This is a genomic window from Bacillus sp. FSL R5-0593 (assembly GCF_038603755.1).
In the GTDB taxonomy this organism is placed as follows: Bacteria; Bacillota; Bacilli; order Bacillales; family Bacillaceae; genus Bacillus; species Bacillus velezensis.
Genome location: NZ_CP152011.1, coordinates 172,501 through 230,171, shown reverse-complemented (window position 1 = coordinate 230,171; position 57,671 = coordinate 172,501). Strand labels below are relative to the sequence as shown.

General features: G+C 43.6%; 43 protein-coding genes and 5 tRNA genes (2 of these 48 only partly in view). 17 read left to right on the top strand and 31 right to left on the bottom strand.

Annotation, left to right across the window (positions count from 1 at the left end; genetic code table 11):
* The 12 genes from NYE36_RS01240 to NYE36_RS01185 all read right to left on the bottom strand — a co-directional run.
* On the bottom strand, positions 1-4,750 hold the start of the coding sequence (locus NYE36_RS01240) for an amino acid adenylation domain-containing protein (protein WP_342496873.1). 6,008 nt of this gene lie to the left of the window's left edge; 4,750 of the gene's 10,758 nt are visible here — the first part of the coding sequence; its start codon is at positions 4,748-4,750; the stop codon falls past the left edge of the window.
* Complete coding sequence (locus NYE36_RS01235) at positions 4,710-12,332, bottom strand: amino acid adenylation domain-containing protein (RefSeq protein WP_342496872.1); 7,623 nt, start codon at positions 12,330-12,332, stop codon at positions 4,710-4,712. Before NYE36_RS01235 ends, NYE36_RS01240 begins: the two co-directional genes overlap by 41 nt.
* Positions 12,333-12,704: 372 nt before the next feature.
* Positions 12,705-13,400, bottom strand: coding sequence for a thioesterase domain-containing protein (locus NYE36_RS01230; RefSeq protein ID WP_094032877.1), 696 nt, complete (start codon positions 13,398-13,400; stop codon positions 12,705-12,707).
* A gap of 72 nt (positions 13,401-13,472) precedes the next feature.
* A complete protein-coding gene (locus NYE36_RS01225; protein WP_024084829.1) occupies positions 13,473-13,652 on the bottom strand; it encodes a hypothetical protein in 180 nt (59 codons plus the stop codon).
* A gap of 49 nt (positions 13,653-13,701) precedes the next feature.
* On the bottom strand, positions 13,702-14,868 hold the full coding sequence (locus NYE36_RS01220; RefSeq protein ID WP_094032876.1) for an ABC transporter permease: 1,167 nt from the start codon (positions 14,866-14,868) through the stop codon (positions 13,702-13,704).
* A gap of 2 nt (positions 14,869-14,870) precedes the next feature.
* Positions 14,871-16,079 carry an ABC transporter permease gene (locus tag NYE36_RS01215; RefSeq protein WP_053573793.1) on the bottom strand — a complete coding sequence of 403 codons (1,209 nt, stop codon included), beginning with the start codon at positions 16,077-16,079 and terminating at the stop codon, positions 14,871-14,873.
* 15 nt (positions 16,080-16,094) lie between these two features.
* A complete protein-coding gene (locus NYE36_RS01210; protein WP_024084826.1) occupies positions 16,095-17,027 on the bottom strand; it encodes an ABC transporter ATP-binding protein in 933 nt (310 codons plus the stop codon).
* A 215-nt stretch (positions 17,028-17,242) separates the two neighbouring features.
* On the bottom strand, positions 17,243-17,896 hold the full coding sequence (locus NYE36_RS01205) for a response regulator transcription factor (RefSeq protein ID WP_033575107.1): 654 nt from the start codon (positions 17,894-17,896) through the stop codon (positions 17,243-17,245).
* A gap of 23 nt (positions 17,897-17,919) precedes the next feature.
* Positions 17,920-19,077, bottom strand: a complete 1,158-nt coding sequence (locus tag NYE36_RS01200) for a sensor histidine kinase (protein ID WP_033575106.1) — start codon at positions 19,075-19,077, stop codon at positions 17,920-17,922.
* A gap of 55 nt (positions 19,078-19,132) precedes the next feature.
* Positions 19,133-19,837: a YjjG family noncanonical pyrimidine nucleotidase gene (locus NYE36_RS01195; RefSeq protein ID WP_094032875.1), complete on the bottom strand. Its 705-nt coding sequence runs from the start codon at positions 19,835-19,837 to the stop codon at positions 19,133-19,135.
* 93 nt (positions 19,838-19,930) lie between these two features.
* The gene (locus tag NYE36_RS01190) at positions 19,931-21,316 is read right to left on the bottom strand and encodes an amino acid permease (protein WP_003156747.1); all 1,386 of its coding nucleotides are present in this window, start codon (positions 21,314-21,316) and stop codon (positions 19,931-19,933) included.
* Positions 21,317-21,740: 424 nt separating this feature from the next.
* The gene (locus NYE36_RS01185; RefSeq protein WP_011996235.1) at positions 21,741-22,172 is read right to left on the bottom strand and encodes a MarR family transcriptional regulator; all 432 of its coding nucleotides are present in this window, start codon (positions 22,170-22,172) and stop codon (positions 21,741-21,743) included.
* 195 nt (positions 22,173-22,367) lie between these two features.
* Between NYE36_RS01185 and NYE36_RS01180 the strand changes: the two genes are divergently transcribed.
* The 3 genes from NYE36_RS01180 (at position 22,368) to NYE36_RS01170 (ending at position 24,390) form a co-directional block, all read left to right on the top strand.
* Positions 22,368-22,772, top strand: coding sequence for a CidA/LrgA family holin-like protein (locus NYE36_RS01180; RefSeq protein ID WP_003156751.1), 405 nt, complete (start codon positions 22,368-22,370; stop codon positions 22,770-22,772).
* Entirely contained in the window at positions 22,742-23,434 is a 693-nt protein-coding gene (locus tag NYE36_RS01175) for an LrgB family protein (RefSeq protein ID WP_007408978.1), read from the top strand. Before NYE36_RS01180 ends, NYE36_RS01175 begins: the two co-directional genes overlap by 31 nt.
* 110 nt (positions 23,435-23,544) lie before the next feature.
* On the top strand, positions 23,545-24,390 hold the full coding sequence (locus tag NYE36_RS01170) for an aldo/keto reductase (RefSeq protein WP_011996234.1): 846 nt from the start codon (positions 23,545-23,547) through the stop codon (positions 24,388-24,390).
* Between the two features lie 53 nt (positions 24,391-24,443).
* Here NYE36_RS01170 and NYE36_RS01165 read toward each other — a convergent pair whose 3' ends face one another.
* On the bottom strand, positions 24,444-25,610 hold the full coding sequence (locus NYE36_RS01165; RefSeq protein ID WP_015416701.1) for a DUF4885 family protein: 1,167 nt from the start codon (positions 25,608-25,610) through the stop codon (positions 24,444-24,446).
* 134 nt (positions 25,611-25,744) lie between these two features.
* Between NYE36_RS01165 and NYE36_RS01160 the strand changes: the two genes are divergently transcribed.
* Entirely contained in the window at positions 25,745-26,626 is an 882-nt protein-coding gene (locus NYE36_RS01160) for a hypothetical protein (protein ID WP_061047146.1), read from the top strand.
* 102 nt (positions 26,627-26,728) lie between these two features.
* Here the strand turns inward: NYE36_RS01160 and NYE36_RS01155 are convergent, their stop codons facing one another.
* From NYE36_RS01155 to NYE36_RS01095, 13 genes are all read right to left on the bottom strand, one after another.
* Positions 26,729-27,382 carry an ABC-2 transporter permease gene (locus tag NYE36_RS01155; RefSeq protein ID WP_047935140.1) on the bottom strand — a complete coding sequence of 218 codons (654 nt, stop codon included), beginning with the start codon at positions 27,380-27,382 and terminating at the stop codon, positions 26,729-26,731.
* On the bottom strand, positions 27,360-28,232 hold the full coding sequence (locus tag NYE36_RS01150; protein ID WP_094032873.1) for an ABC transporter ATP-binding protein: 873 nt from the start codon (positions 28,230-28,232) through the stop codon (positions 27,360-27,362). Before NYE36_RS01150 ends, NYE36_RS01155 begins: the two co-directional genes overlap by 23 nt.
* 417 nt (positions 28,233-28,649) lie before the next feature.
* Positions 28,650-30,452 (bottom strand): glutamine--fructose-6-phosphate transaminase (isomerizing), encoded by a 1,803-nt coding sequence (gene glmS, locus NYE36_RS01145; protein ID WP_039252922.1) that lies wholly within the window; start codon positions 30,450-30,452, stop codon positions 28,650-28,652.
* 431 nt (positions 30,453-30,883) lie between these two features.
* Positions 30,884-32,230, bottom strand: a complete 1,347-nt coding sequence (glmM, locus tag NYE36_RS01140; protein ID WP_342496871.1) for a phosphoglucosamine mutase — start codon at positions 32,228-32,230, stop codon at positions 30,884-30,886.
* Positions 32,231-32,247: 17 nt separating this feature from the next.
* A complete protein-coding gene (locus NYE36_RS01135; protein ID WP_094032872.1) occupies positions 32,248-33,687 on the bottom strand; it encodes a YbbR-like domain-containing protein in 1,440 nt (479 codons plus the stop codon).
* Positions 33,680-34,501, bottom strand: coding sequence for a diadenylate cyclase CdaA (gene cdaA / locus NYE36_RS01130; protein WP_003156763.1), 822 nt, complete (start codon positions 34,499-34,501; stop codon positions 33,680-33,682). The genes NYE36_RS01135 and cdaA overlap by 8 nt, the downstream gene beginning before the upstream one ends.
* Positions 34,502-34,666: 165 nt before the next feature.
* A complete protein-coding gene (gene rsiW, locus NYE36_RS01125; RefSeq protein WP_011996220.1) occupies positions 34,667-35,293 on the bottom strand; it encodes an anti-sigma-W factor RsiW in 627 nt (208 codons plus the stop codon).
* A gap of 13 nt (positions 35,294-35,306) precedes the next feature.
* Positions 35,307-35,870 (bottom strand): RNA polymerase sigma factor SigW, encoded by a 564-nt coding sequence (sigW, locus tag NYE36_RS01120; protein ID WP_003156766.1) that lies wholly within the window; start codon positions 35,868-35,870, stop codon positions 35,307-35,309.
* Between the two features lie 231 nt (positions 35,871-36,101).
* A tRNA-Gln gene (locus NYE36_RS01115) sits at positions 36,102-36,173 on the bottom strand.
* A 4-nt stretch (positions 36,174-36,177) separates the two neighbouring features.
* Positions 36,178-36,262 (bottom strand) — tRNA-Tyr (locus NYE36_RS01110).
* Between the two features lie 19 nt (positions 36,263-36,281).
* A tRNA-Thr gene (locus NYE36_RS01105) sits at positions 36,282-36,354 on the bottom strand.
* A 5-nt stretch (positions 36,355-36,359) separates the two neighbouring features.
* Positions 36,360-36,435, bottom strand: a tRNA-Val gene (locus NYE36_RS01100).
* A gap of 3 nt (positions 36,436-36,438) precedes the next feature.
* Positions 36,439-36,510: transfer RNA gene (locus NYE36_RS01095), tRNA-Glu, on the bottom strand.
* Positions 36,511-36,690: 180 nt separating this feature from the next.
* Between NYE36_RS01095 and NYE36_RS01090 the strand changes: the two genes are divergently transcribed.
* From NYE36_RS01090 to NYE36_RS01035, 12 genes are all read left to right on the top strand, one after another.
* On the top strand, positions 36,691-37,143 hold the full coding sequence (locus tag NYE36_RS01090; protein ID WP_007408014.1) for a DUF523 domain-containing protein: 453 nt from the start codon (positions 36,691-36,693) through the stop codon (positions 37,141-37,143).
* An 18-nt stretch (positions 37,144-37,161) separates the two neighbouring features.
* On the top strand, positions 37,162-37,638 hold the full coding sequence (locus tag NYE36_RS01085) for a GNAT family N-acetyltransferase (protein WP_094032871.1): 477 nt from the start codon (positions 37,162-37,164) through the stop codon (positions 37,636-37,638).
* 99 nt (positions 37,639-37,737) lie between these two features.
* A complete protein-coding gene (murQ, locus tag NYE36_RS01080; protein ID WP_094032870.1) occupies positions 37,738-38,667 on the top strand; it encodes an N-acetylmuramic acid 6-phosphate etherase in 930 nt (309 codons plus the stop codon).
* A gap of 128 nt (positions 38,668-38,795) precedes the next feature.
* Positions 38,796-40,163 (top strand): PTS transporter subunit EIIC, encoded by a 1,368-nt coding sequence (locus tag NYE36_RS01075; RefSeq protein ID WP_144665053.1) that lies wholly within the window; start codon positions 38,796-38,798, stop codon positions 40,161-40,163.
* 18 nt (positions 40,164-40,181) lie between these two features.
* Positions 40,182-41,465, top strand: a complete 1,284-nt coding sequence (gene pbp4b, locus NYE36_RS01070) for a penicillin binding protein PBP4B (protein ID WP_251257358.1) — start codon at positions 40,182-40,184, stop codon at positions 41,463-41,465.
* A 46-nt stretch (positions 41,466-41,511) separates the two neighbouring features.
* Entirely contained in the window at positions 41,512-43,425 is a 1,914-nt protein-coding gene (locus NYE36_RS01065; protein WP_265451350.1) for a glycoside hydrolase family 3 protein, read from the top strand.
* 15 nt (positions 43,426-43,440) lie between these two features.
* Entirely contained in the window at positions 43,441-44,685 is a 1,245-nt protein-coding gene (locus NYE36_RS01060; RefSeq protein WP_265451351.1) for a DUF1343 domain-containing protein, read from the top strand.
* 137 nt (positions 44,686-44,822) lie between these two features.
* Positions 44,823-46,418: a helix-turn-helix domain-containing protein gene (locus NYE36_RS01055; RefSeq protein WP_265451352.1), complete on the top strand. Its 1,596-nt coding sequence runs from the start codon at positions 44,823-44,825 to the stop codon at positions 46,416-46,418.
* Positions 46,419-46,505: 87 nt separating this feature from the next.
* Positions 46,506-47,462 carry an ABC transporter substrate-binding protein gene (locus NYE36_RS01050; protein WP_003156778.1) on the top strand — a complete coding sequence of 319 codons (957 nt, stop codon included), beginning with the start codon at positions 46,506-46,508 and terminating at the stop codon, positions 47,460-47,462.
* Positions 47,463-47,481: 19 nt separating this feature from the next.
* Positions 47,482-48,489, top strand: coding sequence for an iron ABC transporter permease (locus NYE36_RS01045; RefSeq protein ID WP_007408022.1), 1,008 nt, complete (start codon positions 47,482-47,484; stop codon positions 48,487-48,489).
* Position 48,490: 1 nt separating this feature from the next.
* A complete protein-coding gene (feuC, locus tag NYE36_RS01040) occupies positions 48,491-49,501 on the top strand; it encodes an iron ABC transporter permease FeuC (protein WP_251257368.1) in 1,011 nt (336 codons plus the stop codon).
* Positions 49,498-50,250, top strand: coding sequence for an alpha/beta hydrolase-fold protein (locus NYE36_RS01035; protein ID WP_144464800.1), 753 nt, complete (start codon positions 49,498-49,500; stop codon positions 50,248-50,250). The genes feuC and NYE36_RS01035 overlap by 4 nt, the downstream gene beginning before the upstream one ends.
* Here NYE36_RS01035 and NYE36_RS01030 read toward each other — a convergent pair.
* From NYE36_RS01030 to NYE36_RS01010, 5 genes are all read right to left on the bottom strand, one after another.
* Entirely contained in the window at positions 50,239-51,180 is a 942-nt protein-coding gene (locus NYE36_RS01030) for a bile acid:sodium symporter family protein (protein WP_114354912.1), read from the bottom strand. The genes NYE36_RS01035 and NYE36_RS01030 overlap by 12 nt on opposite strands.
* Positions 51,181-51,330: 150 nt before the next feature.
* Positions 51,331-52,764, bottom strand: coding sequence for a SulP family inorganic anion transporter (locus NYE36_RS01025; RefSeq protein WP_199022303.1), 1,434 nt, complete (start codon positions 52,762-52,764; stop codon positions 51,331-51,333).
* A 231-nt stretch (positions 52,765-52,995) separates the two neighbouring features.
* Entirely contained in the window at positions 52,996-54,042 is a 1,047-nt protein-coding gene (locus NYE36_RS01020) for an alcohol dehydrogenase catalytic domain-containing protein (protein WP_251257361.1), read from the bottom strand.
* Positions 54,017-54,967, bottom strand: a complete 951-nt coding sequence (locus NYE36_RS01015; protein WP_160222803.1) for an inositol monophosphatase family protein — start codon at positions 54,965-54,967, stop codon at positions 54,017-54,019. The genes NYE36_RS01020 and NYE36_RS01015 overlap by 26 nt, the downstream gene beginning before the upstream one ends.
* Positions 54,964-56,232 (bottom strand): aspartate aminotransferase family protein, encoded by a 1,269-nt coding sequence (locus tag NYE36_RS01010; RefSeq protein WP_007408029.1) that lies wholly within the window; start codon positions 56,230-56,232, stop codon positions 54,964-54,966. Before NYE36_RS01010 ends, NYE36_RS01015 begins: the two co-directional genes overlap by 4 nt.
* A gap of 228 nt (positions 56,233-56,460) precedes the next feature.
* Here NYE36_RS01010 and NYE36_RS01005 point away from each other — a divergent pair, with 228 nt between their 5' ends.
* Positions 56,461-57,671: the 5' portion of an MFS transporter gene (locus NYE36_RS01005; protein WP_176428400.1), read on the top strand. 1 nt of this gene lie beyond the right edge of the window; the window shows 1,211 of its 1,212 coding nt (coding positions 1-1,211); its start codon is at positions 56,461-56,463; its stop codon straddles the right edge of the window (only 2 of its three bases are visible, at positions 57,670-57,671).

The window sequence follows — 57,671 nt, the reverse complement described above, 5'->3', positions numbered from 1 at the left end:
CGTATTCATTGTAGATTCTGACATGACCGTTAAATGCACCGTGTATCTTTTTTGCAAGCCCGGTTTTCAGCTCTTCCCCGCCGACGATTATTTTTTTTATCTTTGACGTACTTAAATCTACATTCTCCAGCAATCTCAAATGCGTCGGCGTTAGCTTAATAATATCCGCTTTATTTTCTTCTATAATTCTTCTGATCAGAAGAGCCTTGTCCGGTCCCTCATAAATAATAATTTTATTTCCTGAAATAAGCGGTGTATAAATTGAAGTAACCGTTAAGTCAAAAGAAATAGAAGAATACAGAGGAAAATCAATATCTTCATCATTTACATATATCTTATTTGCCCAATGAATATAATTTACCACGCCTTTATGTTTTACCATGACGCCCTTCGGCAGCCCTGTAGTCCCTGAAGTATAAATCATGTAGGCAAGGTCTTCCGGGCAACTGACATTCGGCAGATTACTTCTGTTATGCATATATAGAGCAGGATCGCTTAATGATAAAATTTCTTTATTGAATGTAATACCACCTGACAATCCGTTTTGAATTAGGAGAATGTTTGCATCACTGTCTTTCAGCATGTAATTTACTCTTTCATCAGGATATTCAGGATCTATCGGCAAATACGCTCCCCCTGCTTTCAGCACCCCGATAATTCCGATGATCATCTCAAGAGATCTCTCTGTCATGATTCCGACAATGCTGTTTTCTCTAATTCCTTTTTGTCTCAAAAGATTAGCCAGGCTGTTTGATTTCTCGTTTAGTTCTTTATAGGTTAATAGCGTATCTTCTTGGACAGCCGCAATACGTTCAGGTGTTTTTTCTGCCTGCTCTTCAAATAATTGATGAATCGTTTTATTCCGCGGAAATTCAGCTGCCGTGTCATTGAATACATGGAGCAATGTGTGCTTCTCCTGTTCAGGAATCATATCCAGTTTCATTAAAGGTTGATCTAGGCCGGCAGCTGCACTTTGTAAAAGCTTCGTAAAATGGGCACCCATTCTCTCAGCTGTTTCTTTTACAAATAATTGACTGGAGTATTCCAAATGGAATTTGATTCCTTTATCAATTTCCGTCGCGGTTAGCGTTAAATCGAATTTTGAAATATTGATCTCGGTTTGAATATACTCTTCCGGATTTGGATCCAAGTGATTTTCAATACCGTAATCTGCATTTTCAAGTACAAACATGACATCAAACAGCGGGTTTCGGCTCGAATCTCTTTTTACCCCGAGTTTTTGAACAATATTTTCAAATTGGTAATCTGTATTCTCAAAATCTTTTAACGTATGATGTTTGACCTCTTCTAAAAACGCTCTGAATGTTTTATGTTCCTCAGGAAAATTTCTTATGGCGACGGTATTGACGAACATCCCCACCGTATTCTCCAGTTCGGTGTCTGACCTTCCGGACTCTGCTGTTCCGATGATCACATCCTGCTGACCGCTGTATTTTGAAAGCATGACATTATATACCGCCAGCAGCACCATGTACAAAGTTGTTCCTGTTTCTTTCGCCACCGACTTTAAGCTTGATGTTAACCTTTCATCGGCCGTAAAGCTGATTCGGCTTCCTTCAAAGCTTTTGACTCTCGGCCGCTCATAATCAGTCTGCAGATTGAGAATCGGCAGATCTCCGCTTAACCGCTTAAGCCAATACTCCTCTTGTTCCTTTAACGCCTCTTTTGTTCCTGAGCTTACTTGCCATTCTGAATAATCTTTATATTGCAGCGGCGGCTGTTTTAGTCTATGACCCGCATACAGCGCATTGAATTCTTTGCGGATTATTCCAACCGATACACCGTCCGCAGCGATATGATGAACATCCAGCAGCAGCAGATTCCGGTCTTCATACGTTATGAGTCCGCCTCTGATTAACGGTGCTTTGTCCAAATGAAAGGGTCTGATAAACTGATTCACATATGGTCGTATCCCATCAGACGGCAGCTTCTGATAATCAAATTCGAGCTCCCATGTATCGTGAATAATCTGAACCACATCGCCGTTTACAACATCGAAACTTGTCCGTAACGCTTCGTGTCTGCCAATAATCTCTTGTAAAACTGATTCGGCTTTTTTTACATCTAATTTTCCATTTAGTTCGATCATAATCGGCAAGTTATAAACGATACTGTCTTTATCCGTCTCCCAAAGGGCAAACATTCTTTTCTGAGCAGATGATGCTTGATAATAAGACTGCTTCCTCGCTTTACTGATGACCGGATAATTCTGTTTATCCCGCTTTTGAATAAGACGGCTCAGCTGTTTGATGGTAGGCTGCTCAAAAAGCTCCTTCACCTTTATATCCGTGCCGAAAGTTTTTCTGATGCGGGAAATAGTGAACGCAGCTGTTAAAGAATGTCCGCCCAGTTCGAAGAAATCTTCATTTATACTGATCCGTTTATGCCCAAGCATTTCTTTCCAAATTTCAGCTAGTTTTTCTTCCGTTTCATTTGCCGGAGCTTCGTATTGAGGTACTGACAACCGTTGCAAGTCAGGAAGAGGCAGCTCTTTTCGATTGATTTTTCCGTTAGCTGTAAGAGGCAGCTCTTTCAGTTGTATTATGAAACTCGGAATCATATACTTCGGAAGAGCCTGTGCCAATTTCTCCTGTACGAACGAGCCTTCTATCTCAATGTCCCCAGTAATATATGCAGAAAGATATTTCTCCTCTATATAAACAACCGCCGCTTCTTTTATACCTTCCAGCTGTAATAGTTGGTTTTCGATCTCTCCGATTTCAACTCTAAAACCCCTGATTTTGATCTGGTTGTCAATCCGGCCTAAAAATTCTATATTTCCATCCGGCATCCATCTGCCAAGGTCTCCTGTTTTGTACATTTTTGTTCCGCGATGAAAAGGATTATCAATAAATTTTTTATTCGTTAATTCTTCATTATTGACATATCCCGATGCTAAACCTACCCCGCTGATACAAATCTCACCGGGTGCTCCCACAGGGACCAGTTGATCTGAACGGTCCACAATATAGATATTAATGCCGTGAATTGGTCTTCCTATTTTATTGTATATTTCACAGTTTTGAATATGATCTGGATCAATGCTATGTGCAATACAGCCAACAGTGCTTTCGGTCGGCCCGTAGTGGTTAATAAACTTCATCCATCTGCATTTTTCAGCGAGCTTTTTGACGTTGCCGATGTTTATGCTTTCGCCGCCCAGTATGATAACTTTTAAATCAGGACAAGACGCCAGCATGTCAACATCCTCCATCAATGTTGAAAATAAAGTGGGTGTCATTTTAAGATATGTAATACTATTTTTATAAATATATTCTATTAATGATAGAGAGTGAAGATACACTTCTTTATCAACAAAGTGGACTTGTCCGCCACCGGATAAAACTGGAAAGATGCTGGTATAGCATAAGTCAAAACTATATTTTGACGTCACTAACGACCTGCTGTCAGAATTTATGTTTATTTGATCACATACCCATAATGAATAATTAACTAATGATTTATTTTTCACCTTCACCCCCTTCGGTTTTCCCGAAGTACCCGAGGTATATATAACATATACCTCGTCCTCGAGATCATACTGAACATCAGGGTTTGATGTATTTCGGCTGGTATAAATCGATTTATCCGTAATATCCAAACATTCCGCCGCAATGTTTTTATCAGTTAAAAACCACAAATCTGTAATGAGGATATCAGCTTTGCTATCTTTTAAAATATGATTTATCCGACTGACCGGTGATTCATCATCAATAGGCAGAAACGCACTTCCGGTTTTTAAAATTCCCAGCATTCCAATCATTGAATATTCTGAAGGACGGATCATCATAGCCGTAATGCTGTTTTTTCCTGCCCCTTTTTCCATTAATAATGTTGCGACTTGATTTGCCTTTTCGTTTAGCTCTTTATAAGTGATATGCTTTCCTGCATAGACAGCCGCTGTTTGGTCAGGTGTCTTTTCCGCTCGTTCTTCAAAAAGGTCTTGTATCGTTTTATTCACCGTATAATTAGAGGACTGCTTATTAAACTCCTGGAGCATTCCGCGCTCTTCTTCATTTACAGCGCTGATGTCTTTCAGGACACGCGTAGGATCAGTTGCCACTTGCTTTAATACATGACAGAAATTAACACCTATACGATTAATGATATCTTCACGATAAACATTATTGTTATACGTCATCTCTGCTTTGATTTGGCTGCCTGGAATAATAACCAGCCCAAAGTCATAGTTCGTCTGTTCAAACACTTCCATATCTGTAATCCTTAAAGCATCAGTTGTATCATCGACCGCCTTGCCATAGTCATCAACAGGGTAATTTTCATAAACCAACATATGGTTGATCAGTTTCTCTTTCATCTTTGTAAGAGCTTGTATATCCGCTAAAGAACTGTAACCGTATGATGTATTCGCTTTGATAAAGTCACTGTTGAGCTTTTGGGCTAATGCTATAAATACCGTATCACCATCGCCTTTTACTCTCAGAGGAACCGCATTGATAAATAACCCCACCATTTTTTCTATGCCTTGCACTCTGCATTGTCTTCCGGAAATAACCGCACCAAACACAACATCATTCACGTTGTTATACTTCTGCAAAAGAACTCCCCATGCAGTCTGAATCAATGCACTTAAAGTAATGTGATATTGATCAGCTGCAGCTTTCAACATCGAAGTACATGTTTCATCAATAATGAATGTTTTCTTCCTATTTTTGAAACCACCCTCATCAGCAGAACTTTGGAATACCGGCTTGCTGCTCATATTCATTTAGATAATCCCCCCAATATTCTAATGCGGCACTTTTGTCCTGATTATCCAGCCATTCTAAGTAGGTGCTGTAAGGCTCGGTATGCTGAAGCACTGTCTCTCTTCCTTCTTTTAATGACGTATAAATAGTTTTTATATCATTCATTATTAAACTCATACACCAGCCATCCATAATAATATGGTGAAAACTGAACAGCAGTTTATATTCTTTCTCATCAGTTTTTAATACGGTTACTCTTATTAAGCAATCATTCGTCAAATCGAATCTCGTTCCCCTGTCTTTAAACTGAACATCTTTAAGCCGTACTTTCTTTTGATATTCCGAGAAAGTGCTGATATCTTCAAATTCAATTTTAACTTTTCTCTCTCTTAGAACAGCCTGTTTAAACTTACTTAGTCCTTCATGAAAAAAGCATGTTCTTAAAATTTCATACTTCTCGATCAGCATATTAAAAGCTGTATTTAATCTGCCAATATCAAGCTGACCGGATAAAGAAAATGTAAGCTGCTCAAAATAGGCTTGTGAAAACGGATCAAGCAATGCATGATAAAGCATCCCGCTCTGCATAGGAGTCAGGGAGTGGATTTTCTCTATCTCTTTTCCGCTTGATAAAATCAGCTCCAAATCTCCGATGGATAAATCCAGATCTCCATAGTCAAAGGGTGTTTTTTCAGGAATTTTTTTCATTCCGCAATGCTGAATAATATCGATTAACCGGTTTATATAGGATTCGGTTAATGTTTTAATTGTTTCTTCTTTAAACTCTTTCGTACTATAGTTAAATTCCAACTGCAGTTGACCGTCCATAATAAAGCTGTTGATTTCGATGGCATTCAATTTTTTATTAGATAAAGAAACACTTGTACCAGATGATATATCTGCATGCTGAAAAACAGCCCGCTTTTTTTGAGAGATTTCTCCCAGATAGTTAAACCCGATCTCGGGCTTTATCGTAAAACTGATGTCTTTTTTATGTTCCGGTGCCGTCAAGTATTTAATAATTCCGTAACCAATACCTTTATGAGGTATTCTTCTTAAATACTCTTTCGTATTTTTTATGCAATAAGGCAGATCATCACTGTGCTCCATATCCAACACGATCGGAAATAGTGAGGTGAACCAGCCGATGGTTCTTTCTATTGAAATGTTTTCTAATATGTTCTCTCTTCCGTGGCCTTCCAGACCGATTAAAACCTTGTCAAGTCCCGCCCATTCTTTTACTGCCATTCCCAGTGAACAAAGCAAGATGTCATTAATCTGTGTGTTATAAGCTGCATTTGTATTCCTCTGGAGCTTATCAGTTAACTGCTTTGTAAGACTGACAGTAATGGTGCGGCTTTCCTTAAATACACTGTCAGCTTTATTGAAATCTCTCGGAATTTCTTTAATCTTCATTTTTTCGATATTCTCCCAATACCGAAGTTCCTTTCTTATCTCACTTCCGTTTGCATATTCCGCCAATTTACGTGTCCATTCTTGAAAGGATGCCGTTTTCGGCGGAAGAACGGCCGGCTCTCCTTTTTGCAGATTGTTGTAGACCTGCTCCATATCTTCAAGCAGAATTCTCCAAGAGACTCCGTCAATCACCATATGATGTATAGCAATAAGTAGATAATCGCCCCTCATTGTTCGAAATAAACCAAGTTTCATTAAAAGCCCTTTTTCAAGATCCATTCCGCTTTGTAACTGATCGGCAAGTTTTTCTATTGTATTTTTGTAATCCGTATCAGCAAGCAGATCATATATGTCCAGAGTAAAAGTATCCCGGGCGGCTTGGACATCTCTGACTTCTTGTTTTATTTCGTCATTTTCAGCTGTATATATCAACCTCAAAGCATCATGATGCTTTACTAATAATTCAAATGTCTTTGCCAGAGCGTGTTCATTAATTTTTTCTTTCATTTGAAACATGAATGCCTGATTAAAGTGGTGAATGTCCTCAAAGTCTTTCTCTATAAACCACTTTTGTATCGGTGCCAGTTCAGTTCTCCCGCTAACCGGGCTCTGATCTGTTTGAGCTTTATATAATTTCACGTGTTTACTGAGGTTTTTTATTTGCGGATACTGCAAAAGATCTTTTACCTCTAGACTGAGACTGTATTTTTGAAGCCTTGATACAATCAGTATAGATTTTATTGAGTCTCCGCCCAGCTCATAGTAATTATCATTAATACCAATATCATCAATTTTCAGAACTTCCGACCAAACATTTACCAGAATCTGTTCGACTTCGGAACGGGGTGCTTCAAGGTGCCCCTTTATATGTTTAGGCTCTTCTATTTCAGCAAGTGCTTTCCTGTCAATTTTCCCATTTGGTGTGAGAGGCAGCTGTTCAACCTGGATGATGACACCGGGAATCATATATTGTGGCAAAATGTCACCCAATTGCTCCCTCAAAGCTGCTCCGGACATTTTATATTCTGCGGTTACAAATGCAGAAAGGTATTTGTCACCTTGAAGGTCGCACTTATCTATAACAACTGCTTCTTTTATCCCGCTTATTTTCAGAAGCTGGCTTTCTATTTCATCAGTTTCAATCCGGAAGCCTCTGATTTTGACTTGATTATCAATTCTCCCCAAAAATTCTATGTTTCCGTCAGGAAGCCACCTTGCCAAGTCTCCTGTTCGGTACATTTTAGTTCCGGACTCAAATGGATGATCAATAAACTTCTCACGCGTCAATTTCTCTTTATTGAGATATCCTCTTGCTAAGCTGTCACCCGACACACACAATTCTCCCGCTAAACCAATAGGCACAAGATTGTTGTGGTGATCAATTATGAAGGCTTTCAGATTTCTGATCGGCTTACCGATAGGAATGGTCTTTGCCATCGCCCTCTCAGCTTCTGAGTATCTCCACATTGTAGAGCAGATTGTCGTTTCAGTTGGACCGTAGGCATTAATATAGTCTATTTTATTCACGATCCGGTTCAAGGATTTTGTAGATATCTGAGAACCAGCAGTAATTAAGAGCCTTAAAGCTGATAATCCGTTTATATTTATATGATTGATGTATACAGGCGGCAAAGTGGCTACAGTAATGTCATGCCGGTTAATATACTCTTCAAATAATGTATAATTATTGATGACTTGACTTGAAAGGATGTGTAGTTCCGCTCCGGTCAACAGTGCCATACTGATTTCCCACACTGATGCGTCAAATGAAAAACTTGCAAATTGAATAATTTTATCCCGGTAATTGATATTCATATCATGTTCAAAGACACTTTTGAGATTACTGATTCCGATATGCCGGATCGTTACACCCTTTGGTTTTCCAGTCGTTCCAGAAGTATAAATGACATAAGCAAGATGTTCTGCGGAACTCATCATTGGCAGGTTATGCCGATCTCCGGAGTAAAGAGAACTATCTGTTAAATCAATAACCTTCCCCTCAAACAGGATATTATCAGCCTGACTATTCTGCACTAATAAAATGTCAGAACCGCTGTCTTCAATCATGTATTTGATTCTCTCAGAAGGATATCCCGGATCAATTGGCAAAAATGCGCCTCCCGCCTTCAGCACACCCAATATGCCTAACACCATCTCTAATGATTTGTCAGCAACAATACCTACTATTGACTCTTTTTTCACCCCCATTTTCATTAGTGTTCTCGCCAGACTATTTGATCTTTCGTTAAGTTCTTTATAAGTTACTTTATTATTTTCATACACTGCCGCTATTCTTTCCGGTGTCTTTTCCGCTTGTTCTTCAAACAATTGATGGATTGTCTTATTATGCGGGAAGTCGGCTGCTGTATCATTGAATACATAAAGCAGTTTATGTTTCTCATCATCCGTTATCATATTCAGTCTGCAGATTGCCGTGTCCGGTTCTGATACAACCTGTTGTAAAAGCCGGGTATAATGAGCACCCATTCTTTCGACTGTGTCTTTCCTGAATAAATGATTGCAATATTCCAATTGGAAGTTAACGCCTTTATCGGTTTCCATTGCAGTTAACGTTAAATCAAATCTTGATATATTGACCTCAGATACTAGTAAATTTGATTCTGCTGTCTCTTCATTTCCTCCGAATCCGTAATCCTTACTCTCAAAAGTAAACATGACATCAAACAGCGGGTTCCGGCTCGAATCTCTTTTTACCCCGAGTTTTTGAACAATATTTTCAAATTGGTAATCTGTATTCTCAAAATCTTTTAACGTATGATGTTTGACCTCTTCTAAAAACGCTCTGAATGTTTTATGTTCCTCAGGAAAATTTCTTATGGCGACGGTATTGACGAACATCCCCACCGTATTCTCCAGTTCGGTGTCTGACCTTCCGGACTCTGCTGTTCCGATGATCACATCCTGCTGACCGCTGTATTTTGAAAGCATGACATTATATACCGCCAGCAGCACCATGTACAAAGTTGTTCCTGTTTCTTTCGCCACCGACTTTAAGCTTGATGTTAACCTTTCATCGGCCGTAAAGCTGATTCGGCTTCCTTCAAAGCTTTTGACTCTGGGCCGCTCATAATCAGTCTGCAGATTGAGAATCGGCAGATCTCCTCTTAACCGCTTAAGCCAATACTCCTCTTGTTCCTTTAACGCCTCTTTTGTTCCTGAGCTTACTTGCCATTCTGAATAATCTTTATATTGCAGCGGCGGCTGTTTTAGTTTATGACCCGCATACAGCGCATTGAATTCTTTGCGGATTATTCCAACCGATACACCGTCCGCAGCGATATGATGAACATCCAGCAGCAGCAGATTCCGGTCTTCATACGTTATGAGTCCGGCTCTGATTAACGGTGCTTTGTCCAAATGAAAGGGTCTGATAAACTGCTTCACATATGGTCGTATCCCATCAGACGGCAGCTTCTGATAATCAAATTCGAGCTCCCATCTATCGTGAATAATCTGAACCACATCGCCGTTTACAACATCGAAACTTGTCCGTAACGCTTCGTGTCTGCCAATAATATCTTGTAAAACTGACTCGGCTTTTTTTACATCTAATTTTCCATTTAGTTCGATCATAATCGGCAAGTTATAAACGATACTGTCTTTATCCGTCTCCCAAAGGGCAAACATTCTTTTCTGAGCAGATGATGCTTGATAATAAGACTGCTTCCTCGCTTTACTGATGACCGGATAATTCTGTTTATCCCGCTTTTGAATAAGACGGCTCAGCTGTTTGATGGTAGGCTGCTCAAAAAGCTCCTTCACCTTTATATCCGTACCGAAAGTTTTTCTGATGCGGGAAATTAACATAGAAGCCTTTAGTGAATGACCGCCGGTTTCAAAGAAATTTTCATCTATACCGACGCGTTCCCTGCCAAGTACAGCTTCCCAAATCTCCGAAAGTTTTTTCTCCGTTTCATTTGTCGGCGCTTCATATTTTGTTTCGGACATTTGAGATATATCAGGTCTAGGAAGTGCCCGTCTGTCAATTTTCCCATTTACCGTCAAAGGCATGTTATCCATTTGTTTAAAGTACGATGGAATCATATATTCCGGAAGAAAGTCTCTCAGAAAGTGCTGCAATTCAATCTTTGCGATTTTATGATTTGAAGTGTAATAAGCACAGATATATAAATCTTCATCACCATTATGATTTACTGTTACTGCCGCTTCTTTAATTTCTGTATGATTGATCAATCGGGCTTCTATCTCCCCAAGCTCGATTCTAAAACCGCGGATTTTGACTTGCTCGTCCCGCCGTCCAATAAACTCCACATCGCCATTTTCTAAATAACGCACTAAGTCTCCTGTTTTATAAAGACGTGCTGAAGGATCATTATTGAAAGGGTGTGATATAAACCGTTCCTTCGTTAAATCAGGCCGTCGCCAATACTCTCGCGCCAGCCCATCTCCGCCAATAAACAGCTCACCAGGAATTCCCGGCGCTACCGGTTTTAATTGCGAATCTAAAATGAATATTTCTGTACCAGAAATAGGCCTCCCTATAGGAAGCATACTGCCTTTCCAATCATGAGGGACCGGGAAACAACAGGTAAAGGTCGTTCCCTCTGTCGGCCCATATCCGTTAATTACTTGTACCTTTCCAAGCGCTAATACTTTTTGAACATGCGGAACGGAAACCACATCTCCGCCTACTAATAATTGCTGAAGTCCTTTTAATGATTCTAACTGCTGATCAACTACTAGAGAAAATAAACCGGCCGTCAGCCAAAGAGTCGTAATGTTATATTTTTTCACAGCTTCTGCAATATCATCAGCCGTCGGTATTCCCGGAGGCATTATAGCCAGACATCCCCCATTCAATAAACAGCCCCAGATCTCGAAGGTAGAAGCGTCAAAAGCAGCAGAAGCTAATTGCAGAAACGTTTGATTCTCATCAAATACCGCATAATCAGTCTCCTTCACCAGCCGAATCACACCGCGGTTAACAATACTTACTCCTTTAGGCAGTCCCGTTGAGCCTGACGTATACATGACATAAGCCAGGTCATCCAAGGAACCTTTTATGCCAATATTAGATCCATCCATCTTTTCAATTTCTTCTTTCATACCATCCAAACAGATTACGCCGTCCCCGTGAGGCGGGAGTTGTGACTGAATGCTTTCGTTTGTAATCAGCAACTCTACACCTGAATCTTCGATTAAGAATGATAGTCTTTGCTTCGGATATTGAGGGTCTAACGGCACATAAGCACCGCCTGACTTTAATATTGCCAGAATACTAATATACAAATCAAAAGAGCGTTCTAAAGCAATTCCGACAAGGTCTCCCCGTTTTACTCCGCACTCCTGAAGATACCGTGCCAGCTGGTTCGCACGGTGATTAAGTTCTGCGTAACACATTGAAGAGTTTTCTAGTACCAAAGCAGTCTTATCCGAATATTCATCAGCCTGCTGCTCAAACACCTCCGAAATTGTTCCAATTTTCGAATAATTGTCTTCCCAGCCAAAGATTTTCTTTTGCTTATTTTTTTCTTTCAGGAATCTCATATCTTTCACTCTGATATTTTCAGGAGTTATCATAGCTTCAAGAATCATCTGAAATCGCAGTGACAAATCTTTTATCATATTTTGAGAATAGAGGCATTCGTTATAGTGTATGACTGTCTCTATGTATTGTTTCTGGTTCATAAACGAAAATAGGATATGAATAGCGGGATTTTCTTGATTAAGTATGTATTCTTGAATATTTTCAAGGACTATCATGACATCAAAAGGAAGGCCAGTCATTTTATCACTTGTTCGAGAATTATTTTGGGGGCTTTCCAATGCCTGTTCTACGGTGAATTCGACTTTATGTATGATCTCTTTTAATAGGTCTTCACCATGAACAGCATTTTTAAGAGTCAAAATTTCTTGCTCACAATCAATCGTTCTGTTCTTTTTGAAAACAGGAGTTTTGATTACAATATTTTGTCTTTCTGTATATTGATTTATTAACAAAGTCAGTGCCGCTGTTAATACGATATGCAGACGTTCATCCGATCCATTGCAGTATACATTCAGCTTATCGCTTAATTGCTGTGACAATTTATATGTAAGATTTTTCATTCTTTTTTCTTTAGAAGGTTTACTTGCCACTAAAAAATGCTCTTCAGTTTTTAACTCACCAATACTGTCTTTATCTCCCTTTATACTTTTTGTCATAACAAAAACTCCTTCAATTGATATCAAAATTCAAATCATTCACTGAATTAAAACAGCAGAGGCTTTCGGTGGATTTTTATGTTAAACTGCATCACAGGCAATACCGCTCACCAATAATTGTTGTTGTAGTCTGACAGTTTATTTATCGGCAGCAAAAACCATTTTTTAATGATATAGACCCGTACAAACACTTTTTTTAAAAAAAGGATAATGAAGAAGAACTAGCCATCTTTAAGAAATATTATACAAATGTTTAAGAGTTGTCAATTAGGGGGGAAAAACACCTAAGCACATTAACCCAGTTTTTATTTTTCGTATTAACATAAAAAAAAACCGGGACAAAGTAACACTCCCGATTTTTTAATCAAAAATTCATCTCAAGGTTTTATTTATAATGTCAGTTATTTCATTCGAAAATTGATGAATAAAAAAATGATTTCCTTCAAACGTATAAAAATTGCATTTCCCTAAAGTATAATGTCCCCACTTACATATTAAATCTGAGCTTATCGTCTTGTCATTATTACCATGCAACACTGTTATATCACAGTCCATAACAGTCTTATTTTCAGAAATAACATCCTCTTCCAACATTTTGAAATCACTTCTTAAAATAGGAAGATATAATTGTTGTAATTCCTTGTTATGTAACAGTTCTTCCGAAGTCCCGCCCATATCCATGATTCTTTGCAAAAATAAATTATCCGGCAAAGCATGAATCATCCCCTCTGCTTTCTTCGTTTTAGGAATGCCGCAACCGGAGAAAAATATGTGATTTGGCTTCTTCTGCTGCATTTCAGCAATTTTACTATATAACTTATAAACTAATCGGCCTCCCATACTGTGGCCGAATAAAGCATAATCACACTCCCTGATTTGATCCTTTATCAGATCATATATATCATTAACAGCCTCATCTATATGTTCATAAAAATCTTCGTTAATTCTTGTACCTCTTCCTTTTAACTCAATAGGATGTATTGTTAAAGAGTCACTCATTAACCTTCTCCATTTATAGTATATTGCACTTGATCCCCCTGCATACGGAAGACAAAATATTTTTTTCATAATTCACCTCAGAAATTTTGTAATAACCCGATAAAAAAACACCCTGAAAAGGATGTTTTTTACTATCTCATTTTATATATGAAATGCTCTTGAAACTCCGTTGATGATGAGGAAGATTCCTATTACTCTTAAAATGATCCTTGTTGTTCTGTTATCTTTTCCAAAAGCAACTTGCCCGATTTTACCGATAAATACATTCATGAGTACACCTATAATTAATTCAGCCATTCCAAATAGTTCTTCCATACCCAATTCCCTCACGTCCTTTTTGATCTGTTAATTTTATCAGATTATTGTTGATTTAATTTTTCTTTTTTTTAATCTCCCTGCTTATTAAGATGAAAGATACAATAATACTTAATAAGCCGACACTTGCAAAAATTACGATCGGAAGCCATTCAGTTCCTAAGGTACTCTTACTAAAGATAATGTTGTTTAAAGACTGTATTGCCCATGCTTCGGGTGTAAATTTAGAAATAACCTGCATATATTTTGGAGCAATTTCCAATGAGAAAAAGGAACCGCCTATCATCCCGCTTACTGCAATTATGATCGATGCGGCAGAAGTAAACTGCTTTTGGCTTCTCATAAATGGAACCATAATCATCGTAATGCAGGTCAATGCAAATAAATAAACAGCGAGCATAACAGCGATGGCAAAGATGTTATGACCTATGCTGATCTTGAGTAAATATTTTCCCGCAAGTATAATAACGATTATATGAATGATTCCGGAAATATAAGTAGCAGCCATTTTGGATAAAACATATTTTGTATAGTTTACAGGCGTACTTAGTAATCTGCTGAAAGTATTATTCTCTTTTTCATCAATAAGTGTTCTTAACCCTTGAATAACAACAAACCAAATAAACATTACAAGAAAACCAATTAATCTCACGGTCGCATTATCCTGAGTATGTTCACCCTGACTTAATGTTTTGTCATTCACTTCTATTCCTGAATTGTTTTTCAATTTCTTGAAAATGTTCTTTTCTATATCTTTTGAGTCCGTATGCAACTGTGCAGACATATATTGCGAATCTTTAACTACCTTTTTAAGAGTTCCCGCCTCATTTGTGACCAGCTGCTCTAACAATGTTCCGCTGCCGTTCTCGTAGTTTTGGATGATTTTCATTTTTATCTTGTGATTGTCCGTCAAATCCTTTCCAAAACCTTTTTCAATAACGACCCCAAAAGGAATATCCTGATCATCGACTTTTTTCTTTAATTCATTTTCCGTTAGCTTTATAACTTTAATATTTTTATGCTCTTTTATCATTTCAATGAGCTTTGCAGCATAGTTACTTTTATCAGCATTGGCTATATACAAGTTCTCTTTGCTATCCGTATCTTGAGAAAAAGAGAACAAAAATGTAAGGATTAACGGCACCGAAATCGTTGCAAAAATTGCTAATCTATTTCGGAGCATCAGTTTCAGCTGATGTTTAATCATGGCAATCAATTGCACTACTACGCCACCTTCTTCCGGTTGAATACCATAATATTAATAAAGACAAAGATGAGACCAATACCAATTAGCTCAAGCAAATCAATATACATGCCGCTAAGACCAATATTCTGTTTGACTTTTAAATAAGAGTTTATTGCCTTACCGTTCGGTATGATCTCTTGAACAACCCTCAAGCTATCAGGCAGTCCGTTCTTAGAAATAAAACTGCCTCCCAAAAAACTAAAAATATAAAGAACCGGAGAAGCCATACTGGACACCGCCACGTGGTCCTTAGCGGTAAAACCCCAAAACAATACAATGCTGCCTATAGCAAATGCGTATACTACCGTAATAACAAAAATATCAAACAAGTTGCCCCAGTTCATTCGGAATACGACCCAGCTTATCAGAATAACAGCAGTCATCTGCATTAAGATCGCAAAAATAATACCTGTCAACTTTCCAAGCACATACTGAATATTTAAAGTCGGTGTAGATTTAATTCTGAACAGCGTATTATTCTGCCGCTCATCAACAATGCTGTGAACAAGCACAAAAGCCGTCATAATGGAAAACATGACAACCATTGCAATTGAATAATACTGCATGGAATCGACAGGAACCGCATTTTTATTTGTCGCTGCTTTTGGGATATCAGCGGAGATCCCGTCATTATCGGCCAAATCGTTCATCATTTTTTCTATTTTTTCTTTTGGTACGCTGCCGCCGGAGCTGATATGTTTTATTACTTCTTGTTGCTCAGCGCTCATTGTTTTCACGCTTTTCGTAAAGCCCTCCAAAACAGCCTGAACAATATTTTTATCTATGGTCTTGTTATTATCTCCAATTAAATCGATATTTGTTTTCCCGTTGTTCATAACGGCTTTCGTAAAGTGTTCCGGTACATAGATAAAAGCTGCAGCCTTTCCTTCTTTAACTAATTTTTCACCGTCATTGTAGCTCTCAGCTTCTTTTAAATGAATGATATCTTTGAGATCGCCTTTCTTAAAAACTTTATCCTTTAAGATATCACCTAAAGAAACACTCTCCCCTGAATCTGCTGAGTAAAAAGCTACATCAAATGCTTCGATTTTTGAATCTGAATTACTGAACACACTGCCCAATATGAGGATTAGCAGTGATGGAAACAGCATCAGCTTTAAATAAAATGACTTATTTTTTGTTAACAGCTTAAAATCAAGAAAAAATAAGTTGAATAATTTTCTCAAGATAGCCTCCTCCTACTAATCTCTTAGGTTTTTCCCTGTAATTTGAAGGAAAATGCTTTCCAAATTTACTTCCTCGTACTTAAAGCTAGTGAGGTCGATCCCCAGATTTTTGATATCATCTACAATTTCAATGATGTTTCTTTCCTTCGTCGATACAAGCATTGAAATTTGTTTATGATCTACCGTCACTTTATCAATTCCTGTAATGCTGTTTATCCGGCTGAGTGCCTCTTCATCAGCACCCTTAAAAGTAACGGTTAAAGTGTCACAAGCATTTAAGTTTTCCTTGAGTTCTTCTTTCGTTCCTAAAGCAATAAGAGATCCATGATCAACAATTGCCACCTTCTCGCAAAGATACTCTACTTCTTCCATGTAGTGGCTGGTATAAATAACAGTCATTCCTTTTTCTTTATTCAGCCTTTTTACTGTTTCAAGAATATGATTTCTTGATTGCGGATCAATTCCTACTGTAGGCTCATCAAGAATTAATAATTTAGGATTATTCATTAACGCCACACCTATGTTGACCCGGCGTTTCATTCCCCCGGAAAACTCTGATACATTTTGATTTTTTTTATCTGTCAGTTCAATAATCTCCAGAACCTCATCAGTTCTTTCTTTTAGCTTTTTCCCTTTCAGCCCGTAAAGGCTTCCGAAGAAGTTCAAGTTATCTTTGGCGCTTAACGTTTCATATAAAGCTAAATCCTGTGGAACAACCCCCATTATTTTTTTTATCTCAATAGGTTTTTCCTTAAGTGATTTATTATCTACTTTAATTGTCCCGCTGGTAGGTGCAAGAACAGTGCTAATCATAGAAACCATTGTTGATTTGCCGGCACCGTTAGGACCCAATAGTCCGAATACTTCTCCATCTTCTACAGTCAGCGAAATATTATTAACTGCCGTAAAGTCATCATATTTTTTGGTAAGTTTTTTTAATTCGAGCATAATTAAAACACCCCTCGTGGTATTTCGGTTCTTTTATTTTAACCTGAATGGAATATTTTTAGAATTTACTATAGTACTCATTTACCTTATTACTTTAGTTAGGAATCGCATTGTTACTTTAGTCATATACGGAAGGTGTAAGTCCGGATATTCAGAAGAAAATGGAGGAAAGGAATTTGATGAAATTCCTTTCTGATTGAAGGAAAAAAGTTGAATCACATATGCTTTTGTAAATATAAGCTAAGCTCCGTTCGATTGTTCATTTGAAGTTTTTCCAGTATTCTTGATACATAATTTTTGACTGTGCCTTCAGTAATAAAAAGTGCTTCGCTTATAGCTTTGTTGCTTTTCCCTTCCATAATCTGTTTAGCGACTTCTTTTTCTCTGGGAGTAAGCAATTGCACCAGCTGTTCCTTTTCATTATTTTCTTGAACAAGCTCTTTATTATGTTCTACCGAATTTAGAGCCTTTACAACTTTTAGCGTTACCTTAGGATTTAACAGAATATTGCCTTCACATGCTGTTTTGATGGAATCAATAATTTCTTGTGAATCAGAATCTTTCAGTATGTAACCATCAGCACCGCTTTTCAGTCCAGTAAAAATGTATTCACTATCATTAAAGGTTGTCAGGATAATCACTTTAATATCCGGATATCTCTCTTTAACTAGCTTTGTTGCTTCAATGCCGTCCATTATGGGCATTCTTATATCCATTAAAATGATTTCAGGCCTTATCTGTTTTAGCAAATCTAATAAATGTTCACCATTAGAAGCTTCGCCTACAATATTAATTTCCTCGTGCAGACTCAGAATCATTTTAAGCCCTTCCCTGACAATTTGCTGATCATCCACAATGATAATATCCATATCAATACCTCCTCACATTCGGATTAAAGATCTGCTATCTCGGGGATTACGGCTTCCACAGTAAATCCTGAATCTAGCCCTGAATGAAAATCAACCTCTCCTCCAAGTGCAGCAAATCTTTTCTCTATTCCTTTTATTCCATTTGACTTATTAATTTCAGAACATCCTGTTCCGTTATCAGTTATCGATATAGAGATTTTTTCAAAAGACTTACGTATTCTTATTGAAAAAAACGTAGCATTTCCATGTTTTATCCCGTTCGTTATAGACTCTTGTACTGTTTTATAGAGACAATTCTTGATATCAGGATCAGCTGACTCTACTTTATTGTCCATATCAAGCTCGAATTTTATTTCATTTGTTTGCTGAAAATTTTCAAAAATCTCATTGATCGATTTCAGAAGCCCTTTTTGAGGAGCAGGGTCATTGAGCAAAGCGACAGCTTCTCTCAGGTTAATAATACACTCCTTCGATAAATCATGTGACTTATTGATGACTTGTTTAGCCTCGCTGGGATTTTTACTGACTATTTTATCGGCGAATTCAAGATTCATTGTTAATGCGATCAAATAATGCCCTAGGGAATCATGAAGCTCTTGTGCAATTCTTGTCCGCTCTTTAGAAATAGTTAACTCTTGAATCTTTTGAGAATAATTCTTAAGTTTAGTGTTTACACTTTGTAATTCTTTATTTAATGTTTGTATTTTTGCTTTTTCGAGCAGTACGTTTCTAAACAGATAAATAATAGCCATGATCACTAAATAGGACATCAATATATCTTTCCCGCTGGTCCCTGCTGCTTTAAGAGCTGTAAAAAAAATAATAAAATGCAGGCTTACTACAGTCCAGGGCAGTTTACGAGTTGTTACAATAATCTCGATCAGTAAGAAAATATTATATATTTGAGAACCGAGACAGTTAATTTTAAACAATAAAATGCCTGATAAAAGGTTACTTACTAAAAAAGATGCATAATATCTAAAAGAATACTGACCGCTTAGGTATTTTAATCTGATATGATCGTTGACGACTAAAAAAATGGTGATTATCAGCAGGTAAGCGGATTCCGAAGCCGTGAAAGTTGGCGTTTTAAAAATAGAACTGATAATAGAATATAAGGAAAAACAAATAATGGTTTTTTCTATGAGCACTCTTGTACTAATTGAAGAAAGATTTTTCATAATAATCCTTCCTGAGACAACTTGATATAAATTATATTATACATATATTGAGAAATCATAAAGCGACAACCTCCACGTTCAGCACATCATACAGCTCATCAAGCGAATGAATCTCGTACGTCGGGATGATTCCGGACTCATTTGCTTTCTTTCCGGGATTAAACCAGCACGTATCCATTCCCGCCATCTGACCGCCTTTTATGTCCGCGCTCAGTGAATCGCCGATAATAAGTCCGCCCTCGGCAGAAAAACCGGGAATTCTCGCAAACACGTAATCAAAGTATTCCTTCATCGGCTTTTGAAAACCCGTGTCCTCAGATACAAACACATCTTTAAAGAACGGATACAGACCGGAGTCGCCCAGCCGCTTATATTGTGATCTTGAGACGCCGTTCGTCACGATGTATAAATCAAATAAAGGACTCAGCCGTTCAATCAGCTCATAAGCTCCGTCTATCATCTGGTGCCCTTCTTCTAAGTATTGGCGGTACGCCTGATTCATCAGCACGCCGTCGGCTTCGAGGCCGTATTCTTTAAACAAAAGGGCAAACCGTGTATTGACCACTTCATCGCGGGTCATTTCCCCCTCTTCAAACGCCTTCCACAGCCCTTGATTTAACGATTTATAACGGGCTTCCACCTCTGCCGTCAGCTCCAGCTTTGAACCTTGAAACAATTTTTGAAGAGCATCGGTTTCTGAAGCGGTAAAATCCAGCAGCGTATTGTCTATATCAAATAATACCGTACGGTAATGACTCATCGATGTTTCCCCCGGTTCTGCTTTTTTTAACCAGTATACCACTCGCGGACAAGCCGAAAAAGACACCCCTGTAAGAGAGGTGTCTTTTTTGAATTATACAGCGTCTTCTATTTTCGATTTTTCACCAGGCATGCGCTTGCCGATACCGAACGCATAATAGCTGACCGTCACAATCGCCAGGAAAATCACCCCGACAACCAACGAAATCCGCGTATCTTTGTTAAACCACATGCCGATCAATACCATGAGTAAGAAAGCGATCGTCAAATAGTTTGTAAACGGCGCAAAAGGCATCTTAAACGGATGCTTATCAAGCTCAGCGCCCTTCGCTCTTCTGAAACCGAGATGGCTGATTAAAATGACGAACCACGGAATCATTCCCGGCAGCACACTCGCGCTGTACACATAGACAAAAATTTTCGGAGGCGCGATGTAGTTCAGCACGACACCGATCACAAGTCCGATTAATACCGCAAGCGTACCGAATATCGGCACACCGCTCGAAGAAACTTTCTTAAAGAATTTCGGTGCCTGTCCGTTCACGCCCAATGTATAAAGCATGCGTCCCGCACTGAATATCCCGCTGTTGCATCCGGACATCGCAGCGGTAATCACAACAAAGTTAATCAAACCGGCCGCCGCCGTAATCCCGACTTTCGCAAATGTCGAAACAAACGGACTGCCGAGTGAGTGAAGCTCATTCCACGGATATACGGTAACGATGACGAAAATCGCACCGATGTAGAAAATTAAAATCCGCCAAATAATACTCTGAATCGCGCTTCGCAGCGTTTTTTGCGGGTCCTTCGCTTCCCCTGCCGTAATCCCGATCAGCTCGACCCCTTGATAGGCCGCAACAACCAAAGACAAGGCAAAGAAAAATCCTGAAAAACCATTCGTAAAGAAACCGCCGTGCGACCATAAATTAGATAATCCGATCGCATGCCCTCCGTTACCGAAACCGAAGAAAATAATTCCGATTCCGGCCACAATCATCAGAATAATGGTGACGATTTTGATCATGGCAAACCAAAATTCAAACTCACCGAAAGATTTTACCGAAATTAAATTCGCCGCACCGAGAATGGCCATGGCGATAATGCCGGGAATCCATGCCGGCAGATCAGGAAACCAATATTTCATATACGAACCGACGGCGATAATTTCAGACATCCCGACGATCACCCATTGAAACCAGTTGCTCCACGCCGTCATATAGCCGGCTAACGGATGTATATACTTATGGCCGAACGTCGCAAACGACCCTGTACTCGGCTCTACATAGAGCATTTCGCCCATCGCACGCATGATAAAAAAGATAAAGATACCCGAGATCGCATAAGCCAGCAGGACAGACGGCCCGGTCCATCCGATCGTGCTGGATGATCCCATGAATAAACCGACACCGATCGTGCCGCCCAGCGCAATCATCTGTATATGACGCGCGCCTAAGCCTCTCTTTAATTCTTTGTTTGCCACTTCGCTTCCTCCTCTTAACAGCTCTGATATATGTGAAATAATGAAGCAGAAGGTGCACCTGTTGAACCTAACTCACTCTTCATTTCCCGCAATATTAGAAATATTCTATCTTTCTATTGTTATATAATCTCCAATTTCCTTATTCCATCATAATAAATTTCCGTGGAAAATACAATTGTTTTTTTCAGGTAAACACCTTGCACCCTAAACCAACAAACTAAAAATAAAGCGCTTTCATTTTTGTTGAATTATGAATATTGAGATAATAAATGCCGCAGCCTCCGAGAAACAGGATGTCCCTGGAGAAACATGTTCCGCCCCCTATTCAATATTATTTTTGCTAAGCAGAATGGCGTAAAGTCTTACTCTCTTCCATTCTCCCTTGTATACGCCATAATCCTGCTTAACCGGCAAAAATCATGCATCAATCGATAAATGCCTCATTCAGCCGCAGCAAAAGCCGGCCGAACTTTTCTTTTTCATCGCCTGACCAATCGTCAAGCATATGTCGGTATCGATCAAGACGCATCTTTTTATCAGCTTTTAACCTCTGTTTGCCAAGCTTCGTAATCGCAAACAGACTGACCCGCCCGTCAGAAGGATCGGAAAAACGCTGGATCAGCTCTTTCGACTCCAAGGCCGCGGCCTGGCGTGACAATGTGGAAATATCCAGCTTAAAAGATTCGGCTAATTCCTTTACACGCGCCGGTCCGAATTCATCCAGCTGCCGTAATAACAAATACGCAGCCCTTTCCAGATGTCCGATTTTACGGTCGGAGTTATCAAGATAAACAGCTCTCCTGATAAAAGTGGTGAGCTCATATTCAATTAATTCAATCGGATCTTGTTTTGACAAACAGCCTCACTCCTTACATTGACAACAGCAATATTAGTTGTATAATACAAACATATGCACATTTACTCAGAAAACATATAGAAATATTTTGCATACATATATTTGTATAGTACAAATATATGCACAAAAAGTAAAGAAACATATTGAAGCATCAAGAAAGGGGGAAGCTGCTCTTCTCCAAAGAACAGCATTGTCGTGAAAGTCATACGCATCATCTTGCAAATCATTATTTTATTCGCATTTTCCTTTATCGGGGGAGCCGTTCAGCAGTTCTTTCACCTGCCCATTCCCGGAAGTATCATCGGTTTGATCCTGCTGATCATATGTTTATCGGTTAAGATCATTCCCGTCAAAATGATTGAAGACGGAGCCGGATTTTTGCTGTCTTTTCTTCCGCTGTTATTCATTCCGGCCATGACGGGCGTCATCAATTACCCGTCACTGTTTTCCGCCAGCGGGGCTGCTCTGTTTCTGATCATCGTGCTGAGCACCATCGTCACAATGATCGCCGCAGGGTACGCCAGCCAGCTGTTAGAGCACAAAGCCAATCAGAGAAAGGAGAAAAAGAAGTGCAGCAAGCATGTATCGCAATCCTTATAATTTTGTTCACGGCCGCCGCCTATCTGGCTATGGTGAAATTATATGTGCGCTTTCCATATCCCTTTCTCATACCGGTTTTGACGACTACGATTTTCATTATCGCCGTGCTGCTTGTTTTTCATATTTCGTATAAAGACTATATGATCGGCGGACAATGGATCAATTCACTGCTCGGACCCGCCGTGGTGGCTTTGGCATACCCGCTTTATAAGCAGCGCCGGGTGTTAATCAAGTATATGTTTCCGATCATCGGCGGCGTGTTGGCCGGTTTATTCTCCGGAATGGTCAGCGGCCTGCTATTTGCAGAGCTGTTCGGCATCAGCCGGAGTTTGATTTTGTCAATTATCCCAAAATCAATTACGACGCCTGTCGCCATACAGATTGCGTCCGGTATCGGCGGAGTCCCTTCCATGACAGTCGTGTTCGTCATGATCGCAGGGTTTTCCGGCGTTATCTTAGGACCGCTGCTTCTCAAGTGGATCCGCATCCGCAGCTCACTCGGGAAAGGAATTGCATTCGGGAGCGCTTCCCATGCGCTCGGCACCTCAAAAGCAATGGAGTACGGAGAATTAACGGTCTCCATGAGTTCTGTTTCCATGACGCTCTGCGCCGTGTTAGGATCGGTCTTCGGCCCCGTCGTAGCATGGATGTTTCAAATTTAAAGCTGACGGTTCTCCGTCAGCTTTTTTCATGTGCGGATCATCTCATTCCCTTCCATTATTATGTTTCATTTGTAAGAATAATGGTAAAGTAGAAAACAAGGAGGGATTTAATGATGACTGGAGCAATTCCGCAAAAGAAACTGCTGGATGGGACAAGCATTCCCGCGATCGGCTTCGGTACATACGCTCTTAATGGAAACAACGGCGTTCATGCCATTACCAGCGCCATTGATATCGGCTACCGTCTGATTGACACCGCTTATAACTATGAAAATGAAGGGACGGTCGGAGAAGCCATCAAGAGAAGCTCTGTTCCGAGAGAACAGCTATACGTGACGTCCAAGCTGCCCGGACGCTACCATGACTATGACAAAGCTGTACAAACCATACAAGAATCTTTATACCGCGCCGGTCTGGACTACTATGACCTGTATCTCGTCCATTGGCCGAACCCGAAACAAGACCGCTACACGGAAGCATGGCAGGCACTGATTGATGCGAAAAAATGGGGCCTGATCCGATCCATCGGCGTCTGCAATTTCCTGCCTGAGCATATCGAACGGCTCGAACGTGAAACCGGCGTAAAGCCCGGCATCAACCAAATTGAACTGCATCCCGCTTTTAATCAGCAGCAGCAGCGCCAATGGCACGAAGAACAGGGCATCGTGACAGAATCATGGAGTCCGTTATCCCGCGCCGGCGAAGTATTGAACGATCAAAAACTCGGACGGATTGCGGACAAATACGGCAAAACCATTTCTCAAGTCATTTTACGCTGGCATATCCAGCTGGGCGCCATCCCGATTCCAAAATCAGCATCGCCCGAGCGCCAGCTTGAAAACATCTCCGTTTTTGATTTCTCCCTTGATGAAAACGACATGAGCATTATCGACTCGCTTACCCGCCCCGACGGACGCATAAACGGCCAAGACCCGGCGGAGTATGAGGAGTTTTAAGTAAACGCATAAAGAAAAGCTGACGGCATCATTTGTCAGCTTTTTTCTCATTTTTATATACGCACACCCAGCTCCCGTTTCCATTCAGAAAGCCAATCTGTATCCCCAGATCCGTATTGCCTGCTTTGGCCGACATCACGCAGAGATCCGTTTTTATACTCAATGGACAGAACCAAATCAGGAATGGCGTCATAACCCGTTCTCGCAAGCTTCGTGAGCCCCTGTCCGTAATGGGCGGCCGCTTCTGCCGCCGTATGTCTCAACAAAGGATCTTGCTGCAGCGCTTCCTTATAGACGTCTAAAAGGTCGCGTCCGTCTTCTGTGACGTACTTTCCGTCCACGATCTGCAAGTCTTTCAGATGATAGCCGGTCACCTCGTACATTTCCCGAACGACTTGATATTTCTCATATGTTTCCGGCGTAAACTGCGAGGAGTCATCACTCCGGCTGCGAATGATGTGCGCAAACAGCTCTTTGCTGTTTTCCCCGGAGTTTAAGACAGCTTCAATCTGCTGAGTGAGCTCTTTATCGTCAGTCCCGCTCACTTTTAACAGATAATCAATCGGTGATATCGTAAATGTAAGATTCGCACCCTCCGGAATCTGAATATGATTCCGATGGAAAAGCATCTCAATCTGCTGATTCACCTGCCCGCGCTGAAACACCTTTTCATTTTCGACTTGAATCTCTCCGTTGAGCGTTTCACCCCGAAACGCCGCATCACGGAAATCATAGCTCTGGGCTTTCCCCTTAAACAGCCATTCCGTTTCATTATGATAAGCGGCCTGACGCTCCGATTCTGATAAATCACTTCTGAAATAAGGTGAATCGGCACGCTGGTATTTGTCCTTAATATAATGCAAAGGATCTGGTTTTCGTTTATTGATTTCATTGATACGGCTGTATTTCTCATCAAGAATCTTGCTCGCAATATCACTCTCAGACTCATATGGATTATTAGCGTCTATTACCGTCTCATTCCCATTATCCGTAATCGTTTTCTGATTTGCAGATTGATATAAACGGGACAGGCTGCTCCCTTTCTCAGTGACACCGCTCCTTGAATAATTCACCTGGCTCAGATCGCGGCTCCCGCCTGTCTGAATCAATAAGCTGTCCGATCCTTTTGCCGCATCTTTCACATTTGTTTTGGAAGAATACCGCTGAAGCACTTGCTGAGCCATTACTTGATTTTTTATATATCGAGCGTTTAGGCGCATGTTTTTAACCTCCGCTTGAGATGATGTTCTAGTGTTTGTATCGGCTGTTTCCCAGTTGATTTTAACCTTAAATAACAAATGTTTACATAGCTAATGTTTTTATGTATGATGTAGTCAAAAAGGGGGATTTTTCCATGAAGAAGTGTATATTGATTCTATTTGTCAGTGTCATCGTTTTATCAGGCGCATTGTTTGCATCTTCACCTTCAGCCTCTGCATCTCAAAAGAACTCGTTACAAATAAGCGCCATTACAGGAAATCATTCATTTGAAACTGCCAATCCGGTAGGCTACTGGAAATATAAAAATATTGATACTGCCATATTGCCAAAAGGGGAAAAAGATTCGTATTTCACTTTCACGGCAAATAAGGGAGAAAGACTTTATGTCAGGAGTTCAACAAGAAGTGAATACAAGGGAATGGACATTGAAATTTATAATAAAAATAAAGTACTGATCAGTAAAGGCACAGAAGTGATAAATCCTGATACGGCGCTACCTTTTATCTATGCGAATACAGATGCGAAAGAAAATAACGAGACGTTCTACGTGAAAGTGTCCCGCGGCTCCTACACTGACGATATGTACTTTACACTCTCTATTTACGACCGAATCAAATCCGGCAGTGAGACCTTCTCATTCAGCGGTACAGCTGAAAATAAAGGGAACACAAGCCTCAGTCCGAATGGATCAGATTCAACTGTTCTTAGACTCGACTTAACCAAACAGACAAGCATTCCAAGAGACGCCACAGTGAAAAGAATCAACACCACCGCAACCCAAACACCAAGCCAAGGAAATACAAGCCACTACATCATGTCGGAAGAAAATAAAGTGTGGCACCGTGCACTTGCAAACAGCTCCACTCAAGGAAATTACGGTATCACACTGGATGATAACCTCTCAGTCTCAAGCATCTGGAATTTTAAATACAACACACTCGCAACAGCAAAATCGACTATGAAAAATGTGAAATTGAAGATTGATTATGAGTACGATGTGACAACGCAGTTTTAATTAGAAGAACAGCCGCCCATTGTGCGGGCGGCTGTCTGCTTGGAGTTAAAGTGAATTTATGAGCCCGTGCCATGTCTTATCCTGTTGTAACTTGATCAGTTGCTAAAATTCTTTTTTATGATATATAGCTGCGGCAATGAAAAATGAAATGATATATAAGATAACGCCGATCATGAGATATATAATCGGGACATATAAAGAAGGATTTATGTGCAAAAATGACAGCGGTACTTGTTCTGCTGCATACCCAACGACACTTTGCAATCCAAACGTAGCAAAAAGTCCCCCCATTGCTCCTCCAATCACGATAGCATCGGATTTTTCCGGGCCTATCATGTAGAGAAGAGGATAAACGATTGCACCGGCAAAGAGAACGATGAACGTTCCAAAAGAGACAATATTAAATATGCCGTCAATTGGTTCATCAGAACCCAGGCTGTATACAAGGAAAATACCATAAGATATTACAGCTCCGATCACAACAATCAAAAGATAAAAGACATAGTGGCTTTGAACAATATTTGTTCTGCTGACCGGTAAAGTCAGGACATACCTGTCATAGCCAGACTTGCTCTCATACTTTATAACCTCAAGTGCGGGCATGACGACAAACAAAATAATCAGCATAGCAACAAAACGATGCATTGAAGCATCCCCAAAATAAAAAATGACTGCTGATACCAATATGGCCAACCCCGTGTATGCAAAGAAACTTCGATAAACCAGGTAATAGTTAGTCAGTAACAGACCTCTCAATGTTTTCACTCCTCGTTAAAAAGACGCTGATTTCTTCTATGGAAATGGTGTTGGCCGTTACGCCATTCGGCAATTTCTGTTGATCCGATACAAGCACACTCCAATAAGATCCACGATCCCTTTTTGCTAGAACGATATCTTCGTCAAGCTCAGCCAATCGGCCTTCATCAACGTCTATAACGGTATAGCTTTCAAGAACCTTATCTTTCTCTTCATTTAATAAAATTTCGCCATCTTTCATAATAACGATATGGCTGGCTATCTTCTCGACATCAGTCATAATGTGCGATGAAAGTAAAATACCGCCGTTGCTTTTACTCACAAAGCTTTTTAATTCATTTAACAGATCATCTCTTGAAGAGGGATCAAGCCCTCCCGTTGCTTCATCCAGGAGTAATAATTTTGCATTATGCGACAAAGCAACAGCTACGGATAACTTCATTGACATGCCGCGCGAGAATGTATTCACTTTTTTGTCCATAGGTAAAGAGAAAGAATGAACCAACCGGTAAAAATGATCTTGGTCCCAAGCACCGAATAGTTTCTTAAATACATGATTCAGCTGCTTTATCGTAAGGTGCGCAGGAAGATTCATCGCATCAAATACGACCCCAATATCTTCTTTGAACTTTATATGTTTATCCAGATTCTCTTTACCAAAGATTTTCACTTTACCTCTATCCTGAGAGATTAATCCTAATATCGTTTTAAATGTTGTTGACTTGCCTGCGCCGTTATCACCGATAAAACCGACAATTGATCCGGCAGGCACATTGAATGTAACATCCTTTAAAACAGCTTTATGGCCAAAAGATTTGCTGATGTTTCTGATTTCTAAAAGGTTTGACATCATTCCACTCCTATCATTGTCGTCAGGACTTTTTTAAGAATTGAACCGGATTATTGTAAAAATGTTGTTATTTTTATATCCAGTCGAGGTATTCATAATGGATCAGAAGTCGACAAATACAAAAGGGATTTTAAAGTCTTAAGCATAATGTGGATGTGTAATCGATTGATTACGTTTATATAATGGATATTCATGATGAAAATTGCTGAGGTGTTTACTTTCCGATGAGGTATACACAAAATGATTTACTAATGATTACATTTATGGATGTTAACCGGAATGCATCTCGTATTATAAAGCAGGTGTTAATCCTTTTCAATATATAAAAGGGGATTTCTTTACAATCGCAAAGAGTATGTATTTCTCATTTCCGCATTAAAAAACCCCTCTGGCTAATAACCAAAGGGGTTAAATATATTATTCCACCGTAACACTCTTCGCAAGGTTGCGCGGTTTATCAACATCACAGCCGCGGTGCAGTGCCGCATAGTAAGCGATCAGCTGCAATGGCACAACAGAAACCAGCGGAGCAAGCGCAGGGTTGACTTCCGGCAGGATGAATCTGTCGTCTGCGTCTTCTAAGCCTTTCAGCGAGATGATGCAAGTGTTGGCGCCGCGGGCTGCGACTTCCTTCACGTTTCCGCGGATGCTCAGGTTGACGTGCTCTTGTGTCGCCAGCGCAAAGACTGGTGTTCCTTCTTCAATCAGAGCGATTGTTCCATGCTTCAGCTCGCCGCCGGCGAAGCCTTCCGCCTGGATGTAAGAAATCTCTTTCAGCTTCAGGGCGCCTTCGACACATACGAAGTAGTCGAGGCCGCGGCCGATGAAGAAAGCGTTTCTTGAAACAGTCAGGTACTCACGCGCGATCATTTCCATTTCGTCCTTCTGGTCGCAGAGGGCTTCCATGGCGTTTGCCGCGATACCTAATTCTTTGACTAAATCAAAACCGATATCAACACCGTTGCGTTCTGCTGCAACGGACGCAAGGATCGCAAGCACGGCAATCTGAGCCGTATACGCTTTTGTTGATGCCACCGCGATCTCAGGGCCTGCGTGCAGAAGCAATGTGTAATCCGCTTCACGGGAAAGCGTTGATCCCGGAACGTTTGTGATCGTCAGCGCTTTGTGACCCAGCGCTTTGACTTGAACAAGCACGGCGCGGCTGTCCGCTGTTTCTCCGCTTTGAGAAAGGAAGATAAAGAGCGGCTTCTTAGACAGAAGCGGCATGTTATAAGAGAATTCACTCGCTACATGCACTTCAACCGGTACGTTTGCCCACATTTCAATATATTGTTTCCCGACAAGACCGGCATGGTAGCTCGTTCCGCAAGCCACGATATAAATGCGGTCCGCTTCCGCCACAGCGTCAGCGACATCGCCGGCCACGGCCAGTCTGCCATTTTCGTCCTGATACGTTTGGATGATTTTGCGCATAACAAGCGGCTGCTCATCCGTTTCTTTTAACATGTAGTGAGGGTATGTGCCTTTTTCGATATCACTGGCATCAAGCTCAGCGATATAAGACGCACGTGTCATGACTTCACCGTCAAGGTTTTTAATCACGGCTTCGTCTTTTGTCACGATCACCATTTCTTTGTCCAAAAGCTCAACGTATTCATTCGTTACTTGAAGCATAGCCATCGCGTCAGACGCCACGACATTAAACGTATCTCCAAGGCCGATTAACAGAGGGCTTTTGTTTTTTGCAACGTAAATGGTGTCTGTGTTTTCACCGTCAAATAATGCAATTGCGTAAGAGCCTTTTAACAGAGTCAGTGTTTTGCGGAACGCTTCTTCTGTGTTAAGTCCTCCCGCCACAAATTGCTCGATCATTTGAACGACTACTTCAGTGTCCGTGTCGCTTTTCAGTTCAACGTTTTCAAGATATTCGCGCTTCAGCTGAACATAGTTCTCGATCACACCGTTGTGAACAAGTGTAAAGCGGCCGAGTGCGCTTTGATGCGGGTGAGCGTTCAGGAAGCTTGGTTCGCCGTGAGTCGCCCAGCGTGTATGGCCGATTCCCGCTTGAGATTCAACCGAGTGATCTACCACTTCACGAAGGTCGGCGATGCGGCCTTTTTCTTTGTACACATGCACGCCCTGCTCATTCGCCACAGCGATACCGGCAGAGTCATAACCGCGGTACTCAAGCTTCTCTAATCCTTTTAACAAAATCTCTTTCGCATCAAGCTGACCGATGTAACCTACAATTCCACACATATTTTCTTCCTCCTAAAGGTGCAAAAGGAGACGAAGAAAGTCAAATTACAAGGGGACTTTCAATCGTCCCCTCCCACATGTTTTTTTGGAAGATCATGTGATTTCTCTTTGTTCGGAGAGTCGCCCCTCCGGTTTGAAGAAATCCTTACGGCTGTGATCTAAATGAATCAGCCGGGAGGCATCCGCCGAAAATTCGATAACCTCCATCCTCGTCAACTAAGCCGTTTTTCGGGCGCTTAGTTCGGGCGCTGTAATTATAAAAGATGCAAACAATCCCGCCTTTCCTGCAAGTGAAAAACAAAGGCTGAACAAGCTTGATTTTACAGCATGTGCCAAGGACGGTCAATTATTTTTTGCCGCCCCGGCATCATGTTTACTATCATATTATGCTGATTGCACTTGTCTTGTTCGCTCTCTGCTTATAAACTTCGCTACTCCGCTCCCATTTCTGTCCGCACGACAACCACGATTTTTGTGACATATTCGTCACAAAGCTCTTTTGTTCTCGCTTCAGCCATCACGCGGACGAGCGGTTCGGTGCCTGACGGGCGCACTAAAATCCGGCCGTCTCCGTTCATTTCTTTTTCCACTTCAGAAATAACGGCCTTCACCTTAGCGTTTTCTTCTACCTTATATTTATCCGTCACTTTCACGTTCACTAAGAGCTGCGGGAATTTTTTCATTTCATCCGCAAGTTCTGAAAGGGTTTTGCCGGACGCCTTCAGCGTATTCACAAGCATGATCGCGGACAAAAGACCGTCGCCGGTAGTGTTGTAATCAAGGAAAATAAGGTGCCCTGACTGCTCGCCGCCGACATTATAGCCGTCTTTTTTCATCGCTTCTACGACATAGCGGTCGCCGACTGCCGTTTGAACGCTTTTGATTTCTTCTTTTTCAAGCGCTTTGTAGAAACCGAGGTTGCTCATCACAGTCGATACGACGGTATCATCCTTCAGACGGCCCTCTGATTTCAAATACTTCGCGCATATGTACATAATCTGATCACCGTCGACGATGTTTCCTTTTTCATCAACGGCAATGAGGCGGTCGCCGTCTCCGTCAAACGCAAGGCCGATATCGGCGTTTTTTTCTTTGACGAAAGCACTCAGCGCTTCCGGGTGTGTAGACCCGACGCCATCATTAATATTTAATCCGTTCGGAGACGTCCCCATTGTAGATACGTCAGCATCGAGATCGGCAAAAAGGTGCGTCGCAATGGATGATGTCGCACCATGGGCGCAGTCAAGCGCTACATGAATGCCTGTGAAATCTTCGTCCGCCGTCTGCTTTAAAAATTGCAGATACTTTTGAACGCCTTCAAAATAATCGTTTACAAGCCCGAGGTCCGCGCCTGTCGGTCTCGGCAGCTTATCTTCCGGTTCATCCATGAGACGTTCAATCTCGGCTTCCTGCTCATCAGAAAGCTTAAAGCCGTCCCCTCCGAAAAATTTAATTCCGTTATCCTGTACGGGGTTGTGAGAAGCGGAGATCATGACGCCCGCCTCAGCATCCATGGCTTTCGTTAAATAGGATACCCCCGGCGTAGAAATAACGCCGAGGCGCATCACTTCAGCTCCGATCGATAAAAGTCCGGCGACAAGGGCTCCCTCCAGCATATGTCCGGAGATACGTGTATCACGGCCGATCAGCACTTTCGGGCGCTGCTTATCTTTGGTCAGGACATAACCGCCAAAACGCCCAACTTTAAAGGCCAGCTCTGGCGTAAGCTCGCTGTTGGCAACACCTCTTACACCATCTGTTCCAAAATACTTGCCCATTTTGTATCGCTCCTTTTTCATTCTGTTGAAGAAGAATCAGTGCTTGATCCGTCTTCATCCTGGTCTTGATTTTGATCCTGGTTTTGACTTTTATTCTGATCGCTGTCAGTGTCGTCTTCCCGGTTCTTGTTCTTGTCTTTGTCTGCGTCTCCGCTTGTGCTGTTCTTATTGCCGGAATCAGCGGAACCGCCGTTATTTTTATTTGAACTTGTGTTTTTCTTAGAAGTCAGCTTGATCTTAACCGTGTCTTTTGACAGGGACCATGTGACGTTTTGCGGGCCGTTTACTTCAAGCTTTACAGAGTGCTCTCCGTCATCCAAGTCCGAGACATTGGCATACAGTTCAATGTCCGACTTTTTCAGCGCCTTAATGTTGGCGGGAGAGCCTTTGGCCGTAATATTTATCGCCTGCGATTCAGGATCGAGAAACTCAATCTGCTGTGAGCCTCCCAGTCCGACCGTCTTGATTCCGACATTGTCAAAATCCTTTTTGTCTTCACTGTCCACTTTAACATGAAGCGTGATTTTTTCCGGTGATACCTTAGTGACACCCTTAGGAAGCGGGATATCGGCATTGATATCGGTATCTTTATCAATTTTGCCTAGATCAAGAGATACGCCGTCAATAAATTCAAGTGAATCCAGCACATCCTGCGGGCCGTAAACCGTCACCTCACTCGGATTCGAGTCAATGCTCGCAACGCTCACTCCGTCCGGAAGACTTCCCTTCCTTTCGATTTTGAAAGGAAGCTTTTTGCTCGGACTGGCTACGGGAACCGTCACTTTAATGACTGACGGTTCAACATCAACAGGAAGTGCGTTGCCGTCTTTGTCATAGACGGTCACCTTCACTTCCTTTTCAATGGTCTCATTTGCATTTTCAAGGTTCACGGATGCTTTGACAAGTGAAATGTTATCAATCACATTTTTCGAACCTGTAATCTGCACGTTTTTCGGGCTGATAATCGGCTGCTGAGGGGTATATCCCTTTTTCATTTTGCTTTTATTGTAGTATTCAACTTCCACGGGAAAACTCTCAGCCGTTTTTTCCTGGATCGTAACCGTCGTGACTGACGGGTTAATGGAGACCGTCAGTCCGTCCGATACGTTTTTCGCCTTCAATTCGACCTTATGAGTCCCGGTCTTCAGCTTATTCATATCGGCGTATATCTCAAAATTCTTCGTCTGTCTCGCCTTTTTCACCGCGCTTGTCGAGCCTTTAATCGTGACATTTACGGTCTGGGGCACGCCGGTGACGACATAGTTCGCTTCATCATAGTATGCTTTTACAGGAATATCAGTAAGCGTAGCCTCGTCAGTCGTTGATGTCGGAAAAAAGGATTCCCCCGGCTTTTTCGGAGTCGGCGCCTGGTTGTTGTTAACCGCAACGTAAAGCAGCAGCGCAAAGAGCAATGCAATGATCTTTACAGCCCAGCGGTTGTTTAAGAATTTATCCATTTTTCTTGCCCCTCCAGTACCAGCGGTTAGAAGAAGTATCTCTGGCGTTTTTCTTAAACTCGGCTTCAAGCATTTCTTTCAGTGCTTCTTCCGTCAATTCTCTGTGAAGGTCTCCGTTTTTGGCCACACTGATGGCGCCCGTCTCTTCAGATACAATAATGGTTAAGCTGTCCGTCACTTCACTGATGCCGACAGCCGCTCTGTGACGCGTCCCCAGCTCCTTTGAAATAAACGGGCTTTCAGAAAGCGGCAGATAACAGGCAGCCGCCGCAATCTCGTTATTTTTCATAATGACCGCTCCATCATGCAGCGGTGTATTCGGGATGAAGATATTAATCAAAAGCTCCGAGCTGACCTGCGCATTAAGCGGGATGCCCGTCTCAATATAATCGCCCATTCCCGTATCGCGCTCAATCGCGATGAGTGCGCCGATGCGGCGTTTCGCCATGTAGCTGATCGATTTTGTAATCGCTTCAATTGTCTTATGCTGCGCTTCCTCCACGGGGGTTCCGCTCCTGGAAAAGAACCGGCCCCGTCCGAGCTGTTCAAGCGCCCGTCTCAGCTCAGGCTGGAATATAATGATGATCGCTAAAAATCCCCATGTTATCGCTTGGTCCATCAGCCACTGAAGCGTGCTGAGTCCCAAATATGAACTGGCCATCCGGACCAATACGATGACGACGATTCCTTTTAAAAGCTGAACCGCCTTCGTCCCGCGTATGACCATGATTAATTTATATATCACATACCAAACAAGGAGAATATCAACGGCATTGCCGAGGTATTGCAAAAATGGGATGTCCTCAAAAGCCATTTCCTCGTCCTCCAAGAATTCAGTCATTTCGTTTTTCTGTTATGAATTGTGCTGCATGAGCAATATGTACATCATATAGCGTGCTCATTATACCACATTTTGATTTCTCAAGTGAAATGAGCCAGAGCGGCGATGCACAAAAAAAGAGTAAAGCGATTATACGCTTTACTCATCTTCACTCGGGTCCAAAGCGCTCACGACGCCCTGGCCCGCCGATTTCAGTTCGTACCAGACCCAGTCAAACAATTGGTTAATCTCTTCAATCTGCCCGGTGACTTGTCCGGCTGAGGCCATGTATTTTTCTCCGTTGACGACGGTCACATTGCCGTCGACTTTTCCTTCAATGAACAGCTTGCCGTTTTTTACTGTGACATCGCCCTTTACGGTCTCGCCTTCAGGGACGGTGACCGTGTGATTCTGCACGACAAGGTTCGGCTGTTTGGACACACTGAAATTGTGGTCATTATGCCAGCTGTTGAAAAAACCGCCGCCCATTAAAATCACAAAAACCGCTGCGGCTGCAATCATCGGATGAGTTTTGATCCATCGTTTTACAGAAGCGCGTTTTTTCTCTTTTGGAAGATTCGCCATAACTTTGGCAGTAAAATCAGCAGGGGCCGTGACATGCGATGTGCTTCGGACGAGTGCTACGGATTTCTCCATTTCATGAAAATGCCGTTTGCAATTCCCGCATGACTGCAAATGTTGTTTTAATACGTTTTCATCTTCAGGAAGGATATCTCCATCAAGATGCTTATGCATAAGCTGCACGATCTGTTCAGGACAGCTCATTTCATCACCCCACTTAAAGATCCCTCAATTGTTTTCTAAGAGCCTCTCTGCCTCTGTGTATCCTTGTCTTGACGGTGCCGACAGGGATATTCAGAATCTCCCCGATTTCAATTAAAGAGAGTTCGTCAATATACTTTAATACAATAACCGTTCTGTACTTGTCAGGCAGCTTTAAAATCTTTTTCTGAATTGTGTCCGACAGCTCCAATGACAATACGGCGTCTTCAGGGAGAACCCCGTCCGCGGCGATCTGCGAATACATCGTCAGCCCTTCTGCTCCCGCTACTTCTGCGTCCAGATAGTAATCAGGCTTTTTCTTGCGGATGCGGTCAATGGTCAGGTTGGTCGCAATTCTGTAAAGCCACGTTGAAAACTTTCTGTTGATATCGAAACTGTCGATATTGACATACGCTCTGATAAAAGCTTCCTGCGCAATATCTTCCGCTTCGTGAACATTGCCGAGCATGCGGTAGCAAAGCTGGTAAATCTTATCTTTATAAAGGTCAACGATTTCTGCAAACGCATTTTGATCGCCTTTTTTGACTTGCTTGATTCTTTTTTTAATCAGGTTTTCCATGTTTTATCTTACCTCTGCCCTTCACCGGTCTGTATCTATACGTTGATTGTTTTAAAAGGTTTCATTTTTTTTATTACATTTATTTTACCAAATTTCAGGCAGGGTGTAGATGGAAAATACAGAATATACTGCCTTAACAGCAGCTTAAAAATAGTATATCTGATGAACAATCAGAAATCGAAACAAAATGCTGATAAAAAAAAGACACCTTTATGCAAAAGGTGTCTGAGACTGGGCTAGCTGGATTCGAACCAACGCATGACGGAGTCAAAGTCCGTTGCCTTACCGCTTGGCTATAGCCCAAAAATGGTGGAGGGGGGCAGATTCGAACTGCCGAACCCTGAGGGAGCGGATTTACAGTCCGCCGCGTTTAGCCACTTCGCTACCCCTCCGTATTTTTTTGAAAAACAGTGCCGGCCAGAGGACTTGAACCCCCAACCTACTGATTACAAGTCAGTTGCTCTACCAATTGAGCTAGGCCGGCAAATATGGTGGAGGATGACGGGCTCGAACCGCCGACCCTCTGCTTGTAAGGCAGATGCTCTCCCAGCTGAGCTAATCCTCCATATGACCCGTACGGGATTCGAACCCGTGTTACCGCCGTGAAAGGGCGGTGTCTTAACCGCTTGACCAACGGGCCGTTGTGTCCGCGTCGAGCTGACAAAAGTTATTATATACAGGTTGTACCCCATTTGTAAAGAGGAAAATTATTTTTTTTATTTTCAAACTTTTTTACCCGTTTTTTAACTGAAAAACTCATCCCTCCTCTCTTATTTCATTTATGATGAAAGTATCAAAATATTGAAGGGAATGGACACAGATGATCTTAGTCAGCTCTTGTCTCGGCGGTATCGAATGCAGGTATAACGGCTCTCACGCCGCTTCGGAAAAAATCCGCAGACTCGTAGAAGAAAAGAAAGCTGTTATGGTCTGCCCCGAACTTTTGGGCGGCTTCACCACTCCCCGCGAACCGGCGGAAATCATCGGCGGCACGGGCGAAGACGTGCTGAACGGAACAGCAAGAATCGTAACGGCATCAGGCGAAGACGTTACGGCTTTATATATGGACGGCGCGGAAAAAACATTAGCATACGCAAAAGAAATAGGCGCCGCCACGGTCATCCTTAAAGAAAACAGTCCGTCCTGCGGCAGCAGCTTTATCTATGACGGCACTTTCTCAGGAAAAAAAATAATCGGAGACGGCATCACTTCCGCTCTTTTAAAACGGGCAGGCTGCCGTGTTCTATCAGAAGATGAATTGGATCAATTATAAAAAAGGAGAGTAGATATCATGGATGTAGCCCTGTCCTTTTATAAACCGGAGCATGCAGACGGGCTGAACGGGTTTGTGCTGAGTGAAGAAGATATAAAGTTCACAGCTCTCCCGAAGGATGTACTGCCGCAGGCTCTTGTCATCCGGGATCGCTACCCGACAGTCATTTTAAAAGAAGACCGCCCCGTCGGTTTTTTTATTTTACATACCTCAAAAGAAACCATTGCCCCGTATTCGAATAATGTGTCTGCCATTTTGCTGAGTGCGCTGTCCTTACATGCGCCGCATCAGGGAAAAGGTTATGCCAAACAAGCGATGCTGCAGCTCCCCGCTTTTGTCGCAAATTACTTTCCTTGGTGTGATGAAATCGTGCTTGCTGTAAACCATCGCAATCATCGTGCAAAGAACCTGTACCGGTCTTCCGGTTTTATTGATAAAGGTCGTCGCAGGATCGGCCCGATCGGTGAACAGCACATTCTGCATCATTTTTTGTGAAAGCGCTTGATTATTCATCTCATCCCTGCCGATTTTTCTTGAAACATCTATTCAGAAGCCCATATACTTCAAGTATTAACGACTTGGGAGGGTACAATCATGACAGACCGGCTTAACATTCACAGATTGACCACAGAAACCAGAAATCCGCAGACCGCTTCAATCCATCAAGCAGACACGATGGAAATTCTCCGCATCATTAACGAAGAGGATTTCAAAGTGGCTGAAGCCGTTCAGCAGGTGCTGCCCGATATTCAGATTGCCGTTCAATTCGCCCATCAGTCCTTACGGCGAAACGGCAGGCTGATTTATGCGGGAGCGGGCACAAGCGGCAGACTCGGTGTACTGGATGCGGTTGAATGCCCGCCTACATACAGCGTAAGTCCCGACATTGTCATCGGTCTGATGGCCGGAGGAGCAGACGCCTTTTTGCAAGCGGCTGAAGGTATAGAAGACAGCGAGGAAACCGGCGCTCTCGATCTCAAAACGATCGGGCTTACCGCAGAAGACACCGTGATCGCTATCGCGGCAAGCGGGCGCACGCCGTATGCGGCCGGTGCGCTGAAATACGCAAAAACAATCGGCGCCAAAACTGTCGCGCTCACATGCAATAAACACTCATTGATCAGCACTTATGCCGATCACAGCATTGAAGTCGTCGTCGGCCCCGAAGTGATTACAGGGTCAACACGAATGAAAGCGGCGACGGCACATAAAATGATTCTGAACATGATTTCCACGGCCGTGATGATCAAAAGCGGCAAAGTGTACGAAAATTTAATGGTGGACGTTCATGTCAGCAACGAAAAATTGAAAGAACGCGCAATCGGCATTATCCAAAGCATCACGGGCGTTCCGTACGACAAGGCAAAAGAAACGCTTGAGGCCGCAGGCAGCCATGTCAAAACGGCAATCGTCATGCTGAAGATGAATTCAGACGAAACACACGCGAAGGCACTGCTCAAAGAAGCAGAAGGCTTCATTGACAAAGCCATTGAACAGCACGTTTCAAAAGAAAAAGAACGCTGATCGTTCTTTGGTGAAAAATAATGTGCTTTTACGAGCCCGCGCCGTTTTCATGATCGGCGCAGGCGCTTTTAGGACGCGTTTCAGGCACAGCTCCCCGGGAAAAATCGCACGGAAAAAGGAGGATCTCCATGAGCAAAGAGGCATTTTATCAGTCACTGGCCAAAGACATCCTGGACAATTGCGGCGGTTCATCGAATATTTCAGGCTTTACCCACTGTATGACACGCCTGAGGATTACACCTTTAGATCGGGACAAAACGGATATTGAAGCGCTGAAACGGCTTGACGGGGTAATAGGCGTCGTCGAAGCCGAAACACTGCAAATCATTCTCGGCACGGGTGTCGTCAATCATGTCGCCGACGCTTTCGCAAAACTTATGTCATCCGGAAAAAACATTGATTTAAAAGAAGCCGCCTCACGGAAAAAAGCCGATCTCAACAGAAAAAACACCACACCCATCACACTGTTTCTGAGAAAAATATCAAGCATCTTCATTCCCCTTATTCCCGCACTCATTGCATCAGGTTTAATCACCGGTATTACGAAAGCCGTCATTCAGGCCGGCTGGCTCCCGAAAGAATCCCAAATCGCACTTATTTTAACGGTTATCGGTTCAGGCTTATTCGCTTACCTCGGCGTCCTTGTCGGCATCAATGCGGCGAAGGAATTCGGCGGGACACCTGCGATGGGCGGCCTTGCGGGCATATTGATCCTTAACCCTGAGATCGCCAATATCAGTTTGTTCGGAGAGAATCTGCTCCCTGGCAGGGGAGGATTAATCGGCGTTCTTTTCGCTGCGGTTTTTATCGCTTATACCGAACGGTTTATCAGAAAGTACGTCCATCAATCCATCGACATTATCGTCACGCCTACATTGTCTTTACTTATCACCGGGCTGGTGACATATGTCGTTTTTATCCCTGCAGGCGGTTTTATTTCTGATCTGATTACATCAGGTTTATTGTCGCTGCTGAATGTCGGGGGAGTGCTCTCAGGGTTTGTACTGGGAGCCGCCTTCCTGCCGCTTGTCGTCACCGGCCTGCATCAGGGCTTGACTCCCGTACATTTGGAATTAATCCGATCAATCGGAGATGACCCGCTTCTTCCGATTCTCGCGATGGGAGGCGCGGGTCAAGTAGGGGCGGCCTTCGCCATCTTTATGAAAACAAAAAAAGCCTCATTGAAAAGAGCGATCGGCGGAGGACTTCCATCCGGTCTGCTCGGAATCGGAGAGCCGCTCATCTTCGGCGTCACGCTCCCGCTCGGCCGGCCGTTTTTGACGGCGTGTTTAGGGGCGGGAATCGGCGGCGCCTTTCAAGCCCATTTTCAGGTGGCTACTTTTTCAATCGGTGTCTCCGGCCTTCCGCTCTCGTTTCTCGTACAGCCGGCTCAAATCGTTTTGTATATCATCGGTCTCTTCATCTCTTACGTGGCGGGCTTTGTCTTCACTTATGCGTTCGGATTTAAGGATGACATGGCTGCTGAATTTGAATAAACCGGGAGGGATCAGAATATGAAAACACTGACAGCCGCCATACTCACAATGGTCATCAGCCTCTCTTTTCTGCCGCAGCACAAAGCCGAAGCCCAATCCAAATTATACGACGCAGCAAAGCTCAGAAAGGTTGATCAAATGATTGAAAAAGACATTGCAGCAGGATTCCCCGGAGCCGTCCTCGTCGTCGTAAAGGACGGACGGGTGATCAAAAAGAAAGCATACGGCTACAGCAAAAAATATGACGGGAACACCCTTTTATCCCGTCCGAAAAAAATGAAAACATCAACCATGTTTGATCTAGCTTCCAATACAAAAATGTACGCGGCGAATTTTGCATTACAGCGACTCGTCAGCCAGGGAAAGCTTGATGTGTATCAAAAAGTCTCGGCTTACCTTCCTGATTTCAAAGACAGAAAAAGCGATCCGATTCATGAAAAAGACCGCATTCGCGTCATCGATGTGCTCCAGCATCAATCCGGTCTGCCGGCAAGCTTTTATTTCTATCAGCCGGACACCGCAGGCCCTTTGTATTCACAAGAACGGGATAAAACGATCCGTTTTCTCACTCAAATCCCGCTTGCATACAAACCGGGAACAAAACACGTATACAGCGATATCGGTTACATGCTTCTCGGCTGCATCATTGAAAACATAACCGGAAAAACCCTTGATGCCTATGCGGAACAAGAACTGTACAAACCGCTGAAACTGACGCACACACTGTTCAATCCGCTGCAAAAAGGCTTTAAAGAAAAATCATTCGCAGCTACTGAACGTTTAGGCAACACACGTGACGGAGTCATCCATTTTCCTCACATCAGGACGTATACGCTGCAGGGGGAAGTTCACGATGAAAAAGCATTTTACTCAATGGGAGGGGTGTCCGGCCACGCCGGGCTGTTTTCCAGAGCTGATGACATGGCCGTCCTTCTTCAAGTCATGCTGAACGGCGGCAGTTATAAACACGTTTCTCTCTTCAATAAAAGAACGGCCGATTTGTTCACAACGGCGGCATCCTCTGATCCGACTTTCACTCTCGGCTGGCGGAAAAACGGCAGCCCGAATATGGAGTGGATGTTCGGCCCTTATGCAAGCAGGCAGGCATACGGCCATACGGGATGGACCGGCACAGTCACGATTATTGATCCCGCTTATAAGCTGGGGATCGCACTTTTGACCAATAAAAAGCATTCCCCCGTCGTCAGTCCCGGTGAAAACCCGAATGTTTTTGAAGGGGATCTTTTTCCGACCGGAAGCTACGGCAGCATCATAAAAACGATTTATGAAGCCATTGAATGACAACCCATGTCTTTTGTCCAAACTATGACGGCAGGAGGGCACCATCATGAAACTTGTTATCTCAGCTGTATTACTGTTGTTCATTGTTTTCGGCACGCATCATGTATCGACAAAACCGGACATTCCGTCACAGGCGGAACAAGCGGTATCCCGTATGACATTAGATGAAAAATTAGGGCAGATGCTCATGCCTGATTTTCGCAATTGGCAAAAAAAGGGGCAGTCATCACCTGAGGCTCTTACCCAAATGAATAAAGAAGTCGCAGGGCTTATTCAAAAGTACCGGTTCGGCGGCGTTATTTTATTTTCAGAAAATGTAAAAAACACTGAACAAACGGTACGCCTGACAGATGCCTTTCAAAAGGCGAGCCCTGACATTCCGCTATTATTAAGCATTGATCAGGAGGGCGGCATCGTAACTAGACTTGGTGAGGGCACTCATTTCCCAGGCAATATGGCGCTCGGAGCCGCTAGAAAAACAGCCTACGCGTCCCAGACCGGCGCCATTATCGGGAAAGAACTGAAAGCACTGGGCATTAATACGAACTTCGCTCCCGTTCTCGATATCAATAATAATCCCGGAAATCCTGTCATCGGCGTCAGGTCCTTCAGTTCAGACCGAGATCTGACAGCTTCACTCGGTCTTGCCTCAATGAAGGCTCAGCAAAAGCAGGATGTCGCTGCCGCCGTCAAACATTTCCCGGGACACGGCGACACGGATGTCGACAGCCACTACGGCCTTCCGCTTGTCACCCACAATCAAGAAAGGCTGCGTCAGATTGAACTTTATCCGTTCCGGAAGGCCATTCAGGCCGGAGCTGATATGATCATGACAGCCCATGTGCAATTTCCCGCGTTTGACGATACAACCTATAAAAGCAAGCTGGACGGTTCAGACATCCTCGTACCCGCCACGCTCTCGAAAAAAGTGATGACTCATCTTCTCCGTGAGGAAATGGGCTTTAACGGCGTCATCGTCACGGATGCATTAAATATGAAAGCCATTGCCGATCATTTCGGCCAGGAAGAGGCGGTCGTCATGGCCGTAAAAGCAGGCGTCGATATTGCCCTGATGCCGGCCCAAGTGACATCGTTGCAAACGGAAAACCGCTTTGCCCGGGTTCATTCCGCTTTAAAAAAGGCGGTACAAAAAGGGGATATTCCGCTGCAGCAAATTAACAAATCGGCGGAACGCATCATTTCCCTGAAAATAAAACGAGGGATATATCCCGCACCGAAAGAGACAAATCTGAAAAAGAAGATTGCAAAAGCAAAGAAAACCGTCGGCAGCAAAAATCACCTGAAAGCTGAAAAACAAACCGCGGAAAGGTCCGTCACCGTCTTACAAAACAAAAACCGCACCCTCCCATTCAAACCGAAAAAGAACAGCCGCGTTCTCATTGCCGCTCCATATGAAGATCAAACAGCGTCAATGGAACAAACCATTCGGCAGCTCATCAAAAAGAAAAAAATCCGGCCGGTAACCATCAGTAAAATGAACTTCGCCGAGCGTACATTTCATGATGAACACAAAAAGCAGATATCTGACGCTGATTACGTGATTACAGGCTCATATGTTGTGAAAAATGATCCTGTCGTAAACGACGGCGTGATTGACGATTCCGTCACAGATCCCGGCAAGTGGACGACTGCATTTCCGCGGGCCGTCATGAAAGCCGCACAATCGAACCAAAAACCCTTTGTGCTGATGAGCCTGCGTAATCCATATGATGCTGCGAACTTTGAAGAAGCTGAAGCCCTTATCGCAGTCTACGGCTTTAAAGGATATACAGACGGACAATTTCTCCAGCCAAACATTCCGGCAGGCGTTGAAGCGATATTCGGACAGACAACACCGCAAGGCAGGCTGCCCGCTGACATTCCTTCCGTCACGCATCCGGGAACGACACTGTATCCTTATGGTTTCGGTATCAATCTGAAGACCGGAAAACCGCTTTAAACAGGAGGGCTGATTATGAAAACACAAACGGCTGCGCTTCTTGCCGGATTAGTCGTCATCAGTGCTATGACGGCAGTCTCGGCGGCTTCTGACAGAAACCTTCATACCGCCAAGAAACCAAGCATCCAAACAGGCATCGACCGCCTGCTGAAAGATTATAAACAGGAACTGAAGGGAAAAAGGGTCGGGCTGATCACCAACCCGACCGGTGTGAACGCGTCATTGAAAAGCAGCGTTGACGTGCTGCATGAGGCGCCAGACATCCACTTGACGGCATTATTCGGACCGGAGCACGGTGTCCGCGGCGATGCTCAGGCCGGAGACAAAGTCACATCCTATATAGACGAAAAAACAGGGCTTCCCGTCTACAGCCTATACGGGGAAACGAGGAAACCGACGCCTGACATGCTGAAAGATACAGATGTACTGATTTTCGATATTCAGGATGTCGGAACGCGATACTACACCTACATTTATACAATGGCCTATGCCATGGAAGCGGCAAAAGAAAAAGGCATACCTTTTTATGTATTGGACCGGCCGAATCCGCAAGGCGGACGAAATCCGGACGGCCCGGTTCTTGAACCGGATTACGCTTCATTTGTCGGACTGTATCCGATCCCGCTGAAGCACGGCATGACGATCGGTGAGCTTGCTCTTTTATTCAATAAAGAGTTTCATATTGGCGCCGACCTCACCGTCGTAAAAATGAAGCGCTGGAAGCGGACGATGACGATTGAAGATACCGGTCTGCCGTTCGTCCTCCCTTCGCCTAATATCCCGACCCCGGACAGCATATTCGCATATTCGGCGACAGGACTAATCGAAGGCACAAACGTATCCGAAGGAAGGGGCACGACAAAGCCGTTTGAACTGATCGGCGCGCCTTATATGAAAAGCACCGAGCTCGAAGAACGCCTGAACAGTCTCAAGCTTCCGGGCGTCACCTTCAGAGCCGCATCATTTACCCCCAGCTTCTCCAAGCACCAGGGCAAGCTGTGCCACGGCGTTCAAGTCTACGTAACAAACAGAAACACATTTGAAGCGGCAAAAACAGGGCTTTCCATTCTGAAAACCATACATGACTTATATCCGAATGACTTTTCATTCTTGCCGACAGGCTCTTTTGACAAGTTGATCGGTAACGGCTGGGTACGCAAAAAAATAGAAAAAGGCACTTCCATTGAAGACATCACCGGCACATATCAACGCCGGCTGGACCAATTCAAAACTCTAAGAAAACAATACCTCATATACTGACAACATTCGTGTTACACGTGTAACATTTTGACGCATTTCACATTTCCGCTTTTTATAGGAAAACATTCATTTATTTGGTACAATTTAAATGATAACAGTTATCATTTAAATGAATGTTTCCTAAAAGGTGGTTTCTCATGAAAAACACATTATTCTTTCAGCCCATTGATATCATCTCCGTAAAAAAAACAGCCGACCTTCTGTCAGAGCATCAGCTCACTGATTCCCCCGTATTGATCTTTCATGTGAAAGGCGAGGGACAAATTGATATCGGAACAGACAGCTTTCCGCTGCAGAAGGAAACGCTCTACATCTGTCCTTGTGATGAGACATTCAATATTGCCCCTATACCGTCAGGCGGCATCCATTTGTATATCGTCAGACTCCGTGTTTTCTCCTATTCATCAGATGATGAAGCGATGCTTCCGGATAACGGGGAAGACATCTTCCACGGACTTCAGCAAATGAATTTACAAACGGTTGATCATTTGACAAGCCGGCTTCAGTCACTTTCTGAAAATGCGCGATCGGCGGATGGATTGCAGAAAATGAAATATACAGCCGACTTTCAGCAGCTGATGTACGACCTTTATGCCGCAAAAGTATGCCATCAAAATAATACGAAAGCGGCGATCGAACAGACAAAACAATTCATACATGCTCAGTCCGACACAAAAATCACGCTCACCCAGCTCGCTCATATGGCGGGAATCAGTCCCAAGCATTACAGTGAAACCTTTAAAAAACTATACGGGCAGAGCGTAACTGAATATATCACAGACATCCGCATAACCAATGCGAAAAAACTGATGGCCAAGGCAAACTGCAAACTGCGGGAAATCGCTCATCAAATCGGCTACCAAGATGAATTTTATTTCAGCCGCATCTTTAAAAAACATACCGGCAGCTCACCCACAAGCTATATGAAAAAAAGGCGCACAAAAATGGCCGCGTACGGAAAAGAAACGATGGGGCATCTGATTCCTCTGCATCACGTGCCTTATGCTGCGGCGCTGCACCCGAAATGGACGGCCTATTATTACAAACAATTCTCTTCCGATATTCCGGTTCACCTGAGTGCTTACCGCTATAATGCAAATTGGGAAGAGAACCTGCACACGCTTTCCCAAGCTGCCCCGGACATCATTTTCAGTCTTGATTCTGTCAGTGAAGAAGAAAAACAGCGCCTGAATGACATCACTGACGTTTTTTACCTTCCGGCTCAAAAGAATTGGAGAGACCAGTTTCTTCGCACAGCCGCATATTTGAATGAAGAGCAGGAAGCGCGGCACTGGCTTAAAGCTTATCAAAGTCTCGCCCATTCAGCGAAAGATGCTCTGAAACACGTGCGGCATCAGCGGTTCTTATTTGTCCGTGTATATAAAGAAAATATGTACATCGCCCATAACAACAGCATTGAGGATGTCTTCTTCGGTGATTTAGGCTTTGCCTCCGCAAAACCGGAATCTTTTGCTCCTGACGAAAAGATTTCCTTGGACATGCTGGCGGATTGCCAGGCTGACTGCATCATGCTTTTCACTTGTAAAGAACCGGAAACGCTTCGTTATTTTCAGCGGATTCAGCAGACCGGGATATGGCAGAACCTTAGAGCCGTCAGCAATAAACGCGTGTTTCCCATTTCATCTGACCCGTGGATTGAATATTCTCCAAGCGGACATCAGCGGATGATCGAGCAAAGCATTTCCATTTTTTCCGAAGATCGTCCATGGTAATGCCGGAAATTATCCATGGTCTTATCCCTGTTCATTCTCTATAATTCCAATTGATAATAGTTATCAATTGAACAGGAGGAACAATAGATGAAGAAATTGGCATTCGCTTTCATGATTTTGCTTTTGGCTTTCACGGCCGCGGCTTGCGGAAGCTCAGAAACATCTGATACAGCAAGTAAAGGAAAGGACGCTTCTTCAGATAAAAAGAAAATCGAATATCTCGGAAAAACATATGAAGTCAAAGCGCCGACTGACAAAATCGCCATTACAGGCAGCGTAGAATCAATGGAAGACGCCAAATTGCTTGACGTTCATCCGGCAGGGGCAATTTCTTTCTCCGGCAAATTCCCGGAACTGTTTAAAGATATTACAGATAAATCCGTATCTACGGGAGAAAAAATGCAGCCGAATATGGAAAAAATTCTTGAGCTGCAGCCGGACGTCATTCTGGCATCAACCAAATTCCCGGAAAAAACGTTGAAAAAATTGAGCGGCACCGCTGAAACGATCCCTGTCTCTCATATCTCATCAAACTGGAAAGAAAACATGATGCTGCTCGCCCAGCTTACAGATAAAGAGAAAAAAGCGAAAAAAATCATCGCAGATTACGAACAGGACCTGAAAAAGACAAAAACAAAGATCAACAGCAAAGCGAAACAGTCAAACGCGCTGGTCATCAGAATCAGACAAGGCAATATTTATATTTATCCTGAACAAGTATATTTCAACTCCACGCTTTACGGTGATTTAGGCCTGAAGGCGCCGGACGAAGTCAAAGCGGCGAAAGCGCAGGAACTGATTTCTCTTGAAAAATTAAGCGAAATGAACCCTGACCATATCTTCGTACAATTCTCTGATGACGAAAACGCAGATAAGCCGGACGCTTTGAAAGACTTAGAGAAAAATCCGATCTGGAAGAGCCTGAAGGCAGTCAAAAAAGACCATGTATACGTCAATACGATTGATCCGTTAGCCCAAGGCGGAACCGCATGGAGTAAAATCAGCTTCTTACAGGTTGCGGCTGACAAATTGACTCAAGACTAATAAAGAGTAGGTTTTTCACATGTATGCAAAACGGCGGACACACATGATTATCATTGCTTCACCGATTGCCATTGTTCTGTCACTGCTGCTTTCCGTTTTATACGGCGCAAAGCAGCTTGACATCCATACCGTGTTCTCCGCATTGCTGCACTTTAATCCGGAGAATACCGACCATCAGATCATATGGCATTCAAGAATCCCGAGGGCTGCCGGCGCTATGTTTATCGGCGCCGCCCTTGCTGTTTCCGGAGCGCTCATGCAGGGAATCACACGGAACTATCTGGCCTCGCCTTCGATCATGGGTGTGTCGGACGGCTCCGCTTTTATCATCACCCTTTGCATGGTATTGCTCCCTCAATCGACATCCATTGAAATGATCATATATTCGTTTATCGGTTCCGCATTCGGCGCCGCTCTTGTTTTCGGGCTGGCCTCCATTCTTCCCGGCGGTTTTACCCCGGTGCAGCTTGCCATCATCGGAACGGTGACCAGTATGCTTCTCAGCAGTCTGTCGGCTGCGCTTTCGATTTATTTTCAAATTTCGCAGGATCTCAGTTTTTGGTACAGTGCGAGACTGCATCAAATGAACCCTGATTTTTTGAAACTGGCCGTCCCGTTTTTTGCGATCGGAATCATCACGGCCATGATTCTCAGCAAAAAGGTCACTGCCGTATCATTAGGAGACGACATTTCAAAAAGTCTGGGACAGCAGAAAAGAACCATCAAACTCATGGCGATGGCGGCCGTTGTCATATTGACCGGAAGCTCGGTGGCACTCGCCGGAAAAATTGCCTTTGTCGGTTTGGTCGTTCCGCACATCACACGTTTTCTCGTCGGATCGGATTACAGCAGGCTGATCCCATGCGCGTGCATCATCGGCGGCGTCTTCCTGACCCTTTGCGATCTTGCCAGCCGATTCATCAATTATCCGTTTGAGACGCCTATTGAAGTTGTCACTTCTATCATCGGTGTTCCTTTCTTTCTTTATTTGATTAAAAGAAAAGGAGGGGATCAGCGTGGTGCGTAAAATGGCCGGAATTTATATCATTCTGATTGCTCTCATATTGCTCGTAAGCTATTTCAGCATGACAAGCGGTTCTTTTTCCGCAAAGCCGGGTGAACTGCTCAGTACGCTTTTCCGCATCCATCCGAATCCGCAATATGACATTTTGCTGTTTCAGCTGAGGCTGCCGCGCATTGTCATGGCTGCTGCCATCGGGCTCGGATTGGGGATAGCCGGAGCCGTTATTCAGGCCATTACCAAAAACGGTCTTGCCGATCCCGGTATTTTGGGCATTAATGCAGGAGCCGGAGCCGGAATCGTCACGTTTATGCTTCTGTTTCAGGGACAATCTGAAGCGACGGCACTTGCCTCTGCGATGGGTATGCCTGTCTTTGGCCTCATCGGAGGATTGATGGCGGCCGTGCTGATCTATATTTTCGCCTGGCACCGGGGGCATCTGGAATCGGGCAGAATTATTCTCGTCGGGATCGCCATGAATTCCGGATTCAGCGCGCTGTCTTTATTTCTTTCATTAAAAATGGACCCGCAGGATTATGAGATGGCGATGGTTTGGAAAAACGGCAGCATCTGGTCGGCAAACTGGATGACCATTACGGCAATCCTTCCGTGGCTGATCGTGTTCATTCCTCTGCTTATGGCGAAAACGTCATTGCTGGATACCATTCGTTTCGATGAGGACACGGTGAAAAGCCTCGGTGTTTCAACCAATAAAGAAAAAACGATTTTACTCATTGCCTGCATCGCTTTGATCAGCGCATGTGTAACCGCAGCGGGCAGCATGGCATTTGTCGGACTGATCGCGCCTCATATTTCCCGCAGGCTCGCCGGGATTGAGCACAGTTACTCATTACCGGTCAGCGGATTGGTCGGTATGCTCCTCGTCATATCCGCCGACTTTGCGGGCAAATTGTTCTTTCAGCCTTCAGAAGTGCCGGCGGGAATTATTCTTGCGATTCTCGGCGTTCCTTATTTCTTTTTTCTTCTGTTTAAGCAAAAGAAGGGGCTGGATGCATGAGAGGCACCCTTACAGAACACCGGATAAACGGAAAGGAATGCACTGTGTATCTTCCTCCCTCCTATTCGGTTCAAACAGGGGCTTTACCCTGTGTGTACGTACTGGACGGGGGTTCTTTGTTTTTAGAACAGATGGATAACCTTGAATCCCAATTTGCGAACGGTACACTTCCCGAATTGATTTTCATCGGCATCAAACCGGCTGACAGGCTCGATGAGTACACGCCGTGGCCCGCGCCTTCCCTGAGCCCTGCGTTTCATGATTTCGGCGGCAAAGGGAGGCTCTTTCTCGAGGAGCTGACAAATGTCATCATTCCAACTGTAGAAGATATGCATCACATTTCTGCACATCCGGAAACGAGAGGACTGATCGGCGCGTCATTAGGCGGACTGTTTTCGATATACGCGATGCTCCAAAAGCCTGAAATATTCGGCAGAATCGGTTGTATTTCCGGTTCCTTCTGGTATGAAAAATCAGCAGATTATGTCCGCTCCGCATCTTTGCGTCCGGCACGGCGGCGTATCTTTATGTCTGTCGGCAGCCGTGAAGCAGCACAAAAACGTAACATCCAAAACGCCATGATCCGACTAAATAAAGACGTGTACGAAAACCTGAGGCAAAAAGGCTTTTCTCAAGCTCAGCTCTTATTCACGATCGAAGAGGGCGCCGTGCACCATCAAGAAGCGTTCAAACGACAATTCAATGCAGCACTAAGCTGGCTGTACGGAAAAAACCGCTCACGTAGCTGAGCGGTTTTTTTCGTACTTCATCACGACCGGCTTAAGTTCAAAGCGTCTCAGCAAATAGCCGAACAAAGCGGCAAGGATTTGCTGAAAGAGCATCCCGATGACGACCGGAACCGCCACTTGAGACGGAAAAAAAGAAACGGCGAGAACGGCTCCGGCGCTGATATTGCGCATGCCCCCCGTATAAATCAGAGACACAATTTCATCCTGGCTCCGCTTCATCAGCCTTCCGATCAGCCATGCCACGGCATAACCCGTCATGGCAATAAAAAATACCATGCCTGCGATGCCCGCAAATTTGATATCCACGTGCGTGACATACGGCGCGATTTCAGAACTGTTAATGGCAATGACAATCATCAGACAGATTTTTGAAAAAGGAGCCAGCGAACGGCTTATTGCCTGAGTCCTTACCGGCGGGGAAAACTGGTTGACTATCATCCCTGCGATGGATGGAATTACCACCATCTCCGCCAGCCCTTTCATCATTCCCCACACATCCATCTGAACATTCGCCCCGGCCAGGACAGACAGGCTTAACGGTACGATAAAAGGAGAAAGCACGGTATCAACCAGGATAATAGACAGCGTCAATCCGACATTCCCCTTATACATCGCAGCCCAAATCAAACTCGTAATTCCGGTCGGAATCACCACACCCATAATCAGCCCCGTCACAGTTAAAGGGTCACCGCTGAAAATCAGATGGCCGCTTCCCCATGCAAAAACAGGCATGAAAATATGCAGAACAAACAATGCCATGATCATCGGGAGCGGCTTCTCGATACTGCGCTTCAGCGAATGAAAATTGGCACTCAGACTGCCCGTAAATGTAATAAATGCAAATATCCACGGCACAGCGCCGGCCATCCAGCTGATATGCTGAGATAACAGCACACCCGCCGCCACACTTGACGGAGTCAAAAGCGGCATGATTCTCCCCAACACTTGGTTCAACTTCTGAAGCCACATCATATGCAAGTCTCCTATATACGGTTTTCAAGTCTCATTCATTATAACAATGCACCCCGGCAAATTTAACCGAAAAAAAGCCCGGATATATTCATCCGGACTTCACAAATTCTATGCCATTTGTTTCATTAAATCTCGGCTTTTCTGATTTAATCCCTTTAATTCAGCCTCAATTCCGTATTCTTTACATTTGGCGACAATTTTCTCAAGAGCCGCTGCTCCCGAATCATCCCACACGTGGGCATCGGTCAAATCAATGACAATCCGCTTCACGTCTTCATCATAAACGATGGCATTCATGAGCTCAAACACGGAAGCAAAAAAGATCTGTCCCGTTACCTTATAAGTTCTGACATCTTTCTGTTCGGAATGTGACACAATCTTCAGCTTAGAAATTTTCGCCGTAAAAAAGATCGCGCTTAGCAGCACACCCGCGAAGACACCCTTTGATAAATCATTTGTCAGGACGACCGTCACGACGGTAATAACCATAACGATCGAATCAGTAAGGGGCGCTTTCCGCAAACCTTTAATCGATGACCAGTCGAACGTGCCGATAGACACCATAACCATCACGGCCACCAGCGCAGCCATCGGAATTTTCACGACGATACCGCTTAATACAGCAATTAAAAACATTAAAAACGCGCCGGCGGTAAAAGCCGATAACCGGCCGCGTCCGCCGGCTTTCGTATTAATGACAGACTGGCCGATCATGGCGCATCCGGCCATGCCTCCGAAAAATCCGTTCACAATATTGGCGATGCCTTGTCCGCGGCTTTCTTTGTTCTTATCACTATCCGTATCCGTCATTTCATCAATGATCTGGGCTGTCAGCAATGACTCGAGCAATCCGACGAAAGCAAGCGCCAGAGAATACGGGAAAATAATCCGCAATGTCTCAAACGTCCACGGAACATCCGGTATCAAGAAATGCGGAAGTGAACTTGTGATCCCGCCCATATCACCGACCGTGCGGACATCCGCATGGAAGACCACCGCAATGATCGTCATGACAATAATCGCCACCAGCGGAGACGGCACAGCCGTCGTAACCTTCGGCAATAGATATATGATAGCCAGTGATCCGGCAAGCATGGCGTACATGACCCATGAGGCTCCTTTGAACTGGGGCAGCTGCGCAGAAAAAATCAAGATCGCCAAAGCATTCACAAATCCGATCATGACCGAACGCGGAATAAATTTCATCAATTTCGCTATCTTACTGACACCAAGAATAAATTGAATAATACCTGTCAAAATGGTTGCCGCAAACAAATACTGCAGCCCGTAATCAGCCACCAATGTCACCATGACAACCGCCATTGAACCCGTAGCGGCTGATATCATTCCCGGTCTGCCGCCGAAGATAGAAATAATAATCGCGATACAAAATGATGCATAAAGGCCGACCATCGGATCGACACCTGCAATAATTGAAAATCCGATCGCCTCGGGGATCAGAGCGAGGGCAACCAGAATACCGGCCAGAATGTCTTTACGGACATTCCCGAACCATTGCTGCTGTAACGTATAATCTTTCAAATGATAACGACTCCTTTTCTCTATAAAAATCCGCACCCTATCAGTTGGAAACATTGATTTTCATCTGGGGAATATGAGGCAAACTTACGGGGAAAAAGAGGACACGCTCAGAGTATAATGTCGTTGAGGAAAGGAATTGTTAACAAAGAGTATCATATTAAACTTTAATGAAATGTGCAAGACCGTATAAATAAGAAAAGAAAACGACTCTCACTGGAGCCGTTTCCGCTTTTATAAAAGTTCCGGATCAGACACAAGAATCGTTTTTATTGCGCTGATATCCTTTCTTTCTTTTGTCACCGGGTCGATGCCCATGAGATGATCAATGGCTTCTTCATAATTCTTCAGTTCCGTCTTTTCCGTAATAAGATCATAGAGCTGCGGAAGGTCGGACGCGCATGCTAACGCGGCTTCCATGATCTGGCGGGCTTCACCTGTGCCTACAATCGTCACGCCGTTTGACAGCAGCTGGTACGGCCTGACCGTCATCTCATACGTATCATCAAAGCCCATCGGCACGATTCTGCCTCCCTTTTCAATAAAAGGATAAGCCCAATCAAGCTGATTGCCGATCGCGTCAAAAATCACATCAAATTTTCTTCCTTGATTAATCCGTTTCACTTCATCCACGGTTAATGCTTCAGGGTGGTAGACATAATCAGATATCCGGCTTGCCGCCTCGCTTCGAAAACTGCCTATTTCAGTCGCAACCGTCAATCGCGCCAGTTTTTTCACCATCATTTGCACAAGCAGTCCGATCGGTCCCGACCCCAAAACCAAGACCGAGTCCTCCGGTTGAATCGAAGCCTTGTCCACAACATTCAGCACACAGGAGAGAGGCTCAACCAATGTGGCCCGCTCCCATTCCATTGAATCCGGAATTTTGTACATGAACCTGTCTTCCCCCACGTAATATTCCGCAAACGTTCCGTGCGCCCCGATTCCGAGCTGCCAATCCTCGAAGGTTTCGCAATAACACGTCAGCCCTCTCCGGCAATAATGACATTTCCCGCAAAACTGCGTAGGATCTATCACGACGCGGTCTCCGACTTTTACATTTGTCACGTCCGGTCCGATTTCCACGACCGCTCCCACCGATTCATGCCCCATAATCATATGATGGGTTGCATTCATTTTTCCTTTCAGCACATTTAAGTCCGTTCCGCAGATACCGGTGCCGAAAATTTTCACTTTCACATCATTGGATTTCCGAATTTGAGGCTCGTCCACCTCTTGATATTCAAGCTTATCATTAGGAGTCCAGACCAACGCCTTCATATTTCTCTTCCTTTCTGCCCCAGCGGATTTGGTCTAACAATGTTTGATGAAGCTCCTTCGTTGATGCCGCAATACATGATTGCTGATTCTGATAACTTAAATCTGTCAGAAGCGTTTCGTCCAAAGACCGGCCGTACGCATCCGTAATGACCACTCCCGCCTTCTTCGCCAAAAAGACGCTTGCGGCAATATCATAAGGAAACAAATGCAGCACCTGTCCGTTCCCGACCTGCTTAAAATCTGAAAGCAGCTTCGGATCATCTTTCAGCAGACGATTGCCGATATCCACATAAGCATCCATCTGCCCCGTGATAATTCGTGAAATCGAATAAGAAGCGCTGTTGAAAACAAAAACCCCGCCATTATTGGCCGACTGGTCAATCAGATGGCCGTATGCGTCCGTCATCAGCTGCGCCGGATGCCCGTTAAATTCAAGGCTCCAAAACATATTTTTAATATCCCGCACTTCGCTCAAATTCGGCAATTCTCCATGATACCCTTCAAAATGAATGGCATCGCTGTATACATCACCGTACATATAAGCGCCTGATTTCAATTCAAGTAAAAAAGCAAACTCGATATCCTTAATCTTTGCGTTTGGCTTATACGAAGCAAGCGCAATCGAAATACACGACATTTCAAGTCCTGCGGCGGCCGGGCGCGTTCCGTCTATCGGATCTACAATTAAAATATATTGCGGATCTTCTCCAATCAGCTTCAGGCCGCCATCCTCCGTGTAAAAAGCAACCGGATGGCCCTTTTCTTGAATATAATCCAGCACCGCCTCCTCAGCAGCGGCGTCTATGTTAAATTGGGCGTCGCCTCCCGGAGAATAGCCGTTTACGAGCCGGTTTTTCAGCGTGCCTTTTTGATTTTTCACCTTTTGATAAACAAATTGTCCAAGCTCAATGATATAGTCTCTCACTTGATTTCCTCCAATAGCTTGCGAAGTCTGTAGCAGAGCACTTCGGCTTCACTAAGTGTTATGGTTAAAGGCGGACGGATTTTAAATACATTTCCGAATCCGTAACGGGATGTCCGGAGAATCAGCCCGTAATCCATTGCCCGTTTAGCAATATAATTGGTCAGCTCCACATCCGGTTCATTGTTCTCTTTCACAATCTCCACACCGATCATAAGACCGACGCCTCTTACCTCAGAAATAAAAGCGAAATCCTCTTTCATCGTTTCTAAGCGATCCATAATATAATGACCGACCGTCGTTACATTTTCCAAAAATCCCGGACGCTGCATGATATCTATGGTTTTACAAGCGGCAGCGGCGGCCATCACATTTGAGCCGTATGTGAAGGAGTGCGTATACCCCGGAAGCCCGGTATACTTGTCCTCCGTCAGAGTGGCGGCGACTTGGAAGCCTGTGCCCCCGAGCCCCTTTGCTACCGTCATCATATTAGGTTTCACATCGAAGTGGTCCGCGGCAAACATTTTACCCGTCCGTCCGAACCCGGTCTGAATTTCATCAAAAATCAGAGCGATATCATGTTCATCACAAAGCTTTCTCAGCTGTTTAAAATACTCTTTAGGCGGAACGACGTTTCCACCGTTTCCGGATATCGGTTCAATAATCATGGCGGCAATTTTTCCATTGCTCGCATACTCAATAAAATCATTAATTCTTTCTACGCACAGCATACCGCATGAATCAGGTTTCTGATTATAAAAACAGCGGCTGCAATAGGGATCGGGGACTTGCAGGCCAAAAGAAATTTGCGGCGGGAAAGGTTCTTTTCTGAATGAGTTGCCGGACAAAGCGGAAGTCATATACGTTTGTCCGAGGTGGCTTCGAAATAAGGAAATGACATCGGTTTTTCCGGAGTAATACTGAGCCATTTTAATAGCTCCTTCATTTGCACCGGAACCGCTGCTGACTTTAGGGTGTACTTTTGTGAGATTATCGGGGGCGATTTCTACTAGTTTTTCTGCCAGTTTATTTACGGCGTCTGTTTGAAAAGATGATGTTACATGGATGAGCTTATCGGCTTGTTCTTTAACCGTATCAATGACCTCTTTGTTACCGTATCCTAAATTCAAGTTAAACGTGGCAGAGGCGCAATCAATGTACTCATTTCCCTCTTGATCGTACAGGTAAATCCCTTCTCCGCGCTCCATTACTACATCGTCAACACTGTAATACAAGCTGTCTGGATTCGTGATTTCCTTCGTTCCCACAAATACCACCCCTATGAAATTATTAGAATTTCGCTTTTTATCGTATAAATTATTGAAAATAATGTCAACGATGTTTCTTGTAAAAAATGTTAACAATTTGTTAACGTTACCATAATGGATGTACGAGAAAAAGTTATGTGATATAGTAACAATACTTGGATTTTTTGTAAAAACATCATGTCATACGAGTAGAGAGAAATATGATTTTACCAATAAGGAGATAAAATGATGAAAACTCGTCTGCTGTGGATAAGCTGTTTTTCTTATGGATCGATTGCTTTTACACTTGTTATTCTGGGAGCCGTACTGCCTGAGTTACTCACACATTATTCACAAAGCTACAGTAATGGCGGTGTATTGGTATTTTCTCAGTTCATGGGCTTTCTCATCGGAGTTATTGGCATGCCATACATGGTGAAAAAGCTTGGGCGCAAAAACGTCGTTATCTTTGGCCTGGCACTCATCAGCTGTGAAATGTTCATCACCTTCCTGCCGCCCTGGCCGCTGCTCTTTCTTCTCGTCAGCATCGCGGGGCTTGGCGCCGGATTGGTGGAATCCTGTGTAGGCACAATCATCCTCACCGCTATTAAAGAAAGACAGGCTGTGGCCATGAGCAAGATGGAAGTGGCCTACGGATTAGGTGCGCTGTTCATGCCTCTGCTCTCAGGCTTTCTTATCAACAACCACATGTGGACAATTGCCTTTTTAGTATTAGGGGTATCCAGTTTTGCACTCTTAATCGCATGGAGGCAGATGAGTTTCGGCAGTATTGATCAGCTTCTCATCCGCAAAGAGGTCTCTTCCGATGACACTAAAAAAGAAAGCACCGGTTATCGGTCACACGGATTGCTGTTTATTGCCTTGGCGGGTGCTTACTTCTTCTTTTACGGCGGCAGTGAAGTTTCCATTGTACATTTTATCCCCTCCATCTTCGCTGAGAAATGGGATATCCCCAACTCTTTGGCAACGATAACAGTTACAGTGTATTGGACGGGGATGATCATCGGTAGGTTATTAACAGGCCCGGTATCAGAAAAGCTGACATATCACCGTTATCTCCGTCTCATAAGTATTGGCGGTCTGGCTGCACTTACTGTATTAGCATTAAGCAGAAACGTATGGTTCGGTTTTGCCCTTTGCTTCTTTTTAGGGCTGTTCATGGCAGGCATGTTTGCAATAGCCCTAATCATCACAAATCATTTTTATCCCGGAAAGACAGAAACAACTACCAGTATTCTGCTCGCTTCAAACGGATTAGGAGGTTCACTCCTTCCGATCGCCGTCGGCTGGAGCTTAGATGAATATCCCGCACAAACTGCGTTCTGGCTGTTTACTGCTCTGATGCTCCTTATGCTGCTGATTGTGTTCAGTTTAAGAATGCTCGAGACAATAAAATCAAACAATCTTCAACATCACAACAGCAAAGCAAAATCAATGTA

Coding starts and splice junctions, on each gene's coding strand:
- NYE36_RS01235 (WP_342496872.1), bottom strand. CDS start 12,332: ATGACAAAAAGTATAAAGGGAGATAAAGACAGTATTGGTGAGTTAAAA.
- NYE36_RS01230 (WP_094032877.1), bottom strand. CDS start 13,400: ATGAAAAAAATATTTTGTCTTCCGTATGCAGGGGGATCAAGTGCAATA.
- NYE36_RS01210 (WP_024084826.1), bottom strand. CDS start 17,027: ATGCTCGAATTAAAAAAACTTACCAAAAAATATGATGACTTTACGGCA.
- NYE36_RS01205 (WP_033575107.1), bottom strand. CDS start 17,896: ATGGATATTATCATTGTGGATGATCAGCAAATTGTCAGGGAAGGGCTT.
- NYE36_RS01200 (WP_033575106.1), bottom strand. CDS start 19,077: ATGAAAAATCTTTCTTCAATTAGTACAAGAGTGCTCATAGAAAAAACC.
- NYE36_RS01195 (WP_094032875.1), bottom strand. CDS start 19,837: ATGAGTCATTACCGTACGGTATTATTTGATATAGACAATACGCTGCTG.
- NYE36_RS01170 (WP_011996234.1), top strand. CDS start 23,545: ATGATGACTGGAGCAATTCCGCAAAAGAAACTGCTGGATGGGACAAGC.
- NYE36_RS01165 (WP_015416701.1), bottom strand. CDS start 25,610: ATGCGCCTAAACGCTCGATATATAAAAAATCAAGTAATGGCTCAGCAA.
- NYE36_RS01160 (WP_061047146.1), top strand. CDS start 25,745: ATGAAGAAGTGTATATTGATTCTATTTGTCAGTGTCATCGTTTTATCA.
- NYE36_RS01150 (WP_094032873.1), bottom strand. CDS start 28,232: ATGTCAAACCTTTTAGAAATCAGAAACATCAGCAAATCTTTTGGCCAT.
- glmS (WP_039252922.1), bottom strand. CDS start 30,452: ATGTGTGGAATTGTAGGTTACATCGGTCAGCTTGATGCGAAAGAGATT.
- glmM (WP_342496871.1), bottom strand. CDS start 32,230: ATGGGCAAGTATTTTGGAACAGATGGTGTAAGAGGTGTTGCCAACAGC.
- NYE36_RS01135 (WP_094032872.1), bottom strand. CDS start 33,687: ATGGATAAATTCTTAAACAACCGCTGGGCTGTAAAGATCATTGCATTG.
- cdaA (WP_003156763.1), bottom strand. CDS start 34,501: ATGGCTTTTGAGGACATCCCATTTTTGCAATACCTCGGCAATGCCGTT.
- rsiW (WP_011996220.1), bottom strand. CDS start 35,293: ATGAGCTGTCCTGAACAGATCGTGCAGCTTATGCATAAGCATCTTGAT.
- sigW (WP_003156766.1), bottom strand. CDS start 35,870: ATGGAAAACCTGATTAAAAAAAGAATCAAGCAAGTCAAAAAAGGCGAT.
- NYE36_RS01090 (WP_007408014.1), top strand. CDS start 36,691: ATGATCTTAGTCAGCTCTTGTCTCGGCGGTATCGAATGCAGGTATAAC.
- NYE36_RS01085 (WP_094032871.1), top strand. CDS start 37,162: ATGGATGTAGCCCTGTCCTTTTATAAACCGGAGCATGCAGACGGGCTG.
- murQ (WP_094032870.1), top strand. CDS start 37,738: ATGACAGACCGGCTTAACATTCACAGATTGACCACAGAAACCAGAAAT.
- NYE36_RS01075 (WP_144665053.1), top strand. CDS start 38,796: ATGAGCAAAGAGGCATTTTATCAGTCACTGGCCAAAGACATCCTGGAC.
- pbp4b (WP_251257358.1), top strand. CDS start 40,182: ATGAAAACACTGACAGCCGCCATACTCACAATGGTCATCAGCCTCTCT.
- NYE36_RS01065 (WP_265451350.1), top strand. CDS start 41,512: ATGAAACTTGTTATCTCAGCTGTATTACTGTTGTTCATTGTTTTCGGC.
- NYE36_RS01060 (WP_265451351.1), top strand. CDS start 43,441: ATGAAAACACAAACGGCTGCGCTTCTTGCCGGATTAGTCGTCATCAGT.
- NYE36_RS01055 (WP_265451352.1), top strand. CDS start 44,823: ATGAAAAACACATTATTCTTTCAGCCCATTGATATCATCTCCGTAAAA.
- NYE36_RS01050 (WP_003156778.1), top strand. CDS start 46,506: ATGAAGAAATTGGCATTCGCTTTCATGATTTTGCTTTTGGCTTTCACG.
- NYE36_RS01045 (WP_007408022.1), top strand. CDS start 47,482: ATGTATGCAAAACGGCGGACACACATGATTATCATTGCTTCACCGATT.
- feuC (WP_251257368.1), top strand. CDS start 48,491: ATGGCCGGAATTTATATCATTCTGATTGCTCTCATATTGCTCGTAAGC.
- NYE36_RS01035 (WP_144464800.1), top strand. CDS start 49,498: ATGAGAGGCACCCTTACAGAACACCGGATAAACGGAAAGGAATGCACT.
- NYE36_RS01030 (WP_114354912.1), bottom strand. CDS start 51,180: ATGCCGCTTTTGACTCCGTCAAGTGTGGCGGCGGGTGTGCTGTTATCT.
- NYE36_RS01020 (WP_251257361.1), bottom strand. CDS start 54,042: ATGAAGGCGTTGGTCTGGACTCCTAATGATAAGCTTGAATATCAAGAG.